The 57,294-nt window shown below is 56.5% G+C and carries 54 protein-coding genes, 2 tRNA genes and 1 riboswitch (2 of these 57 running past the window's edge); of the genes, 28 read left to right on the top strand and 28 right to left on the bottom strand.

Features of this window, described 5'->3' with window-relative positions; translation table 11 throughout:
* The 13 genes from AC2TDJ_RS02435 to AC2TDJ_RS02375 form a co-directional block, all read right to left on the bottom strand.
* Positions 1-134 carry the start of a NapC/NirT family cytochrome c gene (locus AC2TDJ_RS02435; RefSeq protein ID WP_480838885.1) on the bottom strand. Its footprint begins 568 nt before the window's first position, so the window shows 134 of its 702 coding nt (coding positions 1-134); its start codon is at positions 132-134; the stop codon falls past the left edge of the window.
* 27 nt (positions 135-161) lie between these two features.
* Positions 162-596, bottom strand: a complete 435-nt coding sequence (locus AC2TDJ_RS02430; protein ID WP_480838883.1) for a nitrate reductase cytochrome c-type subunit — start codon at positions 594-596, stop codon at positions 162-164.
* Positions 593-1,525 carry a quinol dehydrogenase ferredoxin subunit NapH gene (napH, locus tag AC2TDJ_RS02425; RefSeq protein WP_480838881.1) on the bottom strand — a complete coding sequence of 311 codons (933 nt, stop codon included), beginning with the start codon at positions 1,523-1,525 and terminating at the stop codon, positions 593-595. Before napH ends, AC2TDJ_RS02430 begins: the two co-directional genes overlap by 4 nt.
* Positions 1,522-2,340 carry a ferredoxin-type protein NapG gene (gene napG, locus AC2TDJ_RS02420; RefSeq protein ID WP_480838879.1) on the bottom strand — a complete coding sequence of 273 codons (819 nt, stop codon included), beginning with the start codon at positions 2,338-2,340 and terminating at the stop codon, positions 1,522-1,524. The genes napH and napG overlap by 4 nt, the downstream gene beginning before the upstream one ends.
* Positions 2,341-2,367: 27 nt before the next feature.
* Entirely contained in the window at positions 2,368-4,860 is a 2,493-nt protein-coding gene (gene napA / locus AC2TDJ_RS02415; protein ID WP_480838878.1) for a nitrate reductase catalytic subunit NapA, read from the bottom strand.
* A 17-nt stretch (positions 4,861-4,877) separates the two neighbouring features.
* Complete coding sequence (locus AC2TDJ_RS02410) at positions 4,878-5,120, bottom strand: chaperone NapD (RefSeq protein WP_480838876.1); 243 nt, start codon at positions 5,118-5,120, stop codon at positions 4,878-4,880.
* A 26-nt stretch (positions 5,121-5,146) separates the two neighbouring features.
* Positions 5,147-5,659: a ferredoxin-type protein NapF gene (napF, locus tag AC2TDJ_RS02405; protein WP_480838874.1), complete on the bottom strand. Its 513-nt coding sequence runs from the start codon at positions 5,657-5,659 to the stop codon at positions 5,147-5,149.
* A 177-nt stretch (positions 5,660-5,836) separates the two neighbouring features.
* A complete protein-coding gene (dxs, locus tag AC2TDJ_RS02400) occupies positions 5,837-7,768 on the bottom strand; it encodes a 1-deoxy-D-xylulose-5-phosphate synthase (protein WP_480838872.1) in 1,932 nt (643 codons plus the stop codon).
* Positions 7,769-7,789: 21 nt separating this feature from the next.
* Complete coding sequence (locus AC2TDJ_RS02395) at positions 7,790-8,656, bottom strand: polyprenyl synthetase family protein (protein ID WP_480838870.1); 867 nt, start codon at positions 8,654-8,656, stop codon at positions 7,790-7,792.
* Positions 8,657-8,899, bottom strand: coding sequence for an exodeoxyribonuclease VII small subunit (locus AC2TDJ_RS02390; protein ID WP_037313918.1), 243 nt, complete (start codon positions 8,897-8,899; stop codon positions 8,657-8,659).
* Positions 8,896-9,822, bottom strand: coding sequence for a histone deacetylase family protein (locus AC2TDJ_RS02385; RefSeq protein ID WP_480838868.1), 927 nt, complete (start codon positions 9,820-9,822; stop codon positions 8,896-8,898). The genes AC2TDJ_RS02390 and AC2TDJ_RS02385 overlap by 4 nt, the downstream gene beginning before the upstream one ends.
* A gap of 68 nt (positions 9,823-9,890) precedes the next feature.
* Positions 9,891-10,592, bottom strand: coding sequence for a response regulator (locus AC2TDJ_RS02380; RefSeq protein ID WP_480838866.1), 702 nt, complete (start codon positions 10,590-10,592; stop codon positions 9,891-9,893).
* Positions 10,589-11,098: a MarR family winged helix-turn-helix transcriptional regulator gene (locus AC2TDJ_RS02375; RefSeq protein ID WP_480838864.1), complete on the bottom strand. Its 510-nt coding sequence runs from the start codon at positions 11,096-11,098 to the stop codon at positions 10,589-10,591. Before AC2TDJ_RS02375 ends, AC2TDJ_RS02380 begins: the two co-directional genes overlap by 4 nt.
* Positions 11,099-11,256: 158 nt before the next feature.
* Here AC2TDJ_RS02375 and AC2TDJ_RS02370 point away from each other — a divergent pair, with 158 nt between their 5' ends.
* The 3 genes from AC2TDJ_RS02370 (at position 11,257) to AC2TDJ_RS02360 (ending at position 14,280) form a co-directional block, all read left to right on the top strand.
* Positions 11,257-12,123, top strand: coding sequence for a branched-chain amino acid aminotransferase (locus AC2TDJ_RS02370; RefSeq protein ID WP_480838862.1), 867 nt, complete (start codon positions 11,257-11,259; stop codon positions 12,121-12,123).
* Positions 12,124-12,270: 147 nt separating this feature from the next.
* The gene (locus AC2TDJ_RS02365) at positions 12,271-13,839 is read left to right on the top strand and encodes an alkaline phosphatase D family protein (protein ID WP_480838860.1); all 1,569 of its coding nucleotides are present in this window, start codon (positions 12,271-12,273) and stop codon (positions 13,837-13,839) included.
* A gap of 210 nt (positions 13,840-14,049) precedes the next feature.
* Entirely contained in the window at positions 14,050-14,280 is a 231-nt protein-coding gene (locus tag AC2TDJ_RS02360) for a hypothetical protein (RefSeq protein ID WP_480838858.1), read from the top strand.
* 35 nt (positions 14,281-14,315) lie between these two features.
* On the opposite strand, the gene cobO is transcribed toward AC2TDJ_RS02360, so the two are convergent.
* From cobO to AC2TDJ_RS02335, 5 genes are all read right to left on the bottom strand, one after another.
* The gene (gene cobO, locus AC2TDJ_RS02355) at positions 14,316-14,915 is read right to left on the bottom strand and encodes a cob(I)yrinic acid a,c-diamide adenosyltransferase (RefSeq protein WP_480838856.1); all 600 of its coding nucleotides are present in this window, start codon (positions 14,913-14,915) and stop codon (positions 14,316-14,318) included.
* A 57-nt stretch (positions 14,916-14,972) separates the two neighbouring features.
* Positions 14,973-15,908: a DMT family transporter gene (locus tag AC2TDJ_RS02350; RefSeq protein WP_480838854.1), complete on the bottom strand. Its 936-nt coding sequence runs from the start codon at positions 15,906-15,908 to the stop codon at positions 14,973-14,975.
* A 45-nt stretch (positions 15,909-15,953) separates the two neighbouring features.
* Entirely contained in the window at positions 15,954-16,616 is a 663-nt protein-coding gene (locus AC2TDJ_RS02345; RefSeq protein ID WP_480838852.1) for an HD domain-containing protein, read from the bottom strand.
* A complete protein-coding gene (gene aroC, locus AC2TDJ_RS02340) occupies positions 16,600-17,700 on the bottom strand; it encodes a chorismate synthase (protein WP_480838850.1) in 1,101 nt (366 codons plus the stop codon). Before aroC ends, AC2TDJ_RS02345 begins: the two co-directional genes overlap by 17 nt.
* Positions 17,701-17,827: 127 nt before the next feature.
* Positions 17,828-18,268: a 6,7-dimethyl-8-ribityllumazine synthase gene (locus AC2TDJ_RS02335; RefSeq protein ID WP_480838848.1), complete on the bottom strand. Its 441-nt coding sequence runs from the start codon at positions 18,266-18,268 to the stop codon at positions 17,828-17,830.
* 72 nt (positions 18,269-18,340) lie between these two features.
* Positions 18,341-18,487: riboswitch (FMN riboswitch) on the bottom strand.
* Between the two features lie 54 nt (positions 18,488-18,541).
* On the opposite strand from AC2TDJ_RS02335, the gene AC2TDJ_RS02330 reads away from it, so the two are divergent.
* Positions 18,542-19,156, top strand: a complete 615-nt coding sequence (locus AC2TDJ_RS02330) for an FMN-binding negative transcriptional regulator (RefSeq protein WP_480838846.1) — start codon at positions 18,542-18,544, stop codon at positions 19,154-19,156.
* 13 nt (positions 19,157-19,169) lie between these two features.
* Here AC2TDJ_RS02330 and AC2TDJ_RS02325 read toward each other — a convergent pair whose 3' ends face one another.
* Complete coding sequence (locus tag AC2TDJ_RS02325; protein WP_480838844.1) at positions 19,170-19,616, bottom strand: c-type cytochrome; 447 nt, start codon at positions 19,614-19,616, stop codon at positions 19,170-19,172.
* Positions 19,617-20,101: 485 nt separating this feature from the next.
* Between AC2TDJ_RS02325 and petA the strand changes: the two genes are divergently transcribed.
* From petA to AC2TDJ_RS02310, 3 genes are read left to right on the top strand one after another with little or no spacing between them, the layout of a single operon-like run.
* Positions 20,102-20,686 carry a ubiquinol-cytochrome c reductase iron-sulfur subunit gene (gene petA / locus AC2TDJ_RS02320; RefSeq protein ID WP_480838842.1) on the top strand — a complete coding sequence of 195 codons (585 nt, stop codon included), beginning with the start codon at positions 20,102-20,104 and terminating at the stop codon, positions 20,684-20,686.
* An 11-nt stretch (positions 20,687-20,697) separates the two neighbouring features.
* On the top strand, positions 20,698-22,029 hold the full coding sequence (petB, locus tag AC2TDJ_RS02315; protein ID WP_480838840.1) for a cytochrome b: 1,332 nt from the start codon (positions 20,698-20,700) through the stop codon (positions 22,027-22,029).
* A 17-nt stretch (positions 22,030-22,046) separates the two neighbouring features.
* Entirely contained in the window at positions 22,047-22,829 is a 783-nt protein-coding gene (locus AC2TDJ_RS02310; protein ID WP_480838838.1) for a cytochrome c1, read from the top strand.
* A 150-nt stretch (positions 22,830-22,979) separates the two neighbouring features.
* Here the strand turns inward: AC2TDJ_RS02310 and mtaB are convergent, their stop codons facing one another.
* Together mtaB and dapF are read right to left on the bottom strand one after the other, a co-directional pair.
* Positions 22,980-24,236, bottom strand: coding sequence for a tRNA (N(6)-L-threonylcarbamoyladenosine(37)-C(2))-methylthiotransferase MtaB (gene mtaB, locus AC2TDJ_RS02305; RefSeq protein WP_480838836.1), 1,257 nt, complete (start codon positions 24,234-24,236; stop codon positions 22,980-22,982).
* Positions 24,233-25,075 carry a diaminopimelate epimerase gene (gene dapF, locus AC2TDJ_RS02300; RefSeq protein WP_480838834.1) on the bottom strand — a complete coding sequence of 281 codons (843 nt, stop codon included), beginning with the start codon at positions 25,073-25,075 and terminating at the stop codon, positions 24,233-24,235. Before dapF ends, mtaB begins: the two co-directional genes overlap by 4 nt.
* A 209-nt stretch (positions 25,076-25,284) precedes the next feature.
* On the opposite strand from dapF, the gene AC2TDJ_RS02295 reads away from it, so the two are divergent.
* The 6 genes from AC2TDJ_RS02295 (at position 25,285) to rfbA (ending at position 30,778) form a co-directional block, all read left to right on the top strand.
* Positions 25,285-25,360 (top strand) — tRNA-Lys (locus AC2TDJ_RS02295).
* A gap of 306 nt (positions 25,361-25,666) precedes the next feature.
* Positions 25,667-26,809 carry a rhamnan synthesis F family protein gene (locus AC2TDJ_RS02290; RefSeq protein WP_480838832.1) on the top strand — a complete coding sequence of 381 codons (1,143 nt, stop codon included), beginning with the start codon at positions 25,667-25,669 and terminating at the stop codon, positions 26,807-26,809.
* A gap of 579 nt (positions 26,810-27,388) precedes the next feature.
* Positions 27,389-27,955, top strand: coding sequence for a dTDP-4-dehydrorhamnose 3,5-epimerase (gene rfbC, locus AC2TDJ_RS02285; RefSeq protein ID WP_480838830.1), 567 nt, complete (start codon positions 27,389-27,391; stop codon positions 27,953-27,955).
* A complete protein-coding gene (gene rfbB / locus AC2TDJ_RS02280; protein WP_480838828.1) occupies positions 27,952-28,989 on the top strand; it encodes a dTDP-glucose 4,6-dehydratase in 1,038 nt (345 codons plus the stop codon). The genes rfbC and rfbB overlap by 4 nt, the downstream gene beginning before the upstream one ends.
* A complete protein-coding gene (gene rfbD, locus AC2TDJ_RS02275; RefSeq protein ID WP_480838826.1) occupies positions 28,989-29,858 on the top strand; it encodes a dTDP-4-dehydrorhamnose reductase in 870 nt (289 codons plus the stop codon). Before rfbB ends, rfbD begins: the two co-directional genes overlap by 1 nt.
* Positions 29,855-30,778 (top strand): glucose-1-phosphate thymidylyltransferase RfbA, encoded by a 924-nt coding sequence (gene rfbA, locus AC2TDJ_RS02270; RefSeq protein ID WP_480838824.1) that lies wholly within the window; start codon positions 29,855-29,857, stop codon positions 30,776-30,778. Before rfbD ends, rfbA begins: the two co-directional genes overlap by 4 nt.
* A 207-nt stretch (positions 30,779-30,985) precedes the next feature.
* Here the strand turns inward: rfbA and AC2TDJ_RS02265 are convergent, their stop codons facing one another.
* The gene (locus tag AC2TDJ_RS02265) at positions 30,986-31,858 is read right to left on the bottom strand and encodes a glycosyltransferase family 2 protein (protein ID WP_480838822.1); all 873 of its coding nucleotides are present in this window, start codon (positions 31,856-31,858) and stop codon (positions 30,986-30,988) included.
* 457 nt (positions 31,859-32,315) lie between these two features.
* Here AC2TDJ_RS02265 and AC2TDJ_RS02260 point away from each other — a divergent pair.
* Positions 32,316-32,391 (top strand) — tRNA-Thr (locus AC2TDJ_RS02260).
* Between the two features lie 457 nt (positions 32,392-32,848).
* Here the strand turns inward: AC2TDJ_RS02260 and AC2TDJ_RS02255 are convergent.
* Together AC2TDJ_RS02255 and AC2TDJ_RS02250 are read right to left on the bottom strand one after the other, a co-directional pair.
* A complete protein-coding gene (locus tag AC2TDJ_RS02255; protein WP_480838820.1) occupies positions 32,849-33,400 on the bottom strand; it encodes a hypothetical protein in 552 nt (183 codons plus the stop codon).
* Positions 33,397-34,458, bottom strand: a complete 1,062-nt coding sequence (locus tag AC2TDJ_RS02250) for a glycoside hydrolase family 19 protein (protein ID WP_480838818.1) — start codon at positions 34,456-34,458, stop codon at positions 33,397-33,399. The genes AC2TDJ_RS02255 and AC2TDJ_RS02250 overlap by 4 nt, the downstream gene beginning before the upstream one ends.
* 1,232 nt (positions 34,459-35,690) lie before the next feature.
* Here AC2TDJ_RS02250 and AC2TDJ_RS02245 point away from each other — a divergent pair.
* Positions 35,691-36,719 carry a type 2 periplasmic-binding domain-containing protein gene (locus AC2TDJ_RS02245; protein ID WP_480838816.1) on the top strand — a complete coding sequence of 343 codons (1,029 nt, stop codon included), beginning with the start codon at positions 35,691-35,693 and terminating at the stop codon, positions 36,717-36,719.
* A gap of 9 nt (positions 36,720-36,728) precedes the next feature.
* Positions 36,729-38,786 (top strand): adenylate/guanylate cyclase domain-containing protein, encoded by a 2,058-nt coding sequence (locus AC2TDJ_RS02240; protein WP_480838814.1) that lies wholly within the window; start codon positions 36,729-36,731, stop codon positions 38,784-38,786.
* A gap of 108 nt (positions 38,787-38,894) precedes the next feature.
* On the opposite strand, the gene AC2TDJ_RS02235 is transcribed toward AC2TDJ_RS02240, so the two are convergent.
* The 3 genes from AC2TDJ_RS02235 to AC2TDJ_RS02225 are packed head-to-tail and all read right to left on the bottom strand — an operon-like array spanning position 38,895 to position 41,685.
* Complete coding sequence (locus AC2TDJ_RS02235; RefSeq protein WP_480838812.1) at positions 38,895-39,572, bottom strand: GntR family transcriptional regulator; 678 nt, start codon at positions 39,570-39,572, stop codon at positions 38,895-38,897.
* Positions 39,569-40,600 (bottom strand): Gfo/Idh/MocA family protein, encoded by a 1,032-nt coding sequence (locus AC2TDJ_RS02230; protein WP_480838810.1) that lies wholly within the window; start codon positions 40,598-40,600, stop codon positions 39,569-39,571. Before AC2TDJ_RS02230 ends, AC2TDJ_RS02235 begins: the two co-directional genes overlap by 4 nt.
* The gene (locus AC2TDJ_RS02225; RefSeq protein ID WP_480838808.1) at positions 40,597-41,685 is read right to left on the bottom strand and encodes an isocitrate/isopropylmalate dehydrogenase family protein; all 1,089 of its coding nucleotides are present in this window, start codon (positions 41,683-41,685) and stop codon (positions 40,597-40,599) included. Before AC2TDJ_RS02225 ends, AC2TDJ_RS02230 begins: the two co-directional genes overlap by 4 nt.
* 136 nt (positions 41,686-41,821) lie before the next feature.
* Here AC2TDJ_RS02225 and AC2TDJ_RS02220 point away from each other — a divergent pair, with 136 nt between their 5' ends.
* From AC2TDJ_RS02220 to otnC, 7 genes are read left to right on the top strand one after another with little or no spacing between them, the layout of a single operon-like run.
* Positions 41,822-42,829 (top strand): Bug family tripartite tricarboxylate transporter substrate binding protein, encoded by a 1,008-nt coding sequence (locus AC2TDJ_RS02220; protein ID WP_480838806.1) that lies wholly within the window; start codon positions 41,822-41,824, stop codon positions 42,827-42,829.
* Positions 42,830-42,885: 56 nt separating this feature from the next.
* Positions 42,886-43,635: a hypothetical protein gene (locus AC2TDJ_RS02215; RefSeq protein WP_480838804.1), complete on the top strand. Its 750-nt coding sequence runs from the start codon at positions 42,886-42,888 to the stop codon at positions 43,633-43,635.
* A 4-nt stretch (positions 43,636-43,639) separates the two neighbouring features.
* Entirely contained in the window at positions 43,640-45,151 is a 1,512-nt protein-coding gene (locus AC2TDJ_RS02210) for a tripartite tricarboxylate transporter permease (RefSeq protein WP_480838802.1), read from the top strand.
* Positions 45,151-45,438, top strand: coding sequence for a putative quinol monooxygenase (locus AC2TDJ_RS02205; protein ID WP_480838800.1), 288 nt, complete (start codon positions 45,151-45,153; stop codon positions 45,436-45,438). The genes AC2TDJ_RS02210 and AC2TDJ_RS02205 overlap by 1 nt, the downstream gene beginning before the upstream one ends.
* Positions 45,435-46,232: an N-acyl homoserine lactonase family protein gene (locus AC2TDJ_RS02200; RefSeq protein ID WP_480838798.1), complete on the top strand. Its 798-nt coding sequence runs from the start codon at positions 45,435-45,437 to the stop codon at positions 46,230-46,232. Before AC2TDJ_RS02205 ends, AC2TDJ_RS02200 begins: the two co-directional genes overlap by 4 nt.
* On the top strand, positions 46,229-47,506 hold the full coding sequence (otnK, locus tag AC2TDJ_RS02195; RefSeq protein WP_480838796.1) for a 3-oxo-tetronate kinase: 1,278 nt from the start codon (positions 46,229-46,231) through the stop codon (positions 47,504-47,506). The genes AC2TDJ_RS02200 and otnK overlap by 4 nt, the downstream gene beginning before the upstream one ends.
* Complete coding sequence (gene otnC / locus AC2TDJ_RS02190) at positions 47,503-48,144, top strand: 3-oxo-tetronate 4-phosphate decarboxylase (protein WP_480838794.1); 642 nt, start codon at positions 47,503-47,505, stop codon at positions 48,142-48,144. Before otnK ends, otnC begins: the two co-directional genes overlap by 4 nt.
* Positions 48,145-48,435: 291 nt before the next feature.
* Here otnC and AC2TDJ_RS02185 read toward each other — a convergent pair whose 3' ends face one another.
* A complete protein-coding gene (locus AC2TDJ_RS02185) occupies positions 48,436-48,765 on the bottom strand; it encodes a hypothetical protein (RefSeq protein WP_480838792.1) in 330 nt (109 codons plus the stop codon).
* Between the two features lie 35 nt (positions 48,766-48,800).
* On the opposite strand from AC2TDJ_RS02185, the gene AC2TDJ_RS02180 reads away from it, so the two are divergent.
* From AC2TDJ_RS02180 to AC2TDJ_RS02160, 5 genes are all read left to right on the top strand, one after another.
* Positions 48,801-51,002 (top strand): tetratricopeptide repeat protein, encoded by a 2,202-nt coding sequence (locus AC2TDJ_RS02180; protein ID WP_480838790.1) that lies wholly within the window; start codon positions 48,801-48,803, stop codon positions 51,000-51,002.
* 170 nt (positions 51,003-51,172) lie between these two features.
* A complete protein-coding gene (locus AC2TDJ_RS02175) occupies positions 51,173-52,504 on the top strand; it encodes an MFS transporter (protein ID WP_480838788.1) in 1,332 nt (443 codons plus the stop codon).
* A 251-nt stretch (positions 52,505-52,755) separates the two neighbouring features.
* Entirely contained in the window at positions 52,756-53,724 is a 969-nt protein-coding gene (locus tag AC2TDJ_RS02170; protein ID WP_480838786.1) for a carbon-nitrogen hydrolase family protein, read from the top strand.
* Between the two features lie 77 nt (positions 53,725-53,801).
* Entirely contained in the window at positions 53,802-56,519 is a 2,718-nt protein-coding gene (locus tag AC2TDJ_RS02165) for an aminotransferase class I/II-fold pyridoxal phosphate-dependent enzyme (protein ID WP_480840195.1), read from the top strand.
* A gap of 19 nt (positions 56,520-56,538) precedes the next feature.
* Positions 56,539-57,294, top strand: partial view of a biotin carboxylase gene (locus AC2TDJ_RS02160; protein WP_480838784.1) — the 5' portion only. It continues 696 nt past the right edge of the window; the window shows 756 of its 1,452 coding nt (coding positions 1-756); its start codon is at positions 56,539-56,541; its stop codon lies off the right edge, out of view.

Below are 57,294 nucleotides of genomic sequence, written 5' to 3'. Positions count from 1 at the left end.
AATCCGCCCCAGAACAGGATACCTGCCAGAAAACCGGCAAGCAGCGTGAAACCGACGCTGAGGGCGGCGAGTGGGCTCCAGAACCAGTCCCAGAGGCGACGGATCGGTCCACGTTTTTCTTGGGAGTCGGCCATGTCGCGTGCTCCTTTTCAGATCTGAGTTCAGTTGCCGGAGGAAGGTTCAAAGACGTTTTCCACCAACGGCGGCGCGTCGGCCTGCGGAACGTGGCACTGGTTGCAGAAGTACCGCGTACCGGCGATGTGATCCAGCTCCACCCCGTCCCGATCCAGGTAATGGGTCATCGAAAGCGTCGGCGCGTTGCGCTCGCCTGCTTTGGTCCAGTCGTGGCAGGACAGGCACTGGTTGGTGCGCGTATCGATCTGATATTGCTCGACCGAATGCGGGATCAGCGGCGGTTGCTGGCGGTAATTGCGCTGCATGCGGCCTTCGACAGTACGCGGAATGCTGTCGAGGATGACGGGTTCGTCAACTTCGGCACCGCGCAATGTGGAAACGCCGGTGGATTGCGCAAGGGCCAGGCCACCGAGGAGCAGCGGCGGGATCAGGGCAAGGCCCATCAGGATCGACTTGTTCATCTTCTCACTCCTTCAAAAAGGTCTCGAGGCGCCACCTCGGGCGCAGCAGTTGGTTCGGTAGGTGCGACAGTCAGGGTGTCGAACCGATGGGTGAATTTGAAAACGTCCACGGCGCAGACGTCGATGCAGCGGCCGCAATTGGTGCAGTCGGGCGACAGGATCACCGGGGTACTGTCCGGCTTGCCCTTGAGCGCGGGCGAGATCACCTGGTTTTCCGGGCAGACGGCATAACAGTCCATGCAGTCGTCGCAGGCCGACCTGCTGGCGGCACTGACACGCAGCAGGCTCTTGCTTCCGACCAGCCCATAAAATGCACCGACCGGGCACAAGTGGCCGCACCAGCCATGACGCGAGACAAACACATCGAACAGGAAGATCGCGCCGACCATGGACCAGACAAAGCCCATGCCGAAGATCAAACCACGGTGCAGCATTGTGATCGGGTTCACCAGTTCCCATGCGATGACACCGGTTACGCCGGACACGATCAGGACGGTGGCAAGTATCCACAACCGAGTGTTGCGCTTGGGTTGCCAACCTTTTTGCAACCCCAGCCTGTTATGCAGCCAGTGTGCCGCGTCGGTCACCGGATTGATCGGGCAAACCCACGAACAATAGACCCGCCCTCCGATCAGGGCATAGGCCACCAGAACGATCGCGGCTCCGATGGCGGCGGTCAGTTCGGGCCAGTGCCCGGCAATCAGGCTTTGCAGGAACACGAATGGATCTGTCAGGGGCAAAACGCCAAGGGTCAGCGATCCGGCCAGCGTGCCCTGCACGATCCAGATGCCGAACCAGGGGCCCAGTAGAAACAGGATCAAAAAGAACAACTGGCTGGCGCGGCGCAGCAGCAGGTATTTATGGGCGCCGATCCATCCCTTGGCCGCCACCGCCTCGTGTCCAACTGGCATTTGCGTCCGGGCCGTCATTGGGTGACCTCCGGCAGTTTGAAAGAGGGCTCGAACCCACCGGGCGCGGCAAGGTTGTCGGTTCCCGGTCCGGGCAACCGGTCGGGCAGATCAATGAGGCCTTCGACCACCGGCCCCCCCTTGGCTTCCTTTTCTTCCCATCCTTTGCGGTAGTGATCCGCGGCGCTGCCACGCGCCAGACGGATGGGCAGAACTTTGATCGCGGCTTCGGGCAGAACACAGCTTTTCTCGCACACGCCGCAACCGGTGCAGTGGTCGGCATGTACCGTGGGTGCAAAGATCGCGTGATGCCCCGACCTTGTGTTATGCGAAGTCTCAAGCGTGATCGCCTCGTCAATGACAGGGCAAACACGGTAGCAGACATCGCAACGCAGGCCGAGGAAGTTCAGGCAGTTCTCCTGATCGACCAGAACGGCCACGCCCATCTTGGCGTCATCGATATTGTCCAGCGCAGGGTCCAGCGCCCCCGTCGGGCAGGCTGCGACGCAAGGAATGTCATCACACATCTCGCAGGGAATGTCGCGCGCGGTGAAATACGGCGTGCCCGTGGCCGCCGCGTCTACCCCAAGCTCGGCCAGTTTCAGCGTGTCATAGGGGCATTCCCGCACACACAGACCGCAACGGATACAGGCGGACAGGAAGTCTTTTTCCGGCAAGGCGCCGGGTGGACGCAGGGCCTCGGCCGGCAATGCCCTTGCGTCCCGCGCCAGCCATGCCAGCAAGGACCCGGCTGCCACGCAGCCGCCCGCTGCGCGCGCCGAGTCCTGCAGGAACCGGCGCCGCTGCGGCGAAAGGGGTGTACCAACGCGAGACATGGGTCTTACCTTTGCCTTGCCAGCCTTTTACGCGCGCTCGACCTTACAGGCGCATTTCTTGAAGTCGGTCTCTTTCGACAGCGGGCAGGTCGCGTCCAGCGTCAGCTTGTTGGTCAGCTGGCCTTCGTCGAACCATGGCATGAAGACCAGACCGCGCGGCACCTTGTTACGGCCTCGGGTTTCGACCCGGCTGACCACTTCGCCGCGACGGGTCGACAGAACGATCTCCTGCCCCCGGCGCACGCCACGTTCCCGTGCGTCTTCGGGATGCATGTAGACCACGGCAGCCGGGTAGGAGCGGTGCAGCTCCGGCACGCGGCGGGTCATCGAGCCCGAGTGCCAGTGTTCCAGCACACGACCGGTGCAGAGCCACAGATCGTACTCTTCATCCGGCTCTTCCGCGGCGGGTTCATAGGGGGCAAAGATGATATTCGCCTTGCCGTCCTTCTTGCCGTAAAATTTCACATCCGCGCCTTCGGGCACGTAAGGATCATACCCTTCGCGGAAGCGATAGAGCGTTTCCTGGCCGTCCACGACCGGCCAGCGCAGGCCGCGTGACTGGTGGTAGGTATCGAACGGCGCCAGATCGTGGGCATGACCGCGACCGAACTCGGCATATTCTTCGAACAGGCCCTTCTGCACGTAGTAGCCGAAATGTTCGGATTCGTCGTTTTCGAACCCTTCTGCGGTCTCGGACAGCGGGAACTGGTCCACTTTGCCGTTTGCGAACAGCACGTCATACATGGTCTTGCCGCGATGTTCGGGCATGGTGGCCAGCAGTTCTTCGCCCCAGACCTCTTCGACGGTGAAGCGTTTCGAGAATTCCATGACCTGCCACAGGTCCGATTTCGACTCGCCCGGAGCCTTGACCTGCTGGCGCCAGAACTGGGTACGGCGTTCGGCGTTGCCATATGCGCCTTCCTTTTCGACCCACATGGCAGTGGGCAGGATCAGGTCGGCGGAAACCGCAGTGACTGTCGGATAGGGATCCGAGACGGTGATGAAGTTCTCGGGGTTGCGATAGCCGGGATACCCTTCCTCGTTCATGTTGGGCGCGGCCTGCATGTTGTTGTTGCACTGCACCCAATAGGCGTTCAGGTCACCGTCCTTCAGTTTGCGGTGTTGCAAGACAGCGTGGAAACCCGGCTTGGGCGGAATGGTTCCGGCGGGCACGTTCCAGGCTGTTTCACAAATCTCGCGGTGCTTGTCGTTCATCACGACCATGTCGGCGGGCAGGCGGTGGGCAAAGGTGCCGACTTCACGCGCCGTACCGCAGGCCGATGGCTGACCGGTCAGCGAGAAGGGCGAGTTGCCCGGCTCTGAAATCTTTCCGACCAGGAGGTGCACGTTGTACATCAGCGAGTTCACCCAGGATCCCCGCGTATGCTGGTTGAAGCCCATGGTCCACAGGCTCATCACCTTGCGGGTCGGGTCGGCATATTGCTTGGCCAGTTTTTCCAGCTTGTCTGCCGGAACACCGGACAGTTCGGACGTGTATTCCAACGTGTAGGGTGCGACAGCCTCGGCATATTCGTCAAAGGTGATCGTTTCCAGCTTGCCGGAATTCGGGTTTGCCGCTTCCTGCTGCAGCGGGTTGGTTTCGCGCAGGCCATAACCGATGTCGGTGTCGGTCTTGGTGATGTTGACGTGGTTGCGAACGAAGTATTCGTTCACCGCATTGTTCTGGATGATGTAGTTGGCGATGTAGTTCAGGATCGCCAGGTCGGTTTGCGGCGCGAAGATGATACCATTGTCGGCCAGCTCGAACGAGCGATGCTCGAAGGTCGACAGGACATGCACTTCGCAGCCCGGCTTGGTCAGCCGCGTATCTGTCAGGCGCGACCACAGGATCGGGTGCATCTCGGCCATGTTCGAGCCCCACAGCACGAATGTGTCTGCGTGCTCCAGGTCGTCATAGCAGCCCATCGGCTCATCGATGCCGAAGGTGCGGATGAATCCAACAACGGCCGAGGCCATGCAATGCCGCGCATTCGGGTCGATATTGTTGGACCGGAAGCCAGCCTTCATCATCTTGGCTGCGGCATAGCCTTCCCAGACCGTCCACTGACCGGACCCGAACATGCCAATGCTGCTGGGGCCTTTCTTGGCCAGCGCCTCTTTCCATTTGGCGGCCATGACGTCGAAGGCTTCGTCCCAACTGACGGGCTCGAATTCACCGTTTTTGTCGTATTCGCCATTGGTCTTGCGCAGCAGCGGCGTGGTCAGGCGGTCCTGGCCGTACATGATCTTGGACAGGAAATAGCCCTTGATGCAGTTCAGGCCCCGGTTCACCGGGGCGTCGGGGTCGCCTTGCGTGGCAACGACACGGCCTTCCTTGGTGCCGACAAGGACGGAACAACCGGTTCCGCAGAACCGGCAGGGCGCCTTGTCCCAGCGGATGTCCGGGGTGCCGACCTGCGCATTGGCCTGGCCGGTGGCCAGGGGCAGGCCCGCTGCCGACGCGGTAGCAGCGGCAGCCGTGGATTTCAGAAAGGTCCGGCGGGATTCAGAGATGGTCATGACGTGGGTCTCCGGCTTTATATCTTGCGAGAAGCGTTGAGGTGCGGACGGCTCTCCGCGAGGTCTTCGAAATGGTGATAGGTCAGCGACAGCGAGATCACTCCCGGGATCTGGTGCAGATCCATGATGGTCTCGGACGCAAGCCGATCAGGGGTGTCTTCTACGACGACAACCAGGCGGCCGTCCTCGGAGGCTGCATGGACTTCGGCCCCGTCCACGCTCTGGATCGATTCCTGGGCGCGCACTGCAGCGTCAGGCATGACATGGACAAGACAGCCGCAAATGTTCATTCGGCAACCTCCGGGTTTGGTGTTGAAGGGCGAGCAAGGCTGACAGCGCCAACCGGGCACGCGCCCGCGCAGGCGCCACATCCGGTGCAGGTGTTTGTTTCAACTGTGGGCTCCGAGCGTCCGCCAAGCTGCAACCTGAACCTTATGGCGTCTTCCTCGCAGGCGTCCTGACAGACGCGGCAGGTGACGCCGTTCATGGACAGGCAGGTGGCGGCGACAGTTGCGCGCCACGGCCAGCTGCCGACCCGTTCGGGCTGTAACGCGCCGGTGGGACAGGCCTGGGCACAGGCGCCGCAGAAAGTGCAGGGGCCGTGGTCGAGTTCCACAACCGGCCAGCCTTGCGCATCAAAGGATATGATGTTTTCCGGGCAGGCCCGGGCACAGTGGTCGCACTGTTCGCACAGGTCGAAAAAGCCGCACTCATCCACACCAGGTGGCCGGATGGCGGACCTGTCTCGTCGCAGCATTTTGCCACGAAGAAATGCGCGTCGGTTTGCGAGCTGATTCACGTGCTTGCTACCCTAGAGTATTCAGGCGAAGCGGATGCCTGCCCATACTCCGCTGATAGTGTAGCACGACGATTCTGAATTTGACCTAGATCATTTATTAAACATCTAAATCCTAATCAGCGCACGAAAATCGTGTTTCTATGAGTCAAAAATGCAAATTTTACCGAACCGCGTGTTTCAGGCACGTTTCTCTCCGATTGTCGCGACTCCAAGAACCGAGAGCACCTTGGCCTCGATATGCTCGGCATTCATGCCTGCCACTGCGTACATGTCCTGCGGGCTCGCCTGATCGATGAACGTGTCCGGCAGCACCATTGAGCGATACTTCAACCCCTGATCGAAAACGCCCTCTTCAGCCAGAAGATGGGCGACGTGGCTGCCAAACCCACCGGTGGCGCCCTCTTCGATCGTAATAAGTGCCTCGTGATTGGCGGCCAGATCCAGAATCAGGTCGCGGTCCAGTGGTTTTGCAAAACGCGCGTCCGCGATCGACGGCGTGATACCTCTGGCCGAAAGCGCTTCGGCGGCCTTTTGCACTTCGGCAAGACGGGTGCCGAACGACAGCAGAGCCACACGAGCCCCTTTCTGAATCATGCGACCTTTGCCGACTTCCAGCACTTCGCCACGCTCGGGCAGGTCTACACCAACCCCTTCTCCACGCGGATAACGGAAGGCAATGGGTCCATCGTTATGCGCAGCGGCAGTTGCCACCATATGCATCAACTCGGCCTCATCCGCTGCGGCCATCACGACCATGCCGGGCAGGTTGGCCATATAGGCAATGTCGAACGAACCCGCATGAGTCGCACCATCGGCGCCCACCAGACCCGCCCGGTCGATGGCAAAGCGCACCGGCAGGCGCTGAATAGCCACATCATGCACAACCTGATCGTAACCGCGCTGCAGGAAGGTCGAGTACATCGCGCAGAACGGTTTCATACCGCCTGCCGCCAGCGCAGCCGAAAACGTCACACCGTGCTGTTCAGCTATGGCCACATCGAAACAACGGGACGGGTAGCGTTCCGCAAACAGGCTCAAACCGGTTCCATCCGGCATCGCGGCGGTCACGGCCACGATCTTGTCATCGCGCGCAGCTTCATCCACCAGCGTTTTCCCAAACACAGAGGTATATGACGGCGCGTTGGACGGGGCTTTCTTCTGCTCACCCGTCACCACATCGAACTTTGCCGTTGCATGGCCCCGGTCGCGGGCCTGTTCGGCCGGAGCGTATCCCTTGCCCTTCTTCGTCAATACGTGGATCAGGATCGGACCCGTCGCCCGCGCCTTGACCGTGCGCAGAACCGGCAGCAGCTGATCCATGTCGTGCCCGTCGATCGGCCCGATATAGGAAAAGCCCAGTTCTTCGAACAACGTTCCGCCGACTGCCATGCCTTTCAGCATTTCCTTAGCGCGCTTGGCGCCTTCGCGGAAAGGCTCGGGCAACAGCGACACCGCCCCCTTTGCGGCGGCTTTCAGATCGTGGAACGGTTCCTCGGCATAGATTCGCGAAAGATAGGTTGACAGCGCTCCGACAGGCGGGGCGATGCTCATCTCATTGTCGTTCAGGATGACGATCAACCGCTTTTTCAGATGACCGGCGTTGTTCATCGCCTCAAAGGCCATGCCCGCAGACATCGACCCGTCACCGATCACTGCAATCGCATCGCCCAACCCTTCTGGCGTGACACCTCCCAGATCGCGCGCAACGGCAAAACCCAATGCGGCGCTGATCGAGGTCGAACTGTGCGCCGCACCAAACGGGTCGTACGGGCTCTCGCTGCGCTTGGTGAAACCGCTCAGCCCGTCTTTTTGGCGCAGGGTGCGGATACGATCACGCCGCTCGGTCAGGATCTTGTGCGGATAGCACTGGTGGCCGACGTCCCAGATGATTTTGTCGCGCGGCGTATCGAACACCGCATGCAGAGCCGTTGTCAGTTCCACGACACCCAGACCTGCGCCAAGGTGTCCGCCTGTCACGGATACGGCTGAAATGGTCTCGGCCCGCAGCTCGCTGGCGATCTGATGCAATTGCGCGTCCGAGAACTGTTTCAGGTCCGCCGGGCGGTTCACAAGATCCAGCAATGGTGTATGCGGGCGTTCAGACGTCATGTTCGGCGCGTTCCTTGCGGCTTAGCTGTCCCGGGCAATAACGAAGCGGGCGGCATCCTTCAAGGTTTCAGCCCGCGCCCCATAGACATCAAGTGCCGAGCAGGCCTGATCCACCAGTTCCGCCGCCCGGGATTTGGCCGCGTCCAGACCCAGAAGCGAAACAAAGGTGGCCTTGCCAGCCTCGGTGTCCTTTTGCAGGCGTTTCCCGGCTATTTCGGCATCGCCTTCGATATCCAAGATGTCGTCGGCAATCTGAAAAGCAAGGCCAAGGGCCTTGGCATATCGGCGCAACGGTTCGGGATCGGACCGCGCCAACCGCGCCCCGGCACAGGCCGACCATTCAATCAGCGCGCCGGTCTTGCCCGCCTGAAGGCGGGTGATCTCCTGAAGGCCCAGCGGAGATGCAGCCGATTCCGCCGCGATGTCCAGCGCCTGCCCCAACACCATCCCCTGCGCGCCACTTGCTTTCGCCAGTGTCAGGGCCAATTCGGCGCGAATCTCAGCGTGACCAGTTTCGGGCCGCACGCACAGCTCAAACGCCAGGGTATGCAATGCATCTCCGGCAAGCACCGCAGTGCCCTCGTCCCACTTGATGTGGACGGTCGGCCGCCCGCGACGCAGGTCATCGTCGTCCATGCAGGGCAGATCGTCATGAACCAGGGAATAGGCGTGCAAAGCCTCGATTCCGGTTGCGGGCCAGATCGCCTGCGTCTCGTCAATCCCGTGCAATCGCGCGCTTTCCAGCACCAGAAACCCGCGCAACCGCTTGCCGCCCCGGGTGGCATAGGCCATCGCACGGGTCACATCCAGATCGTCCAACGCGCCCAGAACGCGATCGAAGTGATCCTGAACCCGCGCCGCATCCTGCGCCAGTTTTTCGCGAAACATTTACTGACCTTCGACGGGTGTCGTACCAGTTGGTTGCCCATCGGCGTCCAGAGTGATCGCGGCCACCTTTTCCTCGGCCCGCTTCAACTCATCCTCGCAACGCTTTTTCAACGCAGCACCACGTTCGTAAAGCGCAATGGACTGATCCAAGGCAACATCGCCGCGCTCCAGCTGGCCAACCACGGCCTCAAGTTCCTTCATCGCCTGTTCGAATGTCATCTGGTCAACGGGAGTATCGGTCATCGTCCTGCCTTCATCAGTTCTTCCACATGGGCGAGCGTCGCCTCGGCCAGTGCGTTCAGATCATACCCGCCTTCCAGAGTCGAGACGATACGGCCCCCGCATACCTCATCGGCAATCTTGCAGATTTCGGCGGTGAGCCATGCAAAATCACCAGTGGTCCAGTTCAGATTGGCCAGCGGATCGTCCTGATGGGCATCAAACCCGGCAGAAACGATGATCAGGTCCGGATCAAAGGCGCGCAACCGTGAAAAGGCCTGCGCCTCATACGCCGCACGCATATCGGCCCCGCCGGTTCCAGGGGCCAGCGGGATGTTCAGCACATTCTCATGGGCACCCGTTTCATCGGGCCGTCCGGTGCCGGGCCAAAGCGGCATCTGCTGACTGGTGATCACCAACGCGCGCTTTTCATTCCATAGCAGGTCCTGCGTGCCGTTGCCGTGATGCACATCGAAATCCACAACGGCGACGCGGCTCAAGCCATGATGATCCAGCGCATGTTTCGCCGCCAGTGCCGCGTTGCCAAACAGGCAGAATCCCATTGCAGTTCCTGTTTCCGCATGATGTCCCGGCGGGCGAATGGCGCAAAACGCGTTTGTCGCTTCGCCCGCCAACACCAAGTCCACGGCCCGAACCGCTGCCCCCGCAGCGCGATATGCCGCGTCCACCGAGCCCGGCGACATGAACGTATCGCCATCGATTTGCGCGAACCCTTCCGCGGGTCGGCTGCTGCGGATCTCTCGGATATGACTCTCGGGGTGGATGCGCAGAAGATCGTCATCTGCCGCCAACGGGGCCGCTATGCGTTTCAGGTCCAGCGTCTCCAAAGCATGCAGTACATGTTCCAGACGCGCCACCCGCTCAGGATGCCCTTGCGGCGTCACATGCTGAAGACAATCGGCATGGGTCAAAAGCGCGGTCGTCATCGGGATCCCTTGTTCATCTGGCCAAAAATATCCTCGCCGAAGGCAAAATAGCGCCGCGCAGCGGCAAATCAGTCTGGCGCCAACATGTACCCGGCTCCCCGCACGGTCTGCAGATAACGCGGCTGCTTGGGGTCCTGTTCAATCTTGCGACGCAAGCGCGTGATCTGCACGTCCACCGCGCGTTCCTGAGCCTGACCTTTGTCCCGGCCCAGGTCTTCTACCAGTTTGGCACGGCTGATCGGTTCACCCGGCTGAGCGGAAAAGATCTTCATCAACTGACTTTCGGTTGCGGTAAGGCGCACCGGGTCTTCGCCTTGCCACATTTCGCCCCGCTCGATGTCATATCGGATCGGACCCAGGCTCAATATCTTGGCAGCGGCATCCTGTGCCGGCGTTTCGGGCATTCTCCGCAGGATCGCGTTGATCCGCAGCAGCAGCTCCTTGGGTTCGAAGGGCTTGGCCAGATAGTCGTCGGCGCCGGCTTCCAGCCCGGCAATCCTGTGTTCGGTTTCACCTTTTGCCGTCAGCAGCAGGATGGGCGTCGTATGCGTCTCCCGCAAGGCCCGGGTCAGGCTGACCCCATCTTCGCCCGGCATCATCACATCCATGACGATCAGATCGAAATCCAACCCCGACAGCACGCGCCTTGCATGGCCGGCATCGCGAGCCGAGGTCACCAGAAACCCGCTGCGCATCAGGAATTTTTTCAAAAGATCGCGAATACGCTCGTCATCGTCGACGATCAGAAGATGGGCGTCCATATCGCTCATGAAGTCGTATCCCGCAGTTTGGCATATGCATGACGCATATCAGCATCCATCATCGCTTCAAGCACTTTACGAAAACCGGCCACGGCTTCGGGCCCGGCTTCCTTGTAGGCTGCGCGCATCCGGGCGCGCTGGGCGTCGGACAGTTTGGCTTCCAGGGAACTGCCCTTTTCCGTCAGAAATAGATGCCGTTCGCGTTTGTCCACGGTTCCGACCCGGCTTTCGACCATTCCGTCATCAATCAGGGTGCGAAGAACCCTGTTTAGAGACTGTTTTGTAACCCCCAGAATGGCCAGCAGATTGTTGACCGTTGTCCCCGGGGCGCGATTGATGAAGTGGATGGCGCGGTGATGGGCCCGGCCGTACGCCATCTGCGCCAGAATGCGGTCGGGATCGGCGGTAAAACCGCGATAGGCGAAGAACATCGCCTCGATACCTTGCCGCAGCTGTTCATCGGTCAGAAACAGAAGGCTTTCGCCAAAGGCCGGAGCGGGCCGGGTTTCAGACATGTCTCGCCTCATCAATTGCGTCGCCCGAGTTTAAGTCAGCGTTGTTGACATTCCAAGGGCAGAGGAGTATCGAAACGCGAATTTTGCGTGGCAATTCCGGGAAATTCGAACGGAATCACGCAACAATCCAACAATCATCGCGGTTCAGGAGGGTTCGCATGGCTGGGTATGATGATCGTGACGGTGTCATCTGGTTGGATGGCAAGCTGGTGCCCTGGCGTGAGGCGAACGTACACATCCTGACCCATGCGATGCACTATGCCTCGTCGGTGTTCGAGGGTGAGCGCGCCTATAATGGCAAGATCTTCAAAAGCAGGGAACATTCCGAACGTCTGATCGCCTCGGCCGAGGCGCTGGACATGCCGATCCCCTATTCCGTGGACGAAATCGAAGCCGCCAAGGAAGAGGCGCTGAAAGCCAGTGGCCTGCAAGATGCCTATATCCGCGCGCTGGTCTGGCGTGGTTCGGGCGAGGACATGGGTGTCGCATCTGCCAAGAACCCGGTTCGCATGGCCATCGCGGTCTGGCCTTGGGGCGCCTACTATGGCGACGCCAAGATGCAGGGCGCCAAGCTGGACATCGCCGAATGGAAGCGCCCCAGCCCCGAAACCATCCCGGTTCACGCAAAGGCGGCGGGTCTGTACATGATCTGCACCATCTCCAAGCACAAGGCCGAGGCGAAGGGCTGCTCGGACGCCTTGTTCATGGACTGGCGCGGATATGTGGCCGAAGCAACCGGTGCCAACGTGTTCTTTGTCAAAGATGGTGAGGTGCACACACCTCTTGCCGATTGCTTCCTGAACGGAATCACCCGCCAAACGGTCATTCAGATGCTGAAAGACAAGGGCATCACCGTTCATGAACGCCGCATCAAGCCCGAGGAAATGGCCGATTTCGAACAGTGCTGGCTGACCGGAACCGCAGCCGAAGTCACTCCGGTCGGCCAGATCGGTGATTATACCTTCGAGGTGGGCGACCTGACGCGCGAAATTGCGGAAGACTACGAAAAACTGGTGCGCAGCTAGTTTGACGGCGCGTGGAGTTATCCACGATCGTCACGATATCATCGTGATAGTTTCATGAATCTGAGCCGCGCGTTTTACAAACGCGCGGCTCTCTTTTGCTCGCCGATCCCGTGATCGTCTATTGTATCACCAGACAGGAGAGCCCCAATGACCAAACTCATTCATCCCTCGCGCCGCACTTTTTTGGCGGGCAGCACGGCCTTCGCCGCAACGCTGTCAGTGCCCGCGATCAGCCGGGCTTCGTCGCGGCCGGTCTTCACCCATGGCGTTCAGTCTGGCGATGTGGATACAGCATCGGGCATGATCTGGACCCGCACCGACCGTCCCGCGCGGGTCATGATGGAGGTCTCAACCACCGAAAGCTTTGCCGATGCCCGCAAACTGACACCGATGGATGCCATTCCCAACAGCGATTTTGCCGTGAAACGCCTGATCGAGGGTCTGCCCTCGGATCAGGACATATTCTACCGCTTTGTCGCCGCTGACCTGAGTGACATCAATGTCGTTTCAGAGCCTATTACAGGGCAATTCCGCACTGCGCCGACTTCGCAGCGGGATATTCGCTTTGCCTGGTCGGGCGACACGGCCGGACAGGGATGGGGCATCGATGACGACGGAATGCGAACATACGCAACTATGGCGCAGCACAGACCCGATTTTTTCATCCATTCCGGCGACACAGTCTATGCCGATGGTCCGATGCAGGATGAGGTTGAAAAAGACGGCCAAGTGATCTGGAAAAACACCACGCTGATCGACGAGAAACGCAAGGTGGCCGAAACGCTGGACGAATTCCGCGCCCAGTGGAAATACAACATGATGGACGAGCACTTGCGTGCGATGAATGCGCTCTGCCCGACTTTCTTCCAGTGGGATGATCACGAGGTGGTCAACAACTGGTCTGACGCCAAGGACCTGATCTCGGATGACCGGTATACCGAGAAATCGGTGCATGTGCTGCAATCGCGCGCCGCGCGAGCGTTCCACGAGATGACTCCATTGCGTTTCACACCTGCCGAGCCGGGCCGCGTGTATCGCAAGATCTCATACGGTCCGATGCTGGACGTCTTCTTCCTGGACCTGCGCAGCTATCGTGGTCCGAATGGTCCATCGATGGAGCAAGAAATCACCGAAAAGTCGCGCATCCTAGGGACGGGGCAACTGGCCTGGCTGAAACGGGAGCTGGCCTCTTCCGAAGCCACGTGGAAAGTTATCGCATCCGATATGCCGATCGGACTGATTGTGTGGGACAACTGGAGAGAACAGGCCGGAGCCGAGGCAATTGCCAACGGAGACAGCGGACCGGCCAAGGGTCGCGAACTGGAAATTGCCGATTTGCTTCGGTTCATCAAGTCGGAGAACATCACCAACACAGTCTGGTTCACGGCAGATGTCCATTACACCGCCGCGCATTACTACGACCCTAACAAAGCACAATTCCAGGACTTCGAACCGTTTTGGGAGTTTGTATCTGGTCCACTGCACGCGGGGACTTTTGGTCCGAATGCCCTGGACGGCACCTTTGGTCCGGAGGTCAAGTTCGTCAAAGCTCCGGCCGAAGGACAAGGCGTGAACCTGCCTCCCAGCGCGGGGCTGCAGTTCTTTGGTCTGGTGGATATTGACGGTGCAACGGAACAAATGACTGTCCGCCTGATGGACCGGGCCGACACTGAATTGTGGTCCGTTACGCTGGACCCGCAAAAACGCGCGCTTTGAGGTATCTGCAATTTGACCTTCGCACTCCGGAGTATTTCGGAGTGCGGATTTGGGCTTGATATTTCCGACTGAATTGATCAGATAAAGGCCAAGGCCAGATACTCGTTATCCAGCACAGGATTTCGGGGCGGTTTGCGGGTTTAGCGCATGAGTTGGTGAGAGCTCGCCACCGCCTCGGAAACGATTGGACGTGGAGTTTGAGAGGTCGGGATGGGCGATCCACTTGACGAAATCATTGTTCGGCACGAGGCAGCAACCTGTTGCGGCTGCTGCTGCGACGATGACTTTGCGGCCTATGTCGAACAGCGCAAGCCCGCGCCCGAGGTCACGGACATCGCGCGCACTGATCAATTGCCGCATAGTGCCGCCAGTCAGCGCGGCTCGGTCAGGTATGTGTTCGAGACCATGCGCACCAACGAAGGCGGTACGGGTGAGCTGTAGCGCAGTTCCGGTGGAACAGCGCCAGCTCGTTTTCCTCAGAAATCTACGCCGCGCTGGGCTTTGATGCCTGCCTGGAAGGGGTGTTTTTCCTCGGTCATTTCGGTCACAAGATCGGCATAGTCACGCAACGCTTGCGGCGCGTCGCGGCCCGTCAGAAAGACGCTGGTTTTGTCGGATCGTGCCTTCAGACCTTCAATTACAGTGTCTACAGAAAGGTATTCGTAGCGTAGGGCGATGTTGATTTCGTCCAATACGACCAGATCGTACTCGCCACTACTCATCAAATCACAGGCCTTCCCAAAGGCAGCGGTGGCGGCGGCGATGTCGCGCTCGCGATCCTGCGTGTCCCAGGTGAAACCCTCGCCCATCGTGTGCCAGGTCACCAGGTCACGATCCTCGAAAAACCGCCGCTCGCCCGTTTTCCATTTGCCCTTGATGAACTGCACCACAGCCACCTTTTGGCCCCAGCCCAGGGCGCGAATGACAACACCGAACGCCGCCGAAGACTTACCTTTGCCTTTGCCGGTATTGATCAGTACCAACCCGCGTCCGGGATCGACCGCCTCGGACACTTTCTTGCGGTGCTTGGCCTGCACCTCTTGCATTTTTTCCTTGTGATCCTGCGCGTCGCTCATCTTGGAACCTCATTGATTGTCCGGCCCAACCTAGGGGAAGTTTGCAAAAGGTAAAGATCAGGCTTTGGGGTCAGATACAGATCGCGCCTTGCCGCGTTCGAGACCCAGTTGCCGTTCGCGCCAGATAACCAGCGCGTTGCCCGCAATCACCAGCGCTGCACCGGCCAGCATGACCAGCGTCGGCAATTCATCAAACCACACATAGCCAATAAATATCGCAAACAGCATGGTGGTATAGTCATAGGGTGCCAGCATCGAAGCCTGCCCGAACCTGTAGGACGAGGTCACGAGAATCTGAGCAACGCCGCCGATCAGGCCCATTCCGATCAGGATTGCGGCTTGCTGAAGGGTGGGCACGGTCCAGCCGAAGAAGGCCGTCAGCCCGGACAACAGCGTCGCCGTCAGCGAAAAATAGAACACGATCGCCGCCGGATGATCGACCTGTACTAGTTGCCGGATGTGGATCTGCACAAAAGCGCGGGCAATCGTTGCGCCCAGTACGCAGAGCGCGCCAATTGTCGCGGCGGTTTCCATGTTGCCACCGCCCAGCCGTGGCCAGATCATGATCAGCACCCCGACCAGACCAATTGCAACCGCTCCGATGCGGATCATGCGGATGCGTTCCCCCAGCATGAATGCCGCCAGAATCAGGGTAAAGATCGGGGTGGCATAGCCGATTGCGGTCACTTCGGGCAGGGGAAGCAGGCTGAGGCCGGTAAATGTCAGACCCATGGCGCCGGTGCCAAGAACGCCGCGCCAAAAGTGGCCCATGGGTTTCTTGACGACAAAGCCATGGGCCAGCTCTCCTCGTGCGATCAGCCAGATGACGATCACGGGGATGGCGAACAGCGACCTGAAAAACACCATCTCCCCCGGAGGGAAATCATCGGACAAGGCTTTGACCAGCGCTGACATGGATGTGAACAGCATCAACGCGGCCAGTTTCAGACCCACGGCCAGAACGGGTCGATGCGATGTTAACGATTTTGCCATCGGCGCGACCCTGCGCCTTTGTGGCGGAAAGATCAACGGCTTGAATCAGCGGGTGACCCAGGATTGCGGCAAGGCGCTGCCGATCTCTTCGGCAAACTCTTCTAGGAAGCGGATCATGCGCTCGGTCCTTTGCTGCGCGATCTGTTTTCCCGCCTCGGTCAGCATCTCGTCAGGCAGGTTCAGCAGTTTGACTTTCCAATGGTCGACCGAGAAATGCAGATCATCCAGCGGCCGGTTTTCCGCAAACGGATCGGCCGGGTCATACAGCGACCGCCCGAGAGCACCCGAAACGGAGAAATTACGTGCAACGCCGATTGCGCCCAGCGCATCCAACCTGTCGGCATCGCGAAGGATACGGGCCTCGTCCGTTTCCGGGGCGATATTGGCCGAGAAACTGTGCGCTTCAATTGCGTGCTGAATGGCGCGGATCTGAGCCCGACCATAGCCCAAATCGGCCAGAATAGGCTCTGATTCCACGGCCGACCGACGTGAGGCCAAATGGCGATCAGGGTCGTCCTTGGACATATTCACCAGGTCATGCAGGTAGCTGGCGGCCATCAACACCGGCATATCTGTATCAGGATCCGCAATGGCCTGAGCATTGACCCAAACACGATCCAGATGGGCCAGATCGTGCGCGGGGTCCGTCTGCATCCGCTGCGCGACGATACCGCGCAACCGCCCTCGCAGGTCAGCCGATCCGTCCACGGTTCTCTCCGATCTGGCCGCGATGCAGCAGCAGGTGGTCGAGGATGACGCAGGCCATCATCGCCTCGCCGACCGGCACGGCGCGGATGCCGACGCAGGGGTCGTGGCGGCCTTTGGTGACGATCTCGGTTTCCTCGCCCGATTTGGTGATGGTCTTGCGGGTGGTCAGGATGGACGAGGTCGGCTTGACCGCAAATCGGACCACAACATCCTGCCCGGTTGAGATACCTCCCAGAATACCACCTGCGTGATTGGAGCTGAATTGCGGTCCGTCCTGACCCATGAAAATCTCATCGGCATTGGCCTCGCCGGTCAGTTCGGCGGCGGCCATGCCCTCGCCGATCTCGACGCCCTTGACCGCATTGATCGACATCATTGCAGCGGCCAAATCCGTGTCTAACTTGGCGTAAACCGGTGCGCCGAGGCCCGCGGGTATGCCCCGAGCGACCACTTCGACCACTGCACCGACCGAGTTTCCGGATTTACGCAAATCGTCCAGATAAGCTGCCCAATTGCCTGCCGACTGCGCATCGGGGGTCCAGAACGGGTTCTGCTCGATCTGCGACCAGTCGAAGTTGTCGCGGTCGATTTTGTGGGGGCCCATCTGCACCATATAGCCAGTAATCTGCACGTTGGGCGCGATCTGTTTGATCGCTTCGCGTGCCAAACCGCCCGCGGCCACACGCGACGCGGTTTCACGGGCCGAACTGCGCCCGCCGCCGCGATAGTCACGAATGCCGTATTTCTGCCAGTAGGTGATATCGGCATGGCCCGGACGGAACTTGTCCATGATGTCGCTGTAATCTTTCGAGCGCTGATCGGTGTTTTCGATCATCAACTGGACAGGCGTGCCGGTGGTCTGGCCTTCGAACACGCCGGACATAATTTTCACCTGATCGGGCTCGCGGCGCTGCGTGGTGAACTTGTTCTGTCCCGGTTTACGCCTGTCCAGCCAGTGCTGGATCATGCTTTCATCGATCTCGACACCCGGAGGGCAACCATCGACGGTAGCGCCAAGCGCGGGACCATGGCTTTCGCCCCAGGTGGTGACGCGGAAGAGGTGGCCAAAACTGTTCATCGACATGGGGCATGCTCCTTTGAGCGTTGTGATTAGCGGGCAAGGCTCGTGGCCTCAAGCGGATTTGCGGCTGGCAGAACGTGTCGCGCCGCCTTTCAGGCGACGCGTTTGAGTATTTTTGAAAAGATGAAGATCAGGCCGCTTGCCTGAGGGCGGCGTGCGTTGCCGTGATCTGCAGTGCGGCTTGTGCGGCCTCGCGCCCCTTTTGGACGAAGTGGTCGCGGTATATGGCGTTGTGGTGATCGGTCTCCTGATATTGGTGCGGTGTCAGGGAGACCGACAGGACTGGCACTCCGGCATCGAGACCCGCGCGCATCAATCCGTCGACGACGGCCTGCGCCACGAAATCGTGCCTGTAGATGCCGCCATCCACCACGAAGGCGGCGCAGGCCACAGCGGCATAGCGACCGGTCTGAGCCAATTCGCGGGCCAGCAGAGGCATCTCGAACGCGCCGGGGACGTCGAAAACATCGACCTGTTCAGCGGGGATGAGTTCCAGAAACCCTTCGAGGGCGCGGTCGACGATATCGGAATGCCAGTTGGCTTTGACAAAAGCATAGCGGGTGTGTGTCATCATGATCTCCTTAGCAAAACAGACACTTCACCCAAGGCGATCACGAACAGCCGCGTCGCTTGGCGACACGCTGCGCGTTCTCTTTCATCCGGACTGTAACCGTCGGCTCTGGCCTCTCACCAGATCTGCTGACACCCCGAAAACGGGGTCGCTCGCGGGCTTACGGGTCACGGCCCGCATACCGCCGGTGGGGAATTCCGCCCCGCCCTGAGAACAGTCCGAACTTGCCAAGGGAACGGCCGGTCTGCAAGAGAGATCGAAAGGAGGACAACCATGCACCCAAACCCTGCCTTTCGCGCGGAGGATCGCGCACGCAACGTGGACTTTGCGCGCCACCGCGCCTTTGGCGTACTCGCTGTATCCACGGTCGGGGCACCGTTGCTCAGCCATGTGCCGTTTCTGTTGTCCGAGGATGGCCGGAACGTGGAGCTGCACCTGGTGCGCTCCAACCCGATCGTCCGGGTGTTGGGCGAACCAAAAACCGCGCGAATCGCGGTGACCGGCCCTGATGGTTATGTATCGCCAGACTGGTACGGATTGGACGATCAGGTGCCGACGTGGAACTATATTGCGGTGCATCTCACCGGACGGCTGGAGCTGCGTCCCCAAGAAGACCTCAGGGGAACGTTGGATCGCCAGTCAGCGTTCTTTGAAGATCGCCTGCGTCCCAAACTGCCATGGAACCCGAGGAAAATGACGGATGAAGCTTTGGAAAAGCTCATGCGGATGATTGTTCCATGCCGCCTGTGCGTTGAAGATATTCAAGGGACGTGGAAACTGAACCAGAACAAACCCGAGGACGCACGCCTTGACGCCGCAGATCAGATCGAAGCTGCAGGGTTCGGCAGCGACGCGGAATGGCTGGCCGCGCTGATGCGCAAGGCGTGACCAGCCCCTGGCGCTATTGCGCCGAAAATGTCGCCAAGTAGGCCGCAATATCGTCCGCGCCTTTCTTGAGCTTGACGGACATGTTCGGGCGTGCGGTTTCGTCGTCCAGATAGTCCTTGATGAACCCGATCGGGTCCTTTGAGTAAGCGGCGATGTTGTCTTCGGTCCAGACGAGGCCTTCTTCGCCAGCGCGGATCATGTCGTCGGTGAACATGCCGATGGGCAGCCGTTCGCTTCCGTAGCGATAGTCGCTCTCGGAGCCGGCGACCCGTCCGACCACGCCGTAGAGATTCGGCCCGGTGATACCGCCTTTGACCAGAACTTCGCCGTTCTTGATGATCGCGTGGCAGGAAGAGCAGCGGTTATAGAGTTTTTCACCTTTGGCCGGATCGCCCGCTGCGAGACCCTGAGCAGCGGTTGCGACCGTGAACAGCAGTGCGGTTGCGGTTAACTTTGACATGAGGGCGCTCCTGTTTCGCAAATACCTGATTGCGCCTTGGGGCATTCAGGCAGAGGGTGCAACAGGAAACCAAACGCAAGTAGTGTTTCGGAAATATCTATTTTATATTAACAATTTAGCGTCAGAAAAATCACGCTAAAGTTGAAACTGGCGCGGCGATTTTGTGGCAAAATTTGGGTCATAGTGCTTGACGCTCAACCGCGATGCCAAGCCCGGCTTAAGCCGTTGAACCGCTTTCTGCGCGCGGGCGAATCACATAGTGCTGGCGCTGATACTCATGTCGAATTCATGAGTCTGAAAGTCGTGAAACCTTGAATTTTGGCCCTTTCGTTGTGACATGAATGCCCAGATGCGGCGTAGTGCGCGCCTATGACCGCTGGACGAACCGTTTTCTCCCGGCTAGATAGCCGCGATGAGACGCCGCTTTGATGCGGTGCTGATGCATGTTTGCCCGAAACCCGGGCGCTGGAATCGGAGAAAACCTCGTGTCCCACGCAGAAGACCACGAAGGCACCCGCAGAGATTTCCTCTACTACGTCGCTGGCGGCGCAGGTGTCGTCGCGACGGGTGCAGCCGTATGGCCCCTGATCAACCAAATGAACCCATCGGCAGACGTTCAGGCGCTGTCCTCGATCCGCGTGGATGTGAGCGGGGTTGAGCCGGGCACGCAGCTAACCGTCAAATGGTTGGGCAAACCCGTGTTTATCCGTCACCGCACCGGTGCCGAAATCGCGGAAGCACAACAGCAGGACGAAGAGGGTCTGGCCGCGTTGCCTGATCCGCTGGCCCGCAACGCCAACCTGAACGCCGACGCCCCTGCAACCGATGCAAACCGCGTGATGCCATCGCCGGAAGGCGAAGCGCCCGGTGCATGGATCGTGCAGATGGGCGTGTGTACCCACCTTGGTTGCGTTCCTCTGGGGGATGCAGGCGATTTTGGCGGGTGGTTCTGCCCCTGCCACGGCTCGCACTACGACCTTGCCGGCCGCATCCGTAAAGGCCCCGCGCCTGAGAACCTGCCCGTTCCGCCTGCGGAATGGACCGACAACACCACCATCAGACTCGGCTAAGGGAGACCCAGATGTCCGGAATTCCCCACGATCATTACGAGCCGAAGACAAACGGCGAGAAGTGGCTGAACAGCCGCCTGCCAATCGTCGGCCTGCTGTATGACACCCTCATGATCCCGACCCCCAAGAACCTGAACTGGTGGTGGATCTGGGGTATCGTCCTGGCGTTCTGCCTGGCGCTGCAAATCGTTACCGGTATCGTTCTGGTGATGCACTACACCCCCCATGTCGATCTGGCCTTCGCCAGCATCGAACACATCATGCGCAACGTGAATGGCGGCTATATGCTGCGCTACCTGCACATGAATGGCGCATCGCTGTTCTTTGTCGCGGTTTACATCCACATCTTCCGCGGTCTGTTCTACGGCTCGTACAAAGCCCCGCGTGAGATCACGTGGATCATCGGAATGCTGATCTATCTGATGATGATGGGCACCGCCTTCATGGGCTATGTTCTGCCCTGGGGTCAGATGTCCTTCTGGGGTGCGACCGTGATCACCGGCCTGTTTGGTGCGATCCCGTTCGTAGGTGACGCGATCCAGACCTGGCTGCTGGGCGGACCGGCGGTGGACAACGCCACGCTGAACCGCTTCTTCTCGCTGCACTACCTGCTGCCGTTCGTGATTGCGGCGCTGGTGATCGTGCACATCTGGGCCTTCCACACCACCGGCAACAACAACCCGACAGGTGTTGAAGTGCGCCGTGGTTCGAAAGCCGAAGCCGAGAAAGACACGCTTCCGTTCTGGCCGTACTTCGTGATCAAGGACCTGTTCGCGCTGGCCGTGATCCTGGTTGTATTCTGGGCCGTTGTCGGCTTCATGCCGAACTACCTGGGCCACCCGGACAACTACATCGAAGCCAACCCGCTGGTGACACCTGCACACATCGTGCCTGAATGGTATTTCCTGCCGTTCTACGCGATCCTGCGTGCCTTCACCGGTGAGGTCTGGGTTGTGCAGATTGCCAGCTTCGTCACCGGCGGCATCATCGACGCCAAGTTCTTTGGTGTTCTGGCGATGTTCGGCGCGATCCTGGCGATGGCTCTGGCGCCCTGGCTGGATACCTCGAGCGTGCGTTCGGGCAAGTACCGCCCGATGTTCAAATGGTGGTTCTACCTGCTGATCATCGACTTCTTCGCCCTGATGTGGCTGGGGGCGATGCCCGCCGAGGAACCCTATGCGACCTTCTCGCTGATCGCCTCGGCCTACTGGTTCGCTTATTTCTTCGTGATCCTGCCGATCCTGGGCGTCATCGAAAAGCCCGAGCTTCCGCCAGAGACCATCGAAGAAGACTTCAACGCGCATTATGGCAAGGCTGACGCCGAAGCCACGCCGGCCGAGTAAGAAGAGGGACCGGAATCATGTTCAAGAAACTTGCAATCGGCGCCGCGTTTGCTCTGGCCCTGACCCCTGCTGCATCCTTTGCAGCAGGTGGCGGCGAGCAGCATATCGAGGACTTCGCGTTCTCGTTCGAAGGCCCCTTCGGCACCTACGATCAAAACCAGCTCCAGCGTGGCCTTCAGGTCTACACCGAGGTTTGCGCGGCCTGCCACGGCCTGCAATACGTGCCTTTGCGTGACCTCGAAGCGCTGGGGTACTCGGAAGAAGAGGTCATCGCGTATGCGGCTGGCAACTTCGAAGTGTTCGATCCGGAACTGGATGATTTCCGCCCGGCGATCCCGACCGACCATTTCCCGGCCAACACCAGTGCAGGCGCGCCCGATCTGAGCCTGATGGCAAAGGCGCGCGCCGGTTTCCACGGACCTTATGGTCTGGGTATCAACCAGTTGTTCAAAGGTATGGGCGGTGCGGAATACATCGCTTCTCTGCTGGATGGCTATACTGGCGAGGAAAAGGAAGAAGCGGGCGCGGTTCTGTACGAAAACACCGCCTTCCCCGGTGGCTGGATCTCGATGGCACCACCGCTGTTCGATGAACAGGTCGAATTCGCTGACGGACACGCAAACTCGGTCGAGGCAATGTCCGAAGATGTTTCCGCGTTCCTGATGTGGGCGGCTGAACCCAAAATGATGGACCGCAAGAATGCTGGCTTTGTCGGTGTTCTGTTCCTGACTGTTCTGTCGGTGCTGTTGTATCTGGTCAACAAGCGCCTGTGGGCACCGGTGAAAGGGAAAGAGCACTAAGGCTTACACCCCTACTTGCAATTGAAATCCCCGGCGCCCTACGGCACCGGGGATTTTTTTATGGCGGGTCGGGAAGGGGCCAGCCCCTTCTTGGCCTGCGGCCCATTCATCCCCGGGATATTTTTTAGCCAGGTGAAGATGCGCGGTGTATCAGGCCAGCAGTTGGGTAGTGGTTGATCCAGTGATCCTAGCCGGAACGATCCGCCCTTCAGGCTGCGGCGCGGCGAACATCACTTCGGTGAATTGCTCGGTCCGGCCCATATGGGGATTTTCCATCAGAATGCGGTGGGATTTGCCGATCTGCGCGTTGAGGTGTTTGGTGATCTGGGCGTCTCCGGCCGTACGCAGACGGGCGGCGCGGTTCTTGATCACGTTGCCGTTGACCTGTTGCGGGATGCGTGCGGCTGGCGTGCCTTCGCGTTTGGAATAGGGGAAGACGTGCAGCCAGGTCAGATCGCAATCGGTAACCAGCTTCAGCGAGTTTTCGAAATGCGCCTCGGATTCGGTTGGGAAGCCCGCGATGATATCGGCGCCAAATGTCATGTCGGGCCGCAGCTTGCGAGCCTCTTCGGTGAACCGAATGGCGTCATCCCGCAAATGCCGGCGCTTCATGCGTTTCAGGATCAGATCGTCGCCATGTTGCAGGGACAGATGGAGATGCGGCATCAGGCGCGGTTCGGTGGCGATAGCCTGCATCAGGTTCTCGTCCACTTCGATCGAGTCGATCGAGCTGATGCGCAGGCGGGGAAGGTCCGGCACGAGTTTGAGAATCCGCATGACCAGATCGCCCAGTTTCGGTTGCGCCGGAAGATCCGCGCCCCATGAGGTCAGGTCAACGCCGGTCAGCACGACCTCGTTGTAGCCCCGGTCCACCAACCGTTTGATCTGATCCACTACAACGCCCGCGGGGACACTGCGTGAGTTGCCGCGCCCGTACGGGATGATGCAAAAGGTGCAGCGGTGATCGCAGCCATTCTGGACTTGTACATAGGCACGAGAACGGGTGCCGAAGCCATCGATAAGGTGACCCGCGGTTTCGGTCACGGACATGATGTTGTCGACTTGAACGGCTTCGGATTCACCGATGAAATCCGCCGCCATACCTTTCCAGGTTTCGGGCTGCATCTTCTCGGTATTGCCGATGACCGCGTCGACTTCATCCATCGCGGCAAAGGTCTGGGGTTCAGTCTGCGCGGCACAACCGGTGACGATCAGGCGCGCACCTGGGTTCTCCCGACGCAGCTTGCGAATTTCCTGCCGGGCCTTGCGTACGGCTTCGGCGGTTACGGCGCAGGTGTTGACAACTACAGCGTCCTGTAGGCCGGCCTGCTGCGACAGCTCTTTCATCGCCTCGGTCTCATAGGCGTTCAGGCGACAGCCCAGGGTGGCGAACTTGGGCGGGTTCATCCCAGAGACTCCAGAAATTCGGGGGTCAGGGTCCCCGAAAAGACATGACAGGTCGGGCCGGTCATCCATACCCCGTCCTTGCGCCAGTCGATCCATATCGTGCCGCCGTCCAGATCAATCCGAACCTTTCGCCCCGTCAGACCACGCCGCGCCGCCGCCACGGCCGTCGCGCACGAGGATGACCCGGAGGCCAGCGTGATTCCCACGCCACGCTCCCAGACACGCATTCGGATGTGGTCCGGATCAATCACCTGTGCGACCTGCACATTGGTGCGCTCGGGATAGAGCGGGTGATACTCGTAACGGGAACCGAACTCTTCCAGAGGAATCGCTTCTGCGTTTTCCACAAAGAACGTGCAATGCGGATTACCCATTCCGGTAGCTGTCGGGCCACCTTCGATCGGCAGTTCCAGCGTGTCCATTTCTTCGGCCAGCGGAATCTCGTTCCACTTCAACTGCGGCTGCCCCATGTTGACCGAGGTGAGGCCATCACCCGCGTCCCGCGCCAGCAGCTTGCCGCGTTCCGTGGTCAGCACCAGTTCGTCCTTACCCTGCTCGTCCATCAAAAACCGAGCGATGCAACGCGTGGCATTTCCACATGCCGCCGATGTCGAGCCATCAGCGTTGTAGAACACCAGATGTGCGTCCGTGTCTCCGTTCCCGATCACCGCCAGCTGATCAAAACCAACACCGAATTGCCGGTGTCCGATTCCCTTCGCCAAAGAGGTCGTGATCGCCGCATCGTGCCTGCGCGCGTCCACAATGACGAAATCATTGCCCAGCCCGTGCATCTTCATGAAGGGCAATCCGGTGTCGTGTGAGTGTTGCATGGCGGGCATATAACGATGGCTGTGAAATGAATCCACCCTGTCGCGCAGATTCCTGAAAAAAGGGGTTGACCCCCCCGCGCCACCTGCCTAATTAGGCCGCCTATCGGGACGCCGGATCCACTTCAAGTGATGGCGAAACGAGGTGCAAATAAGGTCTTGAACCCGGTCGGGTAAATACCTTACAGAGCGCCACGGATCTATCAGATCCAACAAAGAGTGGGCCGTTAGCTCAGTTGGTAGAGCAACTGACTTTTAATCAGTGGGTCGCAGGTTCGAATCCTGCACGGCTCACCACTTTTTCCCCGATTTTCTCTCTCTTGGTGCTTGTGGGTGCGCTTCGAAAACTACTCATCAAGGTTTCCAAAGTTCTGTTCGCCACCGGATCGCAACGTTCCCGGCCTGCCAAGTGATCTGTTGAACTTGGTGCTTCGCTTGCGCCTTGGGCACCAGGGGAGGTAGGTCACAACATACATGCATCCTGAATCTCAATTGGCCCTAACAGGTTGCGGTCCGGTGTGGTTTCTATAAGTAGAAACGGGTGGGTCACGAAGCCCGTGGCACCTCGCAGGTCCTGTTTTTTCTTAACAATGCACGTACCGGATGGCCAAGATACCACTATGGAAACTCAAGCGGGAGCTGGCTCGCCTTGGTCGTAAGATCGCCTATGCGCCGGTCGAGTTTTTTCGCACGCTTTATGTGAGGCGGGCATATGATCTGACACGCACCCGGAAAACGCGACTCCATGCCGGCCAACAGGCCGCCACAAGTGAAATTGGCATTTACCTCATATTTCCGAAAGACGGTGTTCTGCCATCGCATGTATCCGCGTTGAAAGACATGATCAAAGCGGGTGTCACCCCCTTCGTCGTTTCGAACCTGCCGCTTGAAACGGAGGATCTGGAGCGCCTGTCACCATATGCCTGGCAGATCATGGAGAGGCCGAATTTCGGTTATGATTTTGGTGGCTATCGTGACGCCGTACTGGAGTTGGCTCCCAAGCTGCACGATTTGGATCACCTGTGGATCATCAACGACTCCGCCTGGTTCGTACCGCAGACGCGAAGCTGGTTCGATTGTGCGCGCGACCTTGGGGTCGATTATTGCGGTGCGACGTCGAACTATGCCATGCCCAGAGTGGATCCTGAGCGTTTTCGCGAGATTTCGTGGAATTTTCGAACCGACCACAGGAATTTCCACTATGCTTCCTATGCGCTTGGGATTGGCCCTAGAATTCTGCGCGATCCCGCTTTTCTGTCCTATTGGAAAAAACTGGAGATCCGAAACGACAAGACCCGAACAGTGAGGCGAGGTGAGATCGGATTGACCCAATGGGTGATCAAACGCGGATACAGCCACCGCGCGACCTGCGAAGTGGACAAGCTCGATACCGAGCTGTCGGAAATGCCGGACGACGAAATTGATCGCATAACACGGGAGTTGGTCATGTTGGACGACAACCGGCTGGAGCAGATCAAGTCGGATGTACTTGCATCAGATCACACCAAGGCAAAGGGGCGTGCCGACCGGATCGCATTCATCCTTGCTGCCGTGTCCCGGCGAGCATCGGGATATGCCTTAGCCGGCTATTTGCTTCGGCGCAAGGGCTTCCAATTCCTCAAGAAATCGCCGCTTTGGCTGTCCAAGGACGGCGCACGCGTGACACTGCGGATCATCGAACAAATCGACGGGGAACGCGGTGCCGAAATCGCGCGTGAAGCGAGGCGGCTAACGCCTTTCGCCTAATGCCCGACGTTGCCGCGGTGTCAGGACGGATTGACCCGGTCGACCAGACGCCGCAGGGGCATGGCCTCTATCGGATCGTTGGCTAAAGCGGGTCGTTGATTGTCTGAGATCCGGCCGCAGGGGTGAGTGTCAATCAAAAGCAAGAGATGAGCTCCAGGAGCAGCCCCGAACGCGTGGTCTTGCATATCTTTGGCAACTCGTCCAATTGGATCGATATTTGTCAACGCGTTCGGGATAACCAACTTTGACCGCTGAAAGCCGCCGCCACGACACGATTACCGGGCGATGATCAATTGACAATCGCGGTTGCGCATCCTGCTTACTCTGTTGTAACAGCCAACCAAATCTGTGTCTGTGATACCAGCGGCAGACCCACCGCTCGGGTCTCGCACGGAGTTCCGGCGTGAGTGGAGATTGACCACGCAATTTTCAAACAGATACTTCTTAGCGCATCGCCGAAGAAGTTGGAGGCGTCTTTATTTCCGGCAGAAGAGTCATAGGCAAATCCATCTGTCCACAATCTGGAAAGATGTTGTTAATGAGTAATCTTAACGTGTTGCCCCGACGGTGGAGGATTCTGTGAAAGTTGCACAAACTGAGTTGCAAGGGGTTCTGTTGCTGGAACCTGCCCGATTTGGCGACGAACGAGGGTTTTTTTCTGAAAGCTGGAACCGAAAAACACTTCTGGCGGAAGGGATCGACATTGATTTCGTTCAGGACAATCATTCGCTTTCAGCGGCTGTGAACACTGTTCGCGGCCTGCATTTCCAGTCGCCGCCGCATGCGCAGGCAAAGCTGGTTCGATGCGGTCGCGGACTGTTTTTCGACGTTGTCGTGGATATCCGAAAAGGTAGCCCGACTTACGGAAAATGGATCGGCGCCGAATTGAGCAGTGAGAATGGTCGACAATTGTTGATACCGGAAGGGTTTCTCCACGGGTTCGTTACGCGCGAACCAAACACCGAAATTGTCTATAAGTGCTCGGATTACTACGCACCGGAATGTGACGGTTCTGTCCGTTTTGATGACCCGGACATCGGGATCGACTGGAAGCTGACCGCAGATCCTGTCTTGTCGGATAAGGACAAGAACGCGCCTTTGCTGAAAGATTTTGACAGCCCATTCGAATACAAGGAACAGACATGAAGCTACTGATTACCGGCGGCGCAGGTTTCATCGGCTCTGCCGTTGTCCGATTGGCCATCAGCAGAGGGCATGAGGTCATCAATCTTGATGCACTAACCTATGCGGGGCGCTTGGAAAATGTAGCGCCGGTCGCGGATAACCCGCTCTACCATTTTGAACATGCCGACATTAGAAACAGGGATCAACTGGATCGGATTTTTGCGCAGCATTCCCCTGATGCGGTGATGCATCTGGCTGCCGAAAGCCACGTTGACCGATCGATCGACGGGCCCGGCGATTTCATCGAAACCAACGTGACCGGAACGTACAACTTGCTTGAGGCTGCGCGCAGCCATTGGGTGGGACGTGGGCGACCTGACGATTTCCGGTTTCATCATATCTCGACGGATGAAGTCTATGGCTCACTTGGTGAAGAGGGCATGTTCACCGAGGAAACTCCGTACGATCCGCGCAGCCCGTATTCGGCGTCCAAGGCTTCATCCGATCATCTGGTGCGAGCCTGGCACGAAACCTATGGTCTGCCGGTGGTTCTGACCAACTGCTCGAACAATTACGGCCCATATCACTTCCCGGAAAAGCTGGTGCCGAAAGTGATCCTCAACGCAATCTCGGGAAAAGAGATTCCGGTCTACGGGCAGGGGCTGAACGTTCGGGACTGGCTCTATGTCGAAGACCATGCAGACGCGCTTTTGTGTGTTCTGGAAAACGGTCAGATTGGTCGCAGCTATAACATCGGCGGCGAAAACGAACGAACCAATATCGAGTTGATTGAAACGATCTGCCGACTGCTGGATCAAAAGCGCCCGGGTTCGAAGCCCTATGAGAAACTGATCACCTTTGTCACCGACCGTCCGGGTCACGATGCCCGTTATGCGATTGACCCTGATCGCATTCGAACCGAACTGGGTTGGCGCCCGTCGGTTACTGTCGAGGAAGGTCTTGAGCGCACGATCGACTGGTATCTGAACAACGAGGATTGGTGGCGCCCGCTGTTGGACCGCGAAGGTGTCGGCACCCGTTTGGGGCGCGGCTGATGGCTGCTGCGATACTCATATTCGGCAAAACCGGGCAAGTTGCACATGAACTGGCCGGGCTGGTCCCTGACGCTGTATTTCTGTCCAGATCCGCGGCAGACCTTTCCGATCCGGAAGCCTGTGCCCGCGCCATCCGCCAACACGCGCCGCGCGCCGTGATCAACGCCGCGGCTTACACCGCGGTGGACAAGGCCGAAGAGGAATCGGAGCTCGCCCACGTCATTAACGGCGAAGCCCCTGCTGCGATGGCCCGTGCAGCGGCAGAGTCGCGATGCCCGCTGGTACATATTTCCACCGACTATGTCTTTGACGGAAAGGGCGCGACGCCAAGATCGCCGGCTGACCCGGTGGACCCGCAAAACACATATGGCCGGTCTAAGCTGGCTGGCGAGCGCGGTATCCGTGCTTCGGGCGCCACACATGTCATTTTGCGTACCTCCTGGGTATTTTCGGGGCATGGCAGCAATTTTCTGAAAACGATGCTGCGGTTGTCAGAGACGCGGGACGCGCTGTCGATCGTGGATGATCAGATTGGGGGACCCACTCCGGCGCGTGCCATTGCCGAGGCCTGCCTGACGATTGCGGATCAAATCCGTGAGGATGCGGGAAAATCCGGAACCTATCATTTTTCCGGTTCGCCGGACGTGAGCTGGAAGGACTTTGCCAGCACGATTTTTGAGGTCGCCGACCGCAAAGTCGATGTCACAGGAATCCCGACCTCGGATTATCCGACTCCGGCAACCAGGCCCTTAAACTCGCGCTTGGATTGCAGCGCGACCGAAGCCGTTTTTGGCGTGGCGCAACCGGACTGGCGCGATGCTACACAAGTTATCATTAATCAACTGCGGCAGAATGGTGAATTTTCATGAGCACTTTCCAGACCCACCCAACCAGCCCCAAAGAGCGCAATGTCACAGATCGCAAAGGCATCATTCTGGCCGGCGGTTCCGGCACGCGGTTATATCCAATTACAATGGGCATCTCAAAGCAGCTTCTGCCGCTTTATGACAAACCGATGATCTATTACCCGATGTCGGTACTGATGCTGGCAGGTATTCGCGAAATTGCCGTGATCACCACGCCGCAGGACCAGGAACAGTTCAAGCGAACCCTGGGGGATGGCAGTCAATGGGGCATCTCTCTGACCTACATTGTCCAGCCCTCTCCGGATGGTCTTGCGCAGGCCTATTTGCTTGCCGAAGACTTTCTGGACGGCGCGCCTTCGGCCTTGGTTCTGGGGGATAACGTCTTCTTCGGCGTTGGCCTGCCGGAAATACTTGCAGCGGCTGATCATCAGCGGGATGGCGGCACCGTTTTTGGCTACCACGTGACCGATCCCGAGCGTTACGGTGTCGTCAGTTTTGACGAAAATGGCAGCGCGGTTGAAATCATCGAAAAGCCCGAGGTTCCGCCATCGAACTATGCGGTGACGGGTTTGTATTTCCTGGACGGCAACGCACCAAAGCTGGCGCGTGAGGTTCAGCCATCCGAACGGGGCGAGCTTGAGATCACGACCTTGCTTGAAATGTATCTGAAAGCCGGAAAGCTGACGGTCAAACGGATGGGCCGTGGCTACGCTTGGCTGGATACCGGTACTCATGCCAGCTTGCTGGACGCCAGCAACTTTGTCCGAACGCTGGAACAGCGTCAGGGTCTGCAAACCGGTTGCCTTGAGGAGATCGCGTATTATCAGGGTTGGATCAATGGCGATGACATCGCCAAGCGCGCTGAGTTGTTCAAGAAAAACGCCTATGGCCGGTATCTGGCCAACCTAATCGCGTCCAACTGACCTCAGTTGCGTTCATTGCCGTTCGGGTTTTAGAAATTTTTTAGGTGCCCAGCTTGGGGGGCACCTAAACCCTATCTACGTATCCAATCCGGATGCAAACTGCCTGTTCCGGGTTCTACCAAGATCAGCCCCGAATGATCTCTTCTGCCACTGCAGGCGATCCTGCGTGCTGGCAAACGAAGCGACAGAACCGGACGGCATAGCCTGTTATGGCCGGAACGGCACCGGGTGAATATTCCGGCTTTGCCAGACACCACGCAGAAAAGACCACTGCTTGGCCCGTTTTCTTGACGAAAACAGCAACACCGGCGACAGCATCTGCACAAGTGCCGTTGCCATTGCCCGACCAAAGGCAAAGGGAACGTTGTGTCTGCGGGCCACGTATATTCTCGATTGCCCCATATGCCACGCTTTCAGGCCCGCAATGGCTGCATTGCGCGGCGAGGAATGACCTCCGGCATGACGCACTTGAGCATCATGAATATAGAATAAAGGACCGCAAACGGCCTTGAGGCGGAGACTCAGATCATCATCCTCGTGGTACATGAAAATCTCGGGATCAAAGCCACCCACTTCTTCGAAAGCCGCTCGGCGAACCAGCAATGCGGACCCCACGAGAACCGGCAGTTCCAGATCAGAATCCGCATGCTTCTGGCGCAAAGTCTCACTGCGTGGAAGAATGACGCTGGATCGCCTGAACAACGGCTTTCCGTGTCCTTTCAGAATAGCCGGATTGAACGCCGAAGCGGCGGGATGGCGATCCGCACCATTTTGCAAGGCTTCCAAGGCACCCGGCAGAAGGCACGAATCCGGATTCAGAAACAAAAGCAAATCCGTCGTTGCCTCGGCCGCGCCAAGGTTGCAGGCTCGGCCAAAACCGGCGTTCTCGGAACTTCTGATCAGGGTGGCGCCACGCGCGTCGGCCAGTTCCTGAATGGTTTCCACATCATCCGACGCGTTATCCACCAGAATGACGCGCACACCCTCGGGAATCGACTTCAGCATTTCCGGCAGGATCTTACCGCTGTTGAAACAAACGGTTATGATGGTGATGTGCGACAATCGGTGTATTCCGTGCATCGTGTGGGAAGTCTGACCCGTTTCATTCTCTTAAACGCCGTTAGGGTCAACCCCCCATCCCGTGCTGACTCGTGAATATCCATAAAAACAAAGTCCGTGCGAAAGTGATCCTCACCCTACATGTGACGCGCAACCTTCGCGCCATATTCTGATCATTGAGCTGAAAACGGAGCGGTTGGATCTTTGTAGCCGACGCAGTGAGCGTCAGACCCAGCGAAAGTGAACACCCTTCATAGGTCGGCATTCATAGTAGCTTGATGGATCCCGCTCTGAAACTGACTTGCACGACCGGCGACGAGCGTCTAAATGCTCGGTTGGCCCGCCTCAATAGCTCAGCTGGTAGAGCAGGTCCTTCGTAAGTAGCGGGTCCATCCGCAATTGACGTTCGAGACCAGTAGGTTAGAGAAGGCGCGCAGTAACTAGTAGGGCCATAGTAGGGCCGTGGAAAAAGAAGGATGCCGCTGTAGCTCAGCTGGTAGAGCACGTCATTCGTAATGATGGGGTCGTAGGTTCGAGTCCTATCAGCGGCACCACCCTTCTCCGATAGCACTCCGATTTTAGCACTGGAATCAACGCCTTCGGAAACTCCGAAGGGTGACGTTTGCGCTATCGATTTTCAGACATACGGGCTAGGCTGCGCTCAGGAATGGCAAACAGAGCTGATCCCGGGGCGTAGTTACCCCTCCGCAAGCGGCCGGTGTCGGCCGAAATGACACCTCCTCGAACCCTATGGTCGGGAGGCACTGGCGTATGTCCAGGGCTCCGGCCTAAAGGCCAGCGCGGTCGTCTTGCGGCGGCTTACTAACTCCCCGGCTGCCAGAGGAAACTCTGGTGGCCGATTTCGTTAGTAGAGGTACCGCTATGAGCAGAAAAATTGCACTGTCTTGTTTGTTTGCAGGCGTGGTGTGTGCGGGTGGTGTTGGCCTTGCTTTGTGCGTATGACTTCAGTGGATCTGAGTAGGGTTGGAAATTTATGGGGTGAAGTTGAAGTTATGGCATTTGAGTAATTTCGACGAGTTCGAGCGCAAAGCCCTTTGGGCTAGTTTCGCACTCTACCTGATAGGATTGTGGGGCAATGTAATGCCAGCCGAAATCGAAGCCGATTTCCTGAAGTGCTATAGCTTCAAATGCGACCGGGGCTGAATCCAGATGGAGAAGCGTATCGGCGTGAAATGCGTGTGTTTCAAAACGAAACTGCCTGATATCCGCAAACCGTGGCGGCGAGTATCGAACAGTCAAAAAGATCACATCTTCACCGCAGTAGTTCACTCGATTGAATGCCGTCAGTTCTAGCTGTCCAGGCTCCTGCTGAAATGTATGAGCAGTGAGAATTCCAGTTACTGGTTCAGACAACTCTATGCGATATGTTGGTTGGTCGTCTTGCCCTTCAAAAGACAAAACAGCTTCAAAGTCGGAGGTTCTAACCCGTTGATCTTCCCAGCCGTAAGTGAACAGCTTTTGACCATCCTCTAGCGCGATGTCTTGGCCAAGGAGCGCCGAAGCAGACAAGAACAAAACCGATATCGTTAGAATTATCTTCATTGGTCTTCAAACCTAGGCGCAGCGACAGAGAATTTGCAAACATTGGAGAAGGTGCCCTCGCGGTGTAAACGCCGAGTATTGTTCCAACGTTGACCATAGCTATCAGTGTCACGATTAATAACTCGGGTTATCGCATCGGTCGCGCTTCGGGTAATGCCGCGATCCGCAACGGTGTGAAGATTGTTATCGACCCAGAAAAATATTGCTGAGCGGACTGCATATTTAGGCTCCGAAAGAAGGTCCGGGTTCTGCTCGAAATCAATGGCCTCTCCGAATAACGCCTCATGATCCCTTGTGAAGGCGCGATAATTTGCTCTTCCGGTAAGTTGCTTCAGGCCACGCCCGCGAAAACGCCAACCATCACCGCTTGCCACGTCTCCATTGCCGATACGATTTGCATATACGCGGTTGGCAATGGCCTCTTGATCGGCCGGGTGATCCGAAGTTCGCCCGAATAGCTGGGCTTCTGCCCGGTTGCGCCGGAAATATGAGAAGATCAGAGGCAGAGCAGTCGCTCGATAGTTGAGGTTTTCTTCCAATCGAATAGAAGGGCCAACTTCCTGTCTCACTTGCCCAAAGAAATGAGCAAGCCGTTCGGGGCTATTCAAATTGCCTGTTACAATCTGCAAGTCGATTTCACGTGCTATAGCGTGCAGTCTTTCCTCGGCTGCATTGGGGAACAAGTCATTCAACATGGTTTTGTTGATGATGTCGCAAACCGCACCATCCGGGAAATTGATGCCCTCGGTCACGGGTTCAGCAAAGCACCTGCAATTAAACCCTTCACCGGGATGACCACCTTCTGGTGGACTGTCCCAAGAAAACACTTGGTCATCGTGTTGCATATGCAGAGAACGAACCCGATCATCGTCGCTGCTGCGCCAAATGTACTCTGCCACGCCCAAACCAGATTGCTGAAACCGCCCATTTAGCCGTTCAGCGTATTGCCGGACAGCAGCTTCTATAACTGGATCGTTGGGGTCCACGGGTACGCCGGAATCATTTAGGCGCGACGTTATAGAATTTGAGAGTTCCACCTTCAGATCAGATGTATCCACCCCTGAGATGTTGATGGATGAGTTTTGCGGAAGACGTTCAGCCTCTCGACGCTTGTTCTGAGGGCATCGTCCATTATCGAAGCAAGCAGGCGCTCTGGTATCACGGTAAACTTGTGATCGAGAACTGCGGGGGTTTTGAGGTGCACGGTAAACTCACGCTGCCCACCCTTGCGTATCCAATTTGCGAATTTTGTTTCATGCTTCATGGTTTGTGCTGCCCTTCAAGGTTAAAGCCGTATTAAAATGGAAGGTTTAATGAAGGGTTTCGGCACCGAACTGCCGACTCCCATCGGTGTTTTCCAACTCCGTCGAAGCGGGGTAGCCTGAGAACAAGCTACTCGGGAAGCCGTCGATGGGGTGGGGTCAATTAGTAGGGTCCTACTAATTGGGTTAGTTGGGCATTAGTAGGGCGTGTTCATCAAAAGCTCTGAAATGCTGTGCGATCACGTCCATAGGCGAAGCCGGAATTAGTCAAGCAATTGTATGGCCTTATGAGGTTTCCTGCGGCGCGATCCGGCTCAGTGCAAAAACTCGACGTCAAAATTCGTAAGGACAAGGTCGGGGGTTCGAGTCCCTCTTGAGGCACCAAATATTGTTACAAATATTAAATTAATCAGTGCGATAGAACGTGCGCCTCTTGTTTCCTCCACCTTACTGACCAAATTTTGTTGGTAGCGTCGCAAGTCGCCCGCAGGAAGCAAGGGGAGACAACGGCCAACATAGTTATGCCGCGCTTCCGTTCGATCTACGGTTTTGTTGCTGCCACGCAAGACGACTTCCCGCCGAACCCGGTGCGGATACTGACGCAGGCCCGGGCGTGGGTGTGGGTTTGACGCGGCACATCCCAGCCACTCTTACTATCAACCAGTTCCAGATCGCAGAGCACCAAATCCATTGATTGATTGGTATCATAGAAGATGTTCCAGACTTTATCTGGGGCGCATCTTTCTTGGAGTCTCATATTATGAAGACCGTTTTCAGCCCAAGCCGATATGCAAACTCGTCACCTTGGGGACGGAGACCAGTCCTTCGCTGCAAGCGCTCGGTGAAGTTGCCGGCGGCACAAAAGCAGACGTTTGGACGTATTCGTTAGGCTAAATTTCTCCGATACCCGGTCTGAACCCGACGCAGCTGAGGCCCTTGTGACCCCTTCTCTAGATCCCAGTCGACTTCCTGCTCGCTCGAAAATCTAATCCTTCGTGGTACAATGCCTTCGACTGAGGGAGGGACTAATGAAATCATTCGTCGTCCTGGCAACGTCAGCGTTGTCTTACCTTTTGTTGAATGCTGGCTTGGCTCATTCGGATGAAAGCGTTCTTGACGCAATTCGCGAGCGAGGTTTTGTGAAATGTGCGATCGGAAACAGGCTGGTCGGCGATACACGTATCGGTTCCGAAGGCTATGAAGGATTTTTCCCCGAGTTTTGCAGGGTTGCGGCCCTGGCCGTCTTCGGTGATCGAAATGCAGTTCAAATGTCGCCAGCTCTGATCCGGGCTGGACTGAAGAGTATAGCACAAGGTGAAGTCGACATATACGTTTCAAATGTCACGTGGACGTTCTCTCGCGATTTCGTGCTTGGGCTGACACCAGCCGCAGTCCTTTTCTACGATGGCCAGGGGTTCATGTCGCACCGCGGAACGATCAGTGGCCGCCTGCAAGAATTGCCCGACGCGTCAGTCTGCGTTTCCCGGGCGACCACAACTATTGGCAATCTCGAGGACTACATTTCGCAGCACGGACTGGGTTGGTCTGTAATGGCCTTTGAATCCTCGCAGGGCCGGAATGATGCGTTTTTTTCCCGCCGGTGCGACCTGCTGACTACAGATCGTTTTGCGTTGGCAACGATGAGAAGCTCCGCATTCGATGACCCTGAAAACTATGTCCTGCACGAAGAAACCATCTCTAAGGAACCGCTGGTTGCCTACGTCTCCACTCGCGACGCAGTGTGGGTAAAAATTGTTCGTTGGGCGTTTCTTGCGACCGTTTTGGCTGAGGAGAAGGGTATTACCCAGTCAAACCTCAAATCGCATCTGGAAAGCACCGACCCCGAAATCCGCCGCTTGCTAGGGCTGGAAGTCGTTGAGGGTACGGCGGCCGCCGGATTGGCCCAGGACTGGGCGCGAAACGTAATCGTCGGGGCCGGTAACTATGGCGAGATCTTCGATAGATACCTAGGTCAAGGTAGCCCGATGAAAATGGACCGTGGGCTCAATCGGCTGTGGCGTGACGGCGGTTTGATGATCAGCCCACCATATCGATAGGGCGTCTCGGTGATAGATCAGCTTTCCACACGGATTAACGTTCGAAGGCGTATTTCCACGCTACTGTTCGCCGTACTGGTTTGTGTTTCTACGTTGTTCGCGCTGGGTTTGATCCTGATCACACAACGCCTGCTCGAAGTTCGCAGTGAACTCGACGTCCTGAGGAGCCAATCGCTACCGGTGTTAATCCGCCTTTCACAACTGTCTCAGGATGCTTCCGCGTCCAGTTCCATCGCGCCAGCACTCAGCCAGGCGCAAACCCGGTCAGAATTCGAAACACTCATTGCCCGTATCCAAGACAAACAGGTGTCGCAAAAAACTCTCATAGACGAGTTGGAAGACTTGAACAGCGATCCAGAGTGGGTAACCACACTTAGATCCAACGCCGCGATGCTGACGGCTAATCTCGACCGCCTGGCGAATACAGTCGAGAACCAGATCGATGTTCGCCGCCAACTTGAAGCGCATGCCAAAGGGATTGAGCAGTATCTGACCGATCTGCAAAGTCGGGATCCTAGTGTAACGCGTTCGACCCTTGAACTGGCAGCGCGCGCGGCTTCCGAGATCAAATTGTTGCTGAATGACTCGGAGCGCGCAAAGTTGTCCCAAAACCGGCAATCCGCGGATGCAAGCGTCGAAGCACTGGCACATCACATCGATGACTCGAATGTCGGTCGAAACGAAAAAAACGAGGCAGGTGCGGAAAGTGACCTGGTCAAACGTTGGCCAGCAACGCGCGCGGACATTCTTGAAACCAAGACATCACAGCTGTCGAACGCATTTCAGATTAAGGCGCTGGTCGAGGAAAGCTCCCTGATCGCGAACAGGTTGCTTAGTAGTGCCAGTAACGAATTCTGGCGCACCAGCAAGGAGCTTGAAGATCAGATTCGGTTAGTCTCCAACACGACCCGCTTCACGCTTATGGCGATTTTGGGAGTGGTGCTAATCCTCGTGACTGGGTCTCTCACGGTTGCTTGGATTCTCAGACATCGGGTATTCCTGCGGCTCGAAAAACTCAGAGAAGCTCTTGCAAATTACGCCAAGGACCGCCAGCACGGGCTTACCGACGATCGACCGGATGAGATCGGCGAAATCTCGGGCGCGATGGCGCATTACATGGAAATCATTGATCAACGAGAAACCGAGTTGGCCGAAAAGACTGCGGCATTGGAGGGTCTGGCCAGCCAACTGGCCAAGTACCTGTCGCCCCAAGTTTACAACCTGATTTTCACAGGCAAGCAGGAAGTCAAACTTGCGAGTAGTCGAAAGAGGCTGACAGTCTTTTTTTCCGACATCGTGGGGTTCACGGAAACAGCCGACCGATTGGAATCCGAGGAACTGACGCAGCTCTTGAATCACTACCTTACGGAAATGTCCCAGATCGCGTTGCAGCATGGGGCGACGATCGACAAGTATGTGGGTGACGCCATAGTTATTTTTTTTGGCGATCCGGAAACGCGTGGCCTAAAGGCAGATGCTCTTGCCTGTGTCCGGATGGCCATCGAAATGCGCCACCGTATGAAAGAGCTTCAATATCAATGGCGCAAATCCGGCATTGAAAAGCCATTGCAGGTCAGAATGGGCATTCACTCCGGATTCTGCACAGTCGGAAATTTCGGAAGCGAGGATCGGTTGGACTACACAATCATAGGCGGCGCAGTGAACATTGCATCTCGACTTGAGGACATGGCGGCACCGGGTGAGATCCTGATTTCCTATGAGACCTTTGCGCTCGTGCAGGATCAAGTCGAATGCTCGGAGCGTGGCGAAATTGACGTCAAAGGTATTGCCTATCCCGTGGCGGCGTACCGTGTTCTCGATGAACCGGTCGGAGTTAAGCGGACTGAGTTGCAACTGCACGAACAGCATCCTCATTTCAGGATGGACATGGACGTCTCTGCGATGACCAAAGTTGAAAGGGACTCTGCTGCAAAAAGCCTTAAAAATGCACTAAAGCTACTTGAGCCACGCGCCCGAAGATCCTTGTCCCGCCCCGCACACACGTCGGAAGATCCCACTCAACTTACGAGTGGCGCTTGCCGAGGTAAAAACGGTGATCATGATTAAACGCTCAACAGGCTCTCCAGTTCGCGTTGCGCGAGCTTCCCCCGAGCCCAAAGCAGCAGTCACACTGGGGTAAACGCGTTCACAGACTTTCTAAACTGACCAGGTGGATCACAGGCTGTTAAGCCTATGCTTCTCTAGTATTTCGCAAAGCATAGCCTGTGCTTGGAGCCGATGTTCTCTATGGCGATCGCGCGCTACATCCGGTCGACCTTCAAAGATTGCCTGAAAAACCGCACGGTGATCTTCATTGGATTTGACAGGCAAAGGCCTAATGAAGAGCGTCGTTGCGCGCGCGCGGCGAACCTGATCACTCATCATAGCCACAATCGCTTCTACACGTTTGTTTCCACCCAAACGCACGAGTTCCTGATGGAACAACTCATCGGCTTCTGCCCAGGCTTCCAGATCTTCGGTTTCGATGGCTTGATCCATCTGCTCGATTGAGCGAGCCAAAAGAGCCAAGTCCTTTTCTGAATAACCCGCTTCAGCGGCGCGTTGCGCCGCAAGACTCTCGAGCTCCGTAAGGATGTCATAGATTTCGCGCATATCTTCGGACGAAACGGGCAGGATTCGCACGCCTTTGCGTGGCCGCATTTCCAGCAGCCCTTTGCCTTCCAACATCAATGCTGCTTCGCGAACGGGAGTGCGAGACATGCCCAACGTTTCTGCCAGTTCCGACTCCAAGTGGTCGGTCCCGGCAGCGAGTTCTCCAGACAGGATCATCCTGCGCAAGTCCCGAACAGCGCGTTGTGTATTGGAAAGAGTTTTGTTGTCCTGATCCTTCACGGAGTCTCCAGTTTTATCTTTCGTCCCTCCGCAGCAGAGCGGTAGATAGCCTCCTCAATGCGGATCACGTCGAGGTAATCTCGGGCCGTGTTCTCCAACGGCGTTCCCTTTAGAAGGCCTGAAATGACGTGGCTTTGCAAGGCATGGACGCAATCTCCTCCAAAACCATCATGAACGATTGGTGGCAAAACCTGCTGCCGTTCAAGTTCTCCATACGCGCGTCGTTCTACTGAACCATCCCCGTTCAGGACCAACGAGCCTGCTGTACCTTCTATTAGCGCTTCGCCCATCGTCTGACGCAGGTTCTCTGCGCTGTGGTCAAGGCACCTGTTTCCATCGAATAAAGCTTTCAAGCCGTTGGGGTGGTCAAACAAGATGTAGCCAGCGTCTTCGCCCGCGATAACGGGATTAACTTTGCGCAGGTCTGCGTAAACTGCGCTGGGTGCGTCGAACAAAAATCGGAACGTGTCGATCCAGTGAACCGCCGTTTCATGAACAAGAAAGCGTGGCATTTTTTGAAAATACGGCTGTCGATCAAGATAGGCGCCTGGCCCCTGTCCATCGCCAGGGCGCAGTCTGAAGGTCGCCTGCAGAGGCGTGCCAATCCGGCCTTCAGCCAGCGCCACTTTGATAGCCTGATACCAGGGTTGGAAGCGAAAGTTCTCGTGCACAACAATGATGGCATTTTCCTTTTCCGCCTCTGAAACGATCTCTTCGGCTTCTTGCAAAGACAAGCAGAAAGGTTTCTGGCAGATCAGCCATTTAATACCGGAGCGTAACACAATCCGGATGGCGTCGGCCTGCGCCACAGGTGGAAGGATGATGTCCACGAGATCCGGTTTCTCTGCCTCCAGCATATTGGACAGATCATCGTAGGCGGTCAGCCCTGTTTCTTTCGCCTTGTTGATATCGCGGTTGCAGGATGCAACCGGAACCGCTCCGGGCATACGCGACCAGCTATCGTAGTGGAACTTGCTGAAGTATCCCGCGCCTACGCAGGCGACTCTGATGGTTTGCTGAGCATTCATGCCTGAAGTACTTCCAACACAGATGAGGCTGCGTCCTGCGTTCCGGCAGTGCCACCTAAGTCACGTGTCAAATTTTGACCGTTTATTGTCACCTTTTCCACGGCTTCACGTAAGCGTTCACCGTCTCTGGACAGTTCTGGGTGATCATGGGTCAAACCTAACCATTCAAGCATCATTGCAGCGGACAGGATCATCGCAAAGGGGTTGGCAATACCTTGTCCAGCAATGTCCGGAGCAGAGCCGTGGCAGGGTTGGAACACGGCGTGATTCAACCCGATATCTGCTGAAGGTGCCAACCCAAGTCCCCCCATAAGACCTGCGCCAAGGTCGGAAAGGATGTCTCCAAACATATTCTCAGTTACCAAGACATCAAATTCCCAAGGTTTCTGAACCATCCAGAGCGCCGTAGCATCGACGTAGGCATGGTCTGCCTGCAAATCGGGATGGAGTGCGGCCTCTGCGTCAAACATTGATCTGAAGAATGCAAAGGCTCTGAATACATTGGCTTTGTCGACACATGTAACCCGTCCCTGTCCACGCCCGGATGCCTTGCGGTTTCTCGCGAGATCAAATGCAAAGCGGAACAGTTTTTCGGATACCTCACGGGTAATCAGCAGGGTTTCACGCGCCTCATCCTCTGTGACATCGCCTGCTCCTTGAGTGAAGAACAACCCTTCAGTGCTTTCGCGAATCAAGACAAAGTCGATCTCGTTGCCGTTGGGGAGCGACAAAGGAGTCGTTTGCCCATTGCTAACCTTTACCGGACGCACGCCGGCAAAAAGGCCGAGCTGCTTTCGCAGGTCGATCTGTGGTGAAATCTCAGTTCCGTCAGGGTAGCGAACATCCGGCAAACCCATTGCAGAAAGCAGAATTGCGTCAGACTTGCGTGCTGTTTCCAGTGATCCGGTAGGAAACGATTCTCCAGTTTTTGCATAGTAGGATGCGCCTGCTGGCGAGTCCTTAAACGCTAGCTCGTAGCTGGGATTGTTGTCGGAAAGCTGGCGCAGAATTTCAAGCGTAGGGGCCATGATTTCTGGGCCGATGCCGTCCCCGTGAAACACTGCCACATCGTAAGTTTTTTTCATCTTAGCCCGCTTCCTTCCCGTTTCGCATTCATAGCGCGATAGCAGCTTTCACTACAGCACGTTGACAATGCATTCTGTAATGTATACGCAATTAAATGCAATAACAAACGGGAAGTTGTTTTGGGAGGACTTGGAAATGAAACTGAAGCTAGGGCGGTTGGCTGCCGCAGCAGTGATTGCAACCGGCGTCGCAGGGGCTGCTGCCGCGCAGGATTACCCTTATCGGGATATCACCACAGCTGTAGTCTGGGGGGCCGGTGGTGGCACTGACACGATCAACCGCATGATCATGGCCGAGATGGAAAAGCACCTTCCGGTGTCGATTAACGTGATCAATCAAACAGGTGGGGTCGCGGGCTCCAACGGCATGGTCTACGTGATGAACCAGCCGGACGATGGCTACACATTGGTTGGCTTGTCGGAGTCGAACGTTACAGCCGCCGTACAGGGTGGTTGGGACAAGAAATTTGATTTCTGGTATCCGTTTATTGTCGGCGGATCGCCTGATCTGATCTCGGTTCCAGCGGACAGCCCTTACAATACATTGGAAGAACTGGTCGACGCTGCCAAAGCTGCTCCTGGCACTATTCCAGCGGCGGCTTCCGGTGCGGGTTCGATCCACCACTTGAACCTTCTGGCCATCGAAAAAGGGTCCGGTGCGGAATTCAAGTTTGTTCCATACAAAGGCTCAGCGCCCGGGCAGGAAGCAGCGATAGCGGGTGAAGTTGCGTTGGTTGTGACTTCACTGGCTGAACAGGCTCCGTTGATTGAGGGCGGTCAACTTAAACCGCTCGCGATGTTGACGCCTGAAGATGCGCAGATTGCAGGGACAACAGTGCCATCTGCCTTTGGTATCTATGACGGGCTCGACCAGTATCTGCCGCTCAAACAGGCCATCGGGTTTGCAGTTCACAGTTCAGCCGGAGATGACGTAAAGGCTGCGCTTGGCGATGCGTTCGAGCAGGCGATTGCATCCGACACTGTCGCTGAATGGGCTGCGGCAAACAAATACGATGTCGGCGGTCAGCACGGCAAAGAAGCTCAAGAATTTTTTGCGAACCTTGAGGCTACTTTTGCCTATACCTTGCAAGATCTGGGCGCTGCCACGGTCGATCCGGCCTCGCTGGGTATCGAGAAGCCCTAATCCGCTCAATTTTGAAAGGGCGCGTTTGAACGTGCCCTTTCCTGTAGGAGGCAGGCATGGACAATCCTGACGAAACACTGGTCATGCGGACCCGCGACTTTTGGACCGCGATAGTTCTTATTACCGTGTCCGTATTTTTCCTTTGGAAGACGTTGGACATCCCCCTTTGGGGTGAAAACCGCGCGGGTGTAAGTGGATCGGATTGGTACAACTCGGCTGCAATCGTACCGCTATTCATCTTCGGTGGATTACTTGTCTTGTCCTTCGTGTTGCTGGCGATTTCGATCCGTTCAGGAGGAGCCCAAAACGCACTTACGGCTTTGGGGATCGGATGGGACAAGTCGGAAGCCTATCGAGCTTCAACAATAGGCCTGATCCTTCTTGCATATGTCGTGGGACTCGTTCCCAGAGTGGATTTCATTCTGTGCTCTGGGTTGCTGATTACAGCTTTGACCTACGGGTACTACGGCGGCCATGCTTCGCGTGCTTTGGTGGCCTGCATCGCCGTCGCCGCCGCCGGATTGTTTGCGTTCGTGGTATTTCCTGCGCAGGCGGATTGGAATGCACACATCGATGATTGGTTCACATTGGCCGTTTGGGTCGTGTTGACGCTTTTTCTGCTGACCAAAGCAGCCTCTGAACCCGTTCTGCGGTTCGTGCCACTAATCGCGATATTGGCCCCGCTGATCCTTGTTTGCGCGATGGCCTTTGTTTTCCGACAGAACGTGCCCGCACGCGGTGGTCTGATCTTCAAAGAGATCGAATACCACTATTACGTGACGCTTCGTCCGTTATGGAAAGAATGACCGGATGGACTTTATCCTTTCGCAACTGGCTGGATTTGGCTCGGCGTTCGCCGATCTGTCAGCGGACCCGCTGACCTATCTGTATTTGATCGCTTCCGTTTTCCTGGGCATCACGTTCGGCGCGTTGCCCGGCCTGACGGCAACCCTGGCAGTGACGATCCTGACGGGTTTCTTCGGCAACAAAATCCCGCTGGACTATTCACTCATCGCTTTGCTCGGGGCCTATGTCGGCGCGATTTACGGCGGCTCCTACCCGTCTATTCTGCTGAACATTCCGGGCACAGCAGCCAGCGCGGCGACAGCCATGGATGGCTACCCTCTGGCCAAAGCGGGTAGAGGTGGAGAAGCTCTAGGACTGACCACTACAGCCAGCTTCATCGGTACGGTAATCGGAACCCTCACGCTTTTGATTTTCGTTTGGGCGCTGCTTTTGGTTTCAAAGAACATCGCAAGCCCGGAGAAAGCACTGCTGGCCCTGTTCGGCATTCTGCTTTCTGGCACTTTGATGAGCGAAGACCTGGTGATCAAGGGATGGATTGCCGGTCTGATCGGGCTTGCGATGTCCATGGTGGGGCTCGACCCACTGTTGTCTGAGCCGCGCTATACCTTCGGCTGGTCTTACCTGATGAGCGGGTTTCAGGTTGTACCCGTTTTGATGGGGGCTTTTGCGATCCCTCAAATCATCGACGGTTTGCGGCACGTTGAGGCCGGGAAAGTTCTGGCCCTGAAAGGCCGTATTCTTCCAAACCTTCGCTCTATTCGACGCTACCTGCCGACGATTGGCCGTTCAGGAGTGATCGGGACAGGGGTAGGAGCACTTCCGGGCGTTGGCGAAGATGTGGCGGGTTGGGTCAGCTACGGTGTTGGCAAGACCGTTTCCGCCGAGGGCGACAAGTTTGGAAAAGGCTCCTTGGAGGGTCTGCTGTGTTCCGAGACCGCAAACAATGCCTGTATTGGCGGCGCGCTGATCCCGCTTTTGGTGTTGGGCATACCCGGTTCACCACCAGCCGCGGCTTTGATGGGGGCCTTCAAGATCAACAACGTGATCCCGGGGCCAACGATTGATCCCCAGATCATTCTGCGCGTGGTTGCGATACTCGTGCTGGCCTCCCTGACGATGTTCTTGATGGGCCTGTTCACTGCTCGGGTTTTCATAAGAATACTCGCCATCCCGCAGACCATCTTCTTGCCGGTTGTGATGGTTCTGACAACAATTGGGTCTTTCAGCGTCGGTGGTGGCATCAATGATCTTTACCTGATGCTTGGCGTCGGCGCCGTTGCCTATTTCATGAACCTGATGAAGTACCCAATCGCGCCGTTGGTGATCGGGGTTATTCTGGGCAGTCTGTTTGACGAAACCTTCCGCCGGTCGCTGTTCTTGTCGGATGGGGACCTTGCGGTCTTCTTTTCACGCCCCGGTGCGGCCATTCTGCTGGTGCTCAACATTGGTCTGATCCTCAGCCAACTGCCCGTCGCAAAGCGCGCTTTCTCACGTTTGAAAGGACTTTCTGTCTGATGTTTGTAGTCACTGTCACTTTCACTCTCAAACCCGGTAAGAGAGGCGCTTTCTTGCCGCTGATGGTCGAAAACGCTTCAACTTCTTTGCGTGAAGAACCCGGATGCCATCAGTTTGACGTTTGCCTCGGCGATGATACCGAGACGGTGTTCCTCTATGAGGTATACGATGACGCTGCCGCGTTTGGCGCTCACCTCGAAAGCGCGCATTTCAAATCCTTCGATGCGGCTGTGGCTGATATGATCGCCACGAAGACAGTTCACCAGTTTTCCGAGGTCATCCGATGAACGATTGGGAAATCCACGCCGTCAAGTATGCAGATCGCAATGCCCGCACTCGGCGCGATAGCTTTATCTTTGATGACAATCACGACACGCCTCATGCAATGGACTATTTCATCTGGGCATTGAAGCGCGGCAACGAAGTCATACTGGTCGATACCGGATACGACGCCGATGAGGCAGCCGCCCGCGGTCGCCCCATCGCGATGGACCCTCGAGAGGCTCTGCGCCCTTTAGGCATCACGCCGGAAGCAGTGACAGACATCATTGTGACCCATCTTCATTATGACCATGCGGGGGGGCTGCATATGTTCCCGAATGCCAAGTTGCACATGCAATCGGCGGAAATGGCCTTCGCCACAGGTCCCTGCATGTGCCACGACCACCTGCGGGCGCCGTTTTCGGCGGGCCATATCTGCGAGGTCGTAAAGCGTCTCTATTCAGGCAAGGTCGTGTTTTACGACGGAGATGCTGAGATAGCAGATGGGGTGACCGTGCACTGTATCGGCGGGCATTCCCGTGGGTTGCAATGTGTTCGTGTAAGAACAGCAGCCGGGTGGATGGTTCTGGCCTCGGATGCCTCGCATTACTATGAGAATTTCATGGCGCGAAAAGCTTTTCCCATCGTCGTCGATTTGCAGGAGATGATGGATGGTTTCAAGACTCTGGAAACGTTGGCCTCGCATCCAAGATTGATCGTGCCCGGCCATGATCCACTTGTGCGTGAGGTTTTCCCAACAGGTGTTGCGCCTCATATCCATCGTTTGGATCCAGGGCCGACGAGGGACATTGAATTATGAAAATAGGTGTCATAGCGGACGACTTTACGGGTGCGAGTGATATTGCGAACACCCTGGCAAAGGGTGTTGAGCCGGAAGGTGGATTACGAACGGCTCAGTTTCCGGGAATTCCGACTGCCCAGGCCGATGAGGAGATCGAAGCCGGTGTGATCTCACTCAAAAGCCGAACTGCATCGACCGAGGAAGCAATTGCAGACAGTCTGAGTGCTGTGCAGTGGCTCGTGGATCAAGGATGCCAGCAGTTCATCTTCAAGTATTGTTCGACCTTCGATTCCACGACGGAAGGAAATATCGGCCCAGTTGCGGAAGCGCTCGCCGACGAGCTGGGCGCGCAGAAGGTGGTTTTCTGTCCGGCCTTTCCGACAACCGGGCGCACCGTCTATCACGGTCACCTTTTTGTGCTCGGTAAGCTGCTACACGAGTCTGGGATGGAAAATCACCCTCTTACGCCAATGACGGATGCCAACATCAGGCGTTGGTTGCAGCGTCAGACCGAAGAAACGGTTGGGTTGGTGCCAATTGACACCGTGAAGCAAGGACCGGAGGCGATTGTTGCGGCTTTGCGGAGCGCCGACGAACGATTTGTGATCGGTGATGCGATTTCGGACGAGGATTTGCTGGCCTGGGGCGAGGCTCTGAAGGATGCCCAGCTCATTACGGGGGGATCTGGGATAGCGCTGGGGCTACCCAGAAACTTCTTAAGAGAGGCTTCATCAAAAAGTACTGGCAGTTTGTTCACCGGTGTCGCCGGGCCTGCCGCGATCCTTGCTGGGTCGTGTTCCGGTGCGACCCGTGGGCAGATTGATGTTCATGCGAAATCCTATCCAACCTTTGCCATTGATGTTCCGGGCGTCATGTCCGGGGACGTGACAAGGCAAACGCTTCTGGATTTCTTTGACGCGCATTGGGATCAGGCGCCGCTCGCGTATTCATCGGGAAGCCCGGAAGATGTACGGGCGACCCAAAGTCAATTCGGTCAGGAAGCCGTGGCGGAAAAGCTGGACAATCTCTTTGCAGATACCGCGCGAGAGCTTGTCCAAAAGAGATACAAGCGATTGGTAGTGGCCGGAGGGGAGACGTCCGGCGCTGTTTCTAAGGCGGTTTCTGAGGCACTGGGGTCGCCAGCCATGTCAATTGGGCCAGAGATTGACCCGGGCGTACCTGTCCTGAGCGTTGGAAAAACTGAACCCATTGCGATGGCTTTGAAATCCGGAAACTTTGGCGCTCCGGACTTCTTCGCAAAAGCCCTCAGAATGATGGAGGTTGGCAAATGAGTTCTGAAGAACTGGCGCTGCGACAGCAGATGTCGGACCTGTGCGCCTCGCTGTTTGCGCGTGGATTTTCCGTCGGCACTGCGGGCAATGTCTCCGCGCGCTTGCGTGACGGAATCCTCATGACGCCAACCAATTCCACCTTGGGGGATATCGACCCCGAGCGCATCGCCAAGATTGATTTGAATGGGGACCACGTCTCCGGCGACAAGCCGACCAAAGAGGTTTTTCTGCATCAGGCCTTCTATGAGACACGACCTGAAGCGGGCGCAGTGGTTCATCTACACTCTACCTGGGCAACAGCACTGTCCTGCCTCGAAGACACCAGTCCGGACGATTGCATTCCGCCGCTCACGCCGTACGTGGTTATGCGCGTAGGTAAGGTCAAACTTGTTCCATACGTCACGCCAGGTGACCCGAGATCCGGTGATTTGATCCGAGATTTGGGTGGAGAATACGGTGCTGTTCTATTGGCGAATCACGGTCCAGTTGTATCAGGAAACGACCTCTTCTCAGCGGTCTGTGCCGCAGAAGAGCTGGAAGAAACGGCCAAGTTGCTCGTGGCTTTGCGTGGGATGCAAATCCGGATGCTGGATGCAGCACAAGTAAAGGAACTAAGGGAAATATTCGGAAGGGTTTAAACCAACATATAATGGGTAATTGTGTGATTACTGTTTTCCAAACAACGCAAAGTTGGGACTGCGCAAACACACTTTTCGCTATGCTACCGCTGTAGCAATACCGTCAGCAAACGATCAAAGAGTTCGGTGCAGTCCAAATGCTCGCGCGTCTCAATAGTGAAGGAATTGGCAGGGGCGCCAGAGCCTTCGTGATTCAGCCAAGGTAGCCGTTTTTGGAGCTGCAACGAATGCCAATTGGTCACGCACACCGCACCATGCAAAGCCCGGATTCTCCCGTGCTGCTATCGCAAGCTATGAATTCCATCCGTTGTTGCGCCGACCTGCTGGAGTGTAGCGGATCGCCTGAGTGCCGACGTGGCGCTTCTTCGGTGGTGTTTTGTCCTCCACTTGTTTGATGTGTTCCAGCACTGCGTTCAATCGCTTGTTTCCGGTGATCGCCGCATGGCTTACACGTTGATCTTTTTTGTAAGCGGAGTAGGGAGATTGTTCACCCATTGACCGGAATTCCAGCGTACTGTCCTGGAATTCGCAGCTAGGTGTTCGGCTGGCTTGGGCCTCTACACCAACGCGGGCAGGTTTTGAGCTCAGTTCGGATCCAGGAATCTCCGTTAACAGGCCCATTGGGAGTGTATAAGCTACTCTCGGAGGCTCTACAGATGGAACGCCGAATAGCTGCAATTCTGGCTGCCGACATGGTTGGGTATAGCCGTCTCATTGAATTGGACGAGGCGGGAATTGTTGCGCGGCAAAAGCAGTATCGCCTGGAACTCATCGATCCATTGTTCAAACAGTTTAACGGGACGGTAATCAAACTAACCGGTGACGGGTTGATTGCCGAGTTTGGGTCGGTTGTAGAAGCCATACAGTGCTCGGTGAAAATTCAGAAGGAAATGGCAGCCCGGGAAGCCCGGGAACCGGCAGAGCGAAAAATCATGTTCCGTATCGCCGTAAACCTCGGAGACGTGATTTTTGACGAAGGTGACGTTTATGGGGATGGCGTCAATATTGCTGCTCGATTGGAGGGCTTTGCAGAGCCCGGCGGAATCGTAATCTCCGGTCCGGTTTTCGATCTGCTCAAGTCCCAAGTTGAGGTAGGCTATAAACCGTTGGGCGAGCAGCGGTTGAAAAACATCGCGACTCCTGTTCGCGTCTATCAGATCGTTGAGCAGCATGACGGCCTGCCTCAAATCCAGAGTAACAAGGCGAAACGGCCTCTCGTCGTGGGCGCAGGGTTTGCTGCCTTGGTGTGCTTTGTTCTATTGGTTCATACTCTGACACGGCCAGAATTTGCTCCGGCAGATCCAAGGAGATTTGCATTTGAGCTACCCGACAAACCTTCGGTGGCAGTGTTGCCGTTTGACAATTTGTCGGGTGACAAATCCCAAGGAATGTTTGCTGACGGGATGACCGAAGACCTGATCACAGATTTGTCGAAAATCGCTGGCCTGTTTGTAATCGCTCCACACACTTCTTTTTCTTACAAGGGAAAGACATTTGATATTCAAGAGGTAGCTGAGCAACTGGGCGTTCGATACGTGCTGGATGGCAGTGTCAGGCGGTCTGGAGACACCCTGCGTGTAAATGCTCATCTTGTCGACACCTCATCGGGAAACTCGGTCTGGGCCGACAGATTTGATGGTGAACTCAATGATGTCTTCACGATTCAGGACCAGTTTGTCCTGCAAATAGTTGACGCGTTAGAATTGCAGCTTTCACCGGCTGAGCGATCTGAGATCGAAAAAACCGACACAACGAAGATTTCTGCCAGAGAAGAATACCAGATGGGCTGGGAGCTGTACTCACGGTTCAATGAAGAGGACAGTATCGCAGCAATTCTGCATTTTGAGAAAGCAATTGAACTGGATCCCGACTACAGTCGCGCCTATGGAGCCTTGGCACTCGTTCATCAACGAAATGGCGTGTTTCGGTGGAACCATGATCCAACCATCCCGAGGAATGAGGTGTACGTAAAACACGTGCGCCCCAACCTGGACAGAGCAATTCAGGATAACATTTCACTGGCCCATCTTGTTCAGTCTATGCGGCACCTGAACTTCAGGGGTCAAGTGACAGGCGAAACAGGAAGTGCCCGTACAGAAAAAGCACAAATCGAGGCCCGAAAAGCATTGGCGTTGCAGCCCAACGATGCTGAGGCGAATATTATTATGGCTTGGGCGTTAGTCGCAGGAGGCAAACCTGAAAAAGCCCTGGAGTTTATTGAGGCTGCCAAACGGCACAATCCTGATCACCCAACTTATTACTATTTGTACGAAGCTGCCGCGCATTATGGACTGGGTAACGTTTTCCATGCAGCGGATATGCTGAACTCAGCTTTGGACGATCATCCGGAAGCAACTGAACTGCTACCCTTCGCGGCCTCATTCAACGCTCAGGTCGGAGAACGTCGGATTGCCTATACTCACGTCGAAAAATGGGTTCCTGGTCAGTTCCAAAACCTGCGTGCAAAGGCGGCTGCGGACTACTTTTCCCCGATACAGTGGGATATCGATTTGGATCTTCTGAATGAGCGCCTGTTGGACGGCTTGCAGATGGCGGCGTTGCCACCAGAGGTTTCAGTCTCAAGTCTGAAACAGGACCTGAAATTTCAGGATCCGTCAGAGCAGGTGTCAAGCATTCGAAAGCTTGGATGGTTCGGCTCGCACGCTGCGTCGTCGCTGCCTGAGCTTATTGAAGCATTATCCAGTCCGCAAAAACGGGTTCAGCGAGAAGCCGCGATAACACTTGGAAAGATCGGCGCTGAGGCCGAAACCGCGATACCTGCTTTGGAGGCCTTGGTTGATCTACCTATTGTTGGATTGCACGCGCAGAATGCCCTCCAAAAAATACGGTCTGGATGATGGATTCCGCGTCAATGATACTGCTAAGAGTGCTGAGTTCGAGAAACTATGACGTTCAGTGCGCATTTTGGGAATCAACAAATTTGGTCGCTAAAGCACGTTTCGGGCCGATACCGCCCAATAATCTCGCCAACTTTCATATTTCCAGATGAAGCGCTAGTCTGCCTGCCATGCTTCGCCAACTCATTCCGATTTCTGCATTGTTACTTGGATCGGGCCTTCTCTTATTCGCCGGCGGGGTTCATGGCCTGATTTTACCTGTCCGAGGTTCATTCGAAGGGTTTTCCGCCAGCGCTCTTGGTCTTCTGGGAACAGGTTGGGCTGTCGGTTATGTTGCGGGATGTCTCATCGCACCGCGACTTGTCGGCGCTGTCGGTCATATCCGCACCTTTGGTGTCATGTGCGCGTTGGCAGCTGTAACGATACTGTTTCAAGCAATATTCGTAGCCTCATGGGCGTGGATACCATCGCGGGCGGTTTCAGGCTTTTGCTTTGCCGGAGCCGCGATGATTGTCGAGTCTTGGCTCAACGACAGAGTTGAGCCCAACACCCGCGGAACCGTTTTCGGTGTATATACGATGGTAAATTTGGGCGCCGTTACGGCTGGGCAAATGGCTATTTCGCTGGGTGACGCAACAGGTTTCCTCTTCTTTGCCGTCGGCGCAATGGTCTATTGTATGGCTCTTATTCCGACAGCCCTCTCAACTTCGGCCTCGCCTGCGCCCCTTACCTCTGTTCGGCTTGACGTTCCCGCGCTGTGGAGAAACTCGCCTGTTGCGGTTGCAGCCGTTTTCCTGGTCGGAATATCGAACGCTGCATTTGGAACCTTGGCTGCTGTCTATGCAGACCGGGTGGGTTTACCACTGACTGCGATTGCACTTTTTGCAAGCATTCCGGTCCTGGCAGGCGCCATTGCGCAGGTTCCGATCGGATTTGTCAGCGACCGTATGGATCGGCGCATGGTATTGCTTTTTACGGCGGTAGTGGCGCTTGCATCCGATCTCGCATTTGTTCTTTTGGCACCAGAGTCTCGAATGATGAACCTTGCTTTGGTCGCAGTATTTGGTGCCGCGATCTTTGCAATGTATCCGATAATCGTTGCCCATGCGAATGACCATGCGGCGCCGGGCACTTCTATCCAGGTTTCAGGTGGGCTTTTGATGGTTTTCGGGTTGGGTTCCATTATCGGTCCGCTGATCGCAGGCGTGGCCATGGCAGGGCTCGGGCCGCGGGGTCTTTTTCTAACGACGGTTGTTTCGCATTGCCTCATGATTGCATTCACGATTTGGCGCATCCTGACCAAGGCTGCTGTCCCGGACAGCGAGAAGACGGCATTTCGTGTCAGTGCCCCAGCCCGCGTGGTCACACCCGAAACCACTGCCTTTGCAGTGGGCGAGGATGAGTCTTTGTCACTTTCCGAGTCTGAGATCGAATTGGCCGGCAAAGAAGAAACGAGCACCGTCTCAGACGTCGCGCCTGTCTCCGAGAATGATAAACCCTAGCCATGTGACGATCTTGGAAACGAGTTTGAACTGTTTGCATTGCGCAGTGGCTTACAGAAGTGTTCGGCGACACCCGCATTACATTCAGCTTGGCAAAAGTTGGTCGACCAATTCACGCGTTCATTTTGAGAACCTCTCTGAGATATTCTGATTTACCCTGCGCCAGAAGAGCAGTGCCAAAAAACGCGCTGGCCACGAGGCTGATCGGAAAATAGAGTGGTCAGACAGGTTGAACGGGAGAGACGCCCAATATGACTCCATTTGCGATCGCCGGCGTTCAGATGCACGTCGCAGCGCTTCATTCAAACGTCCAGGCGATGCGCCATCGGATTGAAATCCTGATGGCCCGGTTTCCATGGACTCAGATGGTACTGTTTTCAGAACTCGCGCCATACGGACCACTGGACCGTTTCGCACAGTCTTTCCCAAATGACGCTTTGTTGCAATTTCAGGAGGATGCGCGCCGTTTCGGTATTTGGCTGATCCCGGGGTCCATGTTCGAAAAAACAGAAGATGGGCGTATCCTGAACACTTCGGTCGTGATTAATCCCGACGGAGAAATCGTTGCCAAGTATTCTAAGATGTTCCCCTTCCGCCCATATGAAGCGGGAATATCGGCAGGAACTGAGTTCTGTGTTTTTGATGTACCCGATGTCGGACGCTTTGGCCTTTCCATCTGCTATGACATTTGGTTTCCCGAAACAACGCGGCAACTGACCAGTCAGGGTGTCGAAGTTCTTCTTCATCCAGTCCTGACTGGTACCACGGACCGTGAAGCGGAACTCGCCATTGCAAGGGCGACGGCGGCACAGTTTCAGTGTTACGTATTTGATGTAAACGGCTTGGGAGCCGGCGGCGTCGGTCGTTCGCTGGTGGTCGATCCATCGGCGACGGTTTTGCATCAGTCCGCCGGACAGGAAGACATGTTCCCGATTGAAATCGATTTGGATCAGGTGCGGCGTCAGCGCGAAACCGGTCTCAAGGGTCTTGGGCAAGTGCTCAAGAGTTTCCGGGATCGTGAAGCCGACTTCTCGGTTTATGATCGCACCAGCGGCGCCGATGCTTACCTAAACACCCTAGGGCCTTTGGAAATTCCCCGTCAGGGCTCGGATCGTGGCTTGCTTGTATCTGACCCCAGAACCTCGATTGAAGAAGCAAAAACAGATTTGCCAACGCCGCCAAACATTTCTGTCTTACACGGAAAGACAGGTTCAGATTAATCGGATCAGAGGGCGGCACTGATCCGGACGCGACAGAAAGGAGGCAGGTTTTGAACTTGCACTCGCGGAAGAAGGAGTTGCCGTCAATACGAGATTATTACAGCGCGACGCAACTTCGCGCTGATCGATGGAGCGCTTTACGCGAGGCTGCTGAAGGCCTTGCACTTCACGGACGGGAAAAACGCCAGAGCCAAAAGTTGTTGTCGACGGCAGAACATTTGTTTGATGTTCTGGAACCGATCGAACTCTATTGGGCGTTTCCCGGAATAAACGCCTTCGAACATCTGCGACGCCTTCTGCTTAACGGCAATGTCGACGACCTGTCCATCTGTGTCCGCCGTATCGCACGCGCGTTGACATCGGGCGCATACAGGCGACGGTCGATCCCTCTGTCGTCTGATGAAATAGACAATGAGGACTACGAAGACGAAGCTTCGCTTGCGCCAGAAGCTCGTGCATTGGGGCGGCCCTATTTCGAGGTACTGATCGTCGATGATGTTACTGAACATCAGGAGAGGTTCCTGCGGCAAAACCTGTTGCGCATGCGCCGGCTGGAAGACCCCTTCATTTATGAACCGGTCATTGTCCCGTCGCTGGAGGACGCGCTGATTGGGGTCCTGTTCAACTACAACGTTCAGGCTGTGGTGATCCGGCCCGGCTTGTCGCTGAAATCCAAGATCGATCTTCCGATCCTGAACCAGTATCTGACACGCGTCAGCGAAGACGAAGATGTTGATGGCCTTGACCCGCATGAATACGGGCCGGAAGCCTGCCGCCTGATCGAGAAAATCCGACCCGAATTGGACGCCTATCTGGTCACCGATCGTTCTGCCGAAGATATCGCCGGATTGGATCTGGGCCGCTGCCGACGGGTTTTTTACAATCAGGAAGACTTTCAGGAACTGCACCTCAACATTCTTCGCGGTGTCGACCGAAGATTCAGGACACCGTTTTTCTCAGCCCTCAAGGAGTATTCGAAACAGCCAACCGGCGTTTTTCACGCGATGCCGATCAGCCGCGGGAAATCCATCAGCCGCTCGCACTGGATTCAGGATATGGGGGCGTTTTACGGGTCAAACATCTTCCTGGCCGAAACGTCGGCGACATCCGGCGGTCTGGACAGCTTGCTGGAACCACGTGGGCCGATCAAGGAAGCACAGGACATGGCGGCCCGGGCGTTTGGGGCGAAACACACGTTCTTTGCAACCAACGGCACATCAACATGTAACAAGATCGTCGTTCAGTCAGTGGTACGACCAGGAGATATCGTGCTCGTCGATCGAGACTGCCACAAGTCTCACCATTATGGCATGGTTCTGGCCGGAGCCAGCGTCGTCTATATGGACAGCTACCCGCTGCACGAGCATTCGATGTATGGCGCTGTACCGCTGAAAGAGATCAAGCACACGTTGCTGAAGCTGAAAGCCGCCGGAAAACTGGACCGCGTCCGCATGGTGCTGCTGACCAACTGCACCTTTGACGGAGTGGTCTATAACGTGCAGCGAGTCATGGAAGAATGCCTGGCGATCAAGAAAGACCTGATTTTTCTGTGGGACGAAGCCTGGTTCGGCTTTGCGCGTTTTGACCCGACTTACAGACAGCGCACCGGCATGGGCGTCGCTAATGTATTGCGGCAAACGCTGCGCACGAAAGAGGCCGCAGATGCATGGGAGGCGCAGCAGGACAAGCTTAGCGACGCGAGCCACGAGCAGGTGCTTGAAGCCCGGCTGGTTCCGCCACCAGATGCCCGCGTGCGCGTCTATGCTACGCAATCGACCCACAAGACCCTGACCTCATTGCGGCAGGGGTCGATGATCCATGTCAACGATCAGGATTTCAAAGGCGAAGTCGAGCAGGCTTTTCACGAAGCCTACATGACCCACACTTCAACCTCGCCGAACTACCAGATCATCGCTTCCCTGGACGTTGGGCGGCGGCAGGTCGAACTGGAAGGGTTCGAGTTTGTGCAAAAGCAGATCGAGACCGCCATGTCGATCCGACGCGCCATCTCGGACCATCCGGTCTTGCAAAAGTATTTCAAGGTGGTAACCGCCGGCGAAATGATCCCGGAAGAATACCGGGAAAGCGGAGTACAAGCCTATTACGATCCCGATCACGGCTGGATCGACAAATGGACGATGTGGAGCCAGGACGAATTCGTACTGGACCCCACCCGCATTACTCTGGCCGTAGGCGGAACCGGCTGGGATGGCGATACGTTCAAGACCAAGATCCTGATGGACAAATACGGCATCCAGATCAACAAGACGTCGCGTAATACGGTGCTGTTCATGACCAATATCGGCACAACGCGGTCGTCAGTCGCATACCTGATCGAAGTGCTGGTCGAAATTGCAAATGACCTGGATGAATTGCTGGACGATGCCTCAAAAATGGAACGCCGATCCTTCGAGAACAGGGTCAAGGCGCTGGTCGAAGACGTGCCACCACTGCCGGATTTCAGCCGCTTCCACGATGCGTTCCGCGACGGGTCGGATACGCCCGAAGGCGACATCCGAACCGCGTTCTTCCTCGCATACGATGAGGACAATTGCGACTATATCCCGACCGATGACACGCTGATGGTGCGGCTTGAAGCGGGGGAAGAGCTTGTCTCATCCAGCTTCATCATTCCCTATCCGCCCGGTTTTCCGATTTTGGTGCCCGGTCAGGTCATCAGTCCGGAAATTCTGTCATTCATGCGGGCGCTGGACGTCAGCGAAATTCATGGTTTCCGCGAAGACCTCGGTCTGCGCGTGTTTACCCAAGAGGCCTTGGAGTCCGTCAAAGAATAATTCAAAGGGGAGAGGTTAGATGCCCAAGAAGGTACTCAAGAACATTTCGGAAATCCGCCGCTATTTCCACACGAATTCAGACCCGATCTATTTTGTCTCGGCAACCAATTTCAACCTTCTCGGCCTGGATGAATGGGTCAAGAACTTCAAGTACATTTGCTACATGGATTGCTTTGACGGGCGGCATCCGAACGTTCTTGTTCCTTCCGAACTCCCCCATGACGAATTTCAGTCTATCGAGGACATCAACAACTATCTGCTGCAGCACAAGGAAGTGGTCGATTACGTCAAGGCACGGGGCGGCAAGCCAAAATTCGTGTTCCTGATGTTCGACGAAAAGACGGAAAAACTGGCCAAGGACCTGGGCGGCGAAGTCTGGTTTCCCAAGGCCAAGCTGCGCACCAAGATGGACAACAAGATCGAAACGGTGCGGGTCGGCAACAAGGCAGGCGTTCCGTCGGTGCCCAATACCCTGTCCAAGGTCGACAGCTATGATCATCTGAAGAAGGTCTGCAAAAAGGCAGGGCTTGGCGACGATCTCGTGCTGCAAAGCGCGTTTGGCGACTCGGGCCACACCACCTTTTTCATCAAATCCGAAGCCGATTTCCGCAAGCACGAGCATGAAATCGTGGGCGAGGGCGAAATCAAGATCATGAAACGGATCGACTGCCGTGGATCGGCGATCGAAGCCTGCGCCACGTCCGAAGGCACGATTGTCGGCCCCCTGATGACCGAGCTTGTGGGGTTCAAGGAACTGACCCCCTATCGCGGTGGC

The sequence above is a fragment of the Ruegeria sp. HKCCD6647-2 genome (genome assembly GCF_057221075.1).
The sequence above is the reverse complement of the archived record's forward strand: the minus strand, read 5'-3'. Positions and strand labels throughout refer to the sequence as shown.

Bases quoted from the DNA above. Each gene is read 5' to 3' on its own strand.
- mtaB (WP_480838836.1), bottom strand. From the start codon at position 24,236: ATGAACCCGCCCAAGTTCGCCACCCTGGGCTGTCGCCTGAACGCCTAT.
- AC2TDJ_RS02385 (WP_480838868.1), bottom strand. From the start codon at position 9,822: ATGACGACCGCGCTTTTGACCCATGCCGATTGTCTTCAGCATGTGACG.
- AC2TDJ_RS02170 (WP_480838786.1), top strand. From the start codon at position 52,756: ATGACTCCATTTGCGATCGCCGGCGTTCAGATGCACGTCGCAGCGCTT.
- rfbB (WP_480838828.1), top strand. From the start codon at position 27,952: ATGAAGCTACTGATTACCGGCGGCGCAGGTTTCATCGGCTCTGCCGTT.
- AC2TDJ_RS02330 (WP_480838846.1), top strand. From the start codon at position 18,542: ATGCACCCAAACCCTGCCTTTCGCGCGGAGGATCGCGCACGCAACGTG.
- napH (WP_480838881.1), bottom strand. From the start codon at position 1,525: ATGACGGCCCGGACGCAAATGCCAGTTGGACACGAGGCGGTGGCGGCC.
- AC2TDJ_RS02220 (WP_480838806.1), top strand. From the start codon at position 41,822: ATGAAACTGAAGCTAGGGCGGTTGGCTGCCGCAGCAGTGATTGCAACC.
- AC2TDJ_RS02370 (WP_480838862.1), top strand. From the start codon at position 11,257: ATGGCTGGGTATGATGATCGTGACGGTGTCATCTGGTTGGATGGCAAG.
- AC2TDJ_RS02375 (WP_480838864.1), bottom strand. From the start codon at position 11,098: ATGTCTGAAACCCGGCCCGCTCCGGCCTTTGGCGAAAGCCTTCTGTTT.
- AC2TDJ_RS02205 (WP_480838800.1), top strand. From the start codon at position 45,151: ATGTTTGTAGTCACTGTCACTTTCACTCTCAAACCCGGTAAGAGAGGC.
- AC2TDJ_RS02210 (WP_480838802.1), top strand. From the start codon at position 43,640: ATGGACTTTATCCTTTCGCAACTGGCTGGATTTGGCTCGGCGTTCGCC.
- AC2TDJ_RS02325 (WP_480838844.1), bottom strand. From the start codon at position 19,616: ATGTCAAAGTTAACCGCAACCGCACTGCTGTTCACGGTCGCAACCGCT.
- otnK (WP_480838796.1), top strand. From the start codon at position 46,229: ATGAAAATAGGTGTCATAGCGGACGACTTTACGGGTGCGAGTGATATT.
- otnC (WP_480838794.1), top strand. From the start codon at position 47,503: ATGAGTTCTGAAGAACTGGCGCTGCGACAGCAGATGTCGGACCTGTGC.
- AC2TDJ_RS02390 (WP_037313918.1), bottom strand. From the start codon at position 8,899: ATGACCGATACTCCCGTTGACCAGATGACATTCGAACAGGCGATGAAG.
- AC2TDJ_RS02185 (WP_480838792.1), bottom strand. From the start codon at position 48,765: ATGGGCCTGTTAACGGAGATTCCTGGATCCGAACTGAGCTCAAAACCT.
- AC2TDJ_RS02175 (WP_480838788.1), top strand. From the start codon at position 51,173: ATGCTTCGCCAACTCATTCCGATTTCTGCATTGTTACTTGGATCGGGC.
- AC2TDJ_RS02265 (WP_480838822.1), bottom strand. From the start codon at position 31,858: ATGCACGGAATACACCGATTGTCGCACATCACCATCATAACCGTTTGT.
- AC2TDJ_RS02335 (WP_480838848.1), bottom strand. From the start codon at position 18,268: ATGACACACACCCGCTATGCTTTTGTCAAAGCCAACTGGCATTCCGAT.
- petB (WP_480838840.1), top strand. From the start codon at position 20,698: ATGTCCGGAATTCCCCACGATCATTACGAGCCGAAGACAAACGGCGAG.
- AC2TDJ_RS02430 (WP_480838883.1), bottom strand. From the start codon at position 596: ATGAACAAGTCGATCCTGATGGGCCTTGCCCTGATCCCGCCGCTGCTC.
- AC2TDJ_RS02360 (WP_480838858.1), top strand. From the start codon at position 14,050: ATGGGCGATCCACTTGACGAAATCATTGTTCGGCACGAGGCAGCAACC.
- AC2TDJ_RS02215 (WP_480838804.1), top strand. From the start codon at position 42,886: ATGGACAATCCTGACGAAACACTGGTCATGCGGACCCGCGACTTTTGG.
- AC2TDJ_RS02225 (WP_480838808.1), bottom strand. From the start codon at position 41,685: ATGAAAAAAACTTACGATGTGGCAGTGTTTCACGGGGACGGCATCGGC.
- dxs (WP_480838872.1), bottom strand. From the start codon at position 7,768: ATGACGTCTGAACGCCCGCATACACCATTGCTGGATCTTGTGAACCGC.
- AC2TDJ_RS02255 (WP_480838820.1), bottom strand. From the start codon at position 33,400: ATGAAGATAATTCTAACGATATCGGTTTTGTTCTTGTCTGCTTCGGCG.
- rfbD (WP_480838826.1), top strand. From the start codon at position 28,989: ATGGCTGCTGCGATACTCATATTCGGCAAAACCGGGCAAGTTGCACAT.
- napA (WP_480838878.1), bottom strand. From the start codon at position 4,860: ATGACCATCTCTGAATCCCGCCGGACCTTTCTGAAATCCACGGCTGCC.
- cobO (WP_480838856.1), bottom strand. From the start codon at position 14,915: ATGAGCGACGCGCAGGATCACAAGGAAAAAATGCAAGAGGTGCAGGCC.
- dapF (WP_480838834.1), bottom strand. From the start codon at position 25,075: ATGCCCGCCATGCAACACTCACACGACACCGGATTGCCCTTCATGAAG.
- AC2TDJ_RS02290 (WP_480838832.1), top strand. From the start codon at position 25,667: ATGGCCAAGATACCACTATGGAAACTCAAGCGGGAGCTGGCTCGCCTT.
- AC2TDJ_RS02350 (WP_480838854.1), bottom strand. From the start codon at position 15,908: ATGGCAAAATCGTTAACATCGCATCGACCCGTTCTGGCCGTGGGTCTG.
- AC2TDJ_RS02410 (WP_480838876.1), bottom strand. From the start codon at position 5,120: ATGCCTGACGCTGCAGTGCGCGCCCAGGAATCGATCCAGAGCGTGGAC.
- aroC (WP_480838850.1), bottom strand. From the start codon at position 17,700: ATGTCGATGAACAGTTTTGGCCACCTCTTCCGCGTCACCACCTGGGGC.
- AC2TDJ_RS02395 (WP_480838870.1), bottom strand. From the start codon at position 8,656: ATGTTTCGCGAAAAACTGGCGCAGGATGCGGCGCGGGTTCAGGATCAC.
- AC2TDJ_RS02200 (WP_480838798.1), top strand. From the start codon at position 45,435: ATGAACGATTGGGAAATCCACGCCGTCAAGTATGCAGATCGCAATGCC.
- AC2TDJ_RS02365 (WP_480838860.1), top strand. From the start codon at position 12,271: ATGACCAAACTCATTCATCCCTCGCGCCGCACTTTTTTGGCGGGCAGC.
- AC2TDJ_RS02245 (WP_480838816.1), top strand. From the start codon at position 35,691: ATGAAATCATTCGTCGTCCTGGCAACGTCAGCGTTGTCTTACCTTTTG.
- AC2TDJ_RS02180 (WP_480838790.1), top strand. From the start codon at position 48,801: ATGGAACGCCGAATAGCTGCAATTCTGGCTGCCGACATGGTTGGGTAT.
- AC2TDJ_RS02310 (WP_480838838.1), top strand. From the start codon at position 22,047: ATGTTCAAGAAACTTGCAATCGGCGCCGCGTTTGCTCTGGCCCTGACC.
- rfbA (WP_480838824.1), top strand. From the start codon at position 29,855: ATGAGCACTTTCCAGACCCACCCAACCAGCCCCAAAGAGCGCAATGTC.
- AC2TDJ_RS02380 (WP_480838866.1), bottom strand. From the start codon at position 10,592: ATGAGCGATATGGACGCCCATCTTCTGATCGTCGACGATGACGAGCGT.
- napG (WP_480838879.1), bottom strand. From the start codon at position 2,340: ATGTCTCGCGTTGGTACACCCCTTTCGCCGCAGCGGCGCCGGTTCCTG.
- AC2TDJ_RS02230 (WP_480838810.1), bottom strand. From the start codon at position 40,600: ATGAATGCTCAGCAAACCATCAGAGTCGCCTGCGTAGGCGCGGGATAC.